General features: G+C 63.8%; 54 protein-coding genes (2 of these 54 only partly in view). 21 read left to right on the top strand and 33 right to left on the bottom strand.

The window, feature by feature from the left end; translation table 11 throughout:
- From LB523_RS03620 to LB523_RS03610, 3 genes are all read left to right on the top strand, one after another.
- Window positions 1–308: the 3' portion of a methylenetetrahydrofolate reductase C-terminal domain-containing protein gene (locus LB523_RS03620; RefSeq protein ID WP_224522699.1), read on the top strand. The gene continues 283 nt to the left of window position 1, outside the view; 308 of the gene's 591 nt are visible here — the last part of the coding sequence; its start codon lies off the left edge, out of view; the stop codon is at window positions 306–308.
- Window positions 305–1,396, top strand: coding sequence for a methylenetetrahydrofolate reductase (locus tag LB523_RS03615; protein WP_095764929.1), 1,092 nt, complete (start codon window positions 305–307; stop codon window positions 1,394–1,396). Before LB523_RS03620 ends, LB523_RS03615 begins: the two co-directional genes overlap by 4 nt.
- A 140-nt stretch (window positions 1,397–1,536) precedes the next feature.
- Entirely contained in the window at window positions 1,537–2,511 is a 975-nt protein-coding gene (locus LB523_RS03610) for a methyltetrahydrofolate cobalamin methyltransferase (protein WP_095764928.1), read from the top strand.
- 78 nt (window positions 2,512–2,589) lie between these two features.
- Here LB523_RS03610 and LB523_RS03605 read toward each other — a convergent pair whose 3' ends face one another.
- Window positions 2,590–2,832 (bottom strand): hypothetical protein, encoded by a 243-nt coding sequence (locus LB523_RS03605; protein ID WP_224600957.1) that lies wholly within the window; start codon window positions 2,830–2,832, stop codon window positions 2,590–2,592.
- Window positions 2,833–2,921: 89 nt separating this feature from the next.
- Here LB523_RS03605 and LB523_RS03600 point away from each other — a divergent pair, with 89 nt between their 5' ends.
- Window positions 2,922–4,991, top strand: a complete 2,070-nt coding sequence (locus LB523_RS03600; RefSeq protein WP_224600956.1) for an ASKHA domain-containing protein — start codon at window positions 2,922–2,924, stop codon at window positions 4,989–4,991.
- 9 nt (window positions 4,992–5,000) lie between these two features.
- Here the strand turns inward: LB523_RS03600 and LB523_RS03595 are convergent, their stop codons facing one another.
- Entirely contained in the window at window positions 5,001–6,236 is a 1,236-nt protein-coding gene (locus LB523_RS03595) for an acyltransferase family protein (RefSeq protein WP_224600955.1), read from the bottom strand.
- Between the two features lie 123 nt (window positions 6,237–6,359).
- On the opposite strand from LB523_RS03595, the gene LB523_RS03590 reads away from it, so the two are divergent.
- Entirely contained in the window at window positions 6,360–6,545 is a 186-nt protein-coding gene (locus tag LB523_RS03590; protein ID WP_181174730.1) for a hypothetical protein, read from the top strand.
- A gap of 308 nt (window positions 6,546–6,853) precedes the next feature.
- Window positions 6,854–7,816 (top strand): alpha/beta hydrolase, encoded by a 963-nt coding sequence (locus LB523_RS03585; protein ID WP_224600954.1) that lies wholly within the window; start codon window positions 6,854–6,856, stop codon window positions 7,814–7,816.
- 1 nt (window position 7,817) lies between these two features.
- Here LB523_RS03585 and LB523_RS03580 read toward each other — a convergent pair whose 3' ends face one another.
- Complete coding sequence (locus LB523_RS03580; protein WP_224600953.1) at window positions 7,818–8,717, bottom strand: LysR substrate-binding domain-containing protein; 900 nt, start codon at window positions 8,715–8,717, stop codon at window positions 7,818–7,820.
- 219 nt (window positions 8,718–8,936) lie between these two features.
- Here LB523_RS03580 and LB523_RS03575 point away from each other — a divergent pair, with 219 nt between their 5' ends.
- From LB523_RS03575 to LB523_RS03570, 3 genes are all read left to right on the top strand, one after another.
- On the top strand, window positions 8,937–9,122 hold the full coding sequence (locus LB523_RS03575) for a hypothetical protein (protein ID WP_095764923.1): 186 nt from the start codon (window positions 8,937–8,939) through the stop codon (window positions 9,120–9,122).
- Window positions 9,123–9,470: 348 nt separating this feature from the next.
- Window positions 9,471–9,605, top strand: coding sequence for a hypothetical protein (locus tag LB523_RS29235; protein WP_140749884.1), 135 nt, complete (start codon window positions 9,471–9,473; stop codon window positions 9,603–9,605).
- 306 nt (window positions 9,606–9,911) lie between these two features.
- A complete protein-coding gene (locus LB523_RS03570; RefSeq protein ID WP_263482302.1) occupies window positions 9,912–10,850 on the top strand; it encodes a GlxA family transcriptional regulator in 939 nt (312 codons plus the stop codon).
- 20 nt (window positions 10,851–10,870) lie between these two features.
- On the opposite strand, the gene LB523_RS03565 is transcribed toward LB523_RS03570, so the two are convergent.
- The 15 genes from LB523_RS03565 to LB523_RS03495 form a co-directional block, all read right to left on the bottom strand.
- On the bottom strand, window positions 10,871–11,662 hold the full coding sequence (locus tag LB523_RS03565) for an ABC transporter ATP-binding protein (protein ID WP_224600952.1): 792 nt from the start codon (window positions 11,660–11,662) through the stop codon (window positions 10,871–10,873).
- On the bottom strand, window positions 11,659–12,435 hold the full coding sequence (locus tag LB523_RS03560) for an ABC transporter permease (protein ID WP_176476899.1): 777 nt from the start codon (window positions 12,433–12,435) through the stop codon (window positions 11,659–11,661). The genes LB523_RS03565 and LB523_RS03560 overlap by 4 nt, the downstream gene beginning before the upstream one ends.
- Before the next feature lie 61 nt (window positions 12,436–12,496).
- The gene (locus LB523_RS03555; RefSeq protein WP_224600951.1) at window positions 12,497–13,447 is read right to left on the bottom strand and encodes an ABC transporter substrate-binding protein; all 951 of its coding nucleotides are present in this window, start codon (window positions 13,445–13,447) and stop codon (window positions 12,497–12,499) included.
- Window positions 13,448–13,580: 133 nt separating this feature from the next.
- Complete coding sequence (locus tag LB523_RS03550; protein ID WP_224600950.1) at window positions 13,581–14,423, bottom strand: DUF1194 domain-containing protein; 843 nt, start codon at window positions 14,421–14,423, stop codon at window positions 13,581–13,583.
- Window positions 14,424–14,499: 76 nt separating this feature from the next.
- Window positions 14,500–15,441, bottom strand: a complete 942-nt coding sequence (locus LB523_RS03545; RefSeq protein WP_095764920.1) for a phosphoribosylaminoimidazolesuccinocarboxamide synthase — start codon at window positions 15,439–15,441, stop codon at window positions 14,500–14,502.
- Between the two features lie 130 nt (window positions 15,442–15,571).
- Window positions 15,572–18,133: an FAD-dependent oxidoreductase gene (locus LB523_RS03540; protein WP_224600949.1), complete on the bottom strand. Its 2,562-nt coding sequence runs from the start codon at window positions 18,131–18,133 to the stop codon at window positions 15,572–15,574.
- 142 nt (window positions 18,134–18,275) lie between these two features.
- On the bottom strand, window positions 18,276–19,034 hold the full coding sequence (locus LB523_RS03535) for an FkbM family methyltransferase (RefSeq protein ID WP_224600948.1): 759 nt from the start codon (window positions 19,032–19,034) through the stop codon (window positions 18,276–18,278).
- Complete coding sequence (locus LB523_RS03530) at window positions 19,031–20,263, bottom strand: hypothetical protein (protein ID WP_224600947.1); 1,233 nt, start codon at window positions 20,261–20,263, stop codon at window positions 19,031–19,033. The genes LB523_RS03535 and LB523_RS03530 overlap by 4 nt, the downstream gene beginning before the upstream one ends.
- 11 nt (window positions 20,264–20,274) lie before the next feature.
- Complete coding sequence (locus tag LB523_RS03525; protein WP_224600946.1) at window positions 20,275–21,750, bottom strand: aspartate aminotransferase family protein; 1,476 nt, start codon at window positions 21,748–21,750, stop codon at window positions 20,275–20,277.
- 23 nt (window positions 21,751–21,773) lie between these two features.
- Window positions 21,774–22,781 (bottom strand): NAD-dependent epimerase/dehydratase family protein, encoded by a 1,008-nt coding sequence (locus LB523_RS03520; protein WP_224545499.1) that lies wholly within the window; start codon window positions 22,779–22,781, stop codon window positions 21,774–21,776.
- On the bottom strand, window positions 22,778–23,227 hold the full coding sequence (locus LB523_RS03515; RefSeq protein ID WP_224600945.1) for an EamA family transporter: 450 nt from the start codon (window positions 23,225–23,227) through the stop codon (window positions 22,778–22,780). Before LB523_RS03515 ends, LB523_RS03520 begins: the two co-directional genes overlap by 4 nt.
- Window positions 23,228–23,350: 123 nt before the next feature.
- Window positions 23,351–24,703 (bottom strand): FAD-dependent oxidoreductase, encoded by a 1,353-nt coding sequence (locus tag LB523_RS03510; RefSeq protein ID WP_224600944.1) that lies wholly within the window; start codon window positions 24,701–24,703, stop codon window positions 23,351–23,353.
- Window positions 24,703–26,136 (bottom strand): UbiA family prenyltransferase, encoded by a 1,434-nt coding sequence (locus LB523_RS03505; RefSeq protein ID WP_224600943.1) that lies wholly within the window; start codon window positions 26,134–26,136, stop codon window positions 24,703–24,705. The genes LB523_RS03510 and LB523_RS03505 overlap by 1 nt, the downstream gene beginning before the upstream one ends.
- A gap of 260 nt (window positions 26,137–26,396) precedes the next feature.
- A complete protein-coding gene (locus tag LB523_RS03500; protein WP_224600942.1) occupies window positions 26,397–26,660 on the bottom strand; it encodes a hypothetical protein in 264 nt (87 codons plus the stop codon).
- Window positions 26,661–26,842: 182 nt separating this feature from the next.
- Window positions 26,843–29,332, bottom strand: coding sequence for a mechanosensitive ion channel family protein (locus tag LB523_RS03495; RefSeq protein ID WP_224600941.1), 2,490 nt, complete (start codon window positions 29,330–29,332; stop codon window positions 26,843–26,845).
- Window positions 29,333–29,526: 194 nt separating this feature from the next.
- Here LB523_RS03495 and LB523_RS03490 point away from each other — a divergent pair, with 194 nt between their 5' ends.
- The 5 genes from LB523_RS03490 to LB523_RS03470 all read left to right on the top strand — a co-directional run bounded on the left by LB523_RS03490 (window position 29,527) and on the right by LB523_RS03470 (window position 36,271).
- Window positions 29,527–30,786 (top strand): sarcosine oxidase subunit beta, encoded by a 1,260-nt coding sequence (locus LB523_RS03490; protein WP_224600940.1) that lies wholly within the window; start codon window positions 29,527–29,529, stop codon window positions 30,784–30,786.
- A gap of 15 nt (window positions 30,787–30,801) precedes the next feature.
- On the top strand, window positions 30,802–31,077 hold the full coding sequence (locus LB523_RS03485; protein ID WP_224600939.1) for a sarcosine oxidase subunit delta: 276 nt from the start codon (window positions 30,802–30,804) through the stop codon (window positions 31,075–31,077).
- The gene (locus LB523_RS03480; RefSeq protein ID WP_224600938.1) at window positions 31,074–34,067 is read left to right on the top strand and encodes a sarcosine oxidase subunit alpha; all 2,994 of its coding nucleotides are present in this window, start codon (window positions 31,074–31,076) and stop codon (window positions 34,065–34,067) included. The genes LB523_RS03485 and LB523_RS03480 overlap by 4 nt, the downstream gene beginning before the upstream one ends.
- 7 nt (window positions 34,068–34,074) lie before the next feature.
- A complete protein-coding gene (soxG, locus tag LB523_RS03475; protein ID WP_224600997.1) occupies window positions 34,075–34,662 on the top strand; it encodes a sarcosine oxidase subunit gamma family protein in 588 nt (195 codons plus the stop codon).
- Between the two features lie 226 nt (window positions 34,663–34,888).
- The gene (locus LB523_RS03470; protein WP_224600937.1) at window positions 34,889–36,271 is read left to right on the top strand and encodes an MFS transporter; all 1,383 of its coding nucleotides are present in this window, start codon (window positions 34,889–34,891) and stop codon (window positions 36,269–36,271) included.
- A 14-nt stretch (window positions 36,272–36,285) separates the two neighbouring features.
- Here LB523_RS03470 and LB523_RS03465 read toward each other — a convergent pair whose 3' ends face one another.
- Entirely contained in the window at window positions 36,286–36,990 is a 705-nt protein-coding gene (locus tag LB523_RS03465; protein ID WP_095764905.1) for a nitroreductase, read from the bottom strand.
- Window positions 36,991–37,222: 232 nt separating this feature from the next.
- On the opposite strand from LB523_RS03465, the gene LB523_RS03460 reads away from it, so the two are divergent.
- The 4 genes from LB523_RS03460 to LB523_RS03445 all read left to right on the top strand — a co-directional run bounded on the left by LB523_RS03460 (window position 37,223) and on the right by LB523_RS03445 (window position 43,987).
- Window positions 37,223–37,810: a helix-turn-helix domain-containing protein gene (locus LB523_RS03460; protein ID WP_224600936.1), complete on the top strand. Its 588-nt coding sequence runs from the start codon at window positions 37,223–37,225 to the stop codon at window positions 37,808–37,810.
- A gap of 98 nt (window positions 37,811–37,908) precedes the next feature.
- Window positions 37,909–40,362, top strand: coding sequence for an FAD-dependent oxidoreductase (locus LB523_RS03455; protein WP_224600935.1), 2,454 nt, complete (start codon window positions 37,909–37,911; stop codon window positions 40,360–40,362).
- Entirely contained in the window at window positions 40,362–41,543 is a 1,182-nt protein-coding gene (locus LB523_RS03450) for a pyridoxal phosphate-dependent aminotransferase (RefSeq protein ID WP_224600934.1), read from the top strand. The genes LB523_RS03455 and LB523_RS03450 overlap by 1 nt, the downstream gene beginning before the upstream one ends.
- Window positions 41,540–43,987, top strand: a complete 2,448-nt coding sequence (locus tag LB523_RS03445; RefSeq protein WP_224600933.1) for an FAD-dependent oxidoreductase — start codon at window positions 41,540–41,542, stop codon at window positions 43,985–43,987. The genes LB523_RS03450 and LB523_RS03445 overlap by 4 nt, the downstream gene beginning before the upstream one ends.
- A gap of 141 nt (window positions 43,988–44,128) precedes the next feature.
- Here the strand turns inward: LB523_RS03445 and LB523_RS03440 are convergent, their stop codons facing one another.
- The 9 genes from LB523_RS03440 to LB523_RS03400 all read right to left on the bottom strand — a co-directional run bounded on the left by LB523_RS03440 (window position 44,129) and on the right by LB523_RS03400 (window position 51,263).
- Entirely contained in the window at window positions 44,129–44,332 is a 204-nt protein-coding gene (locus LB523_RS03440; protein WP_224600932.1) for a type II toxin-antitoxin system RelE/ParE family toxin, read from the bottom strand.
- Entirely contained in the window at window positions 44,329–44,562 is a 234-nt protein-coding gene (locus tag LB523_RS03435; RefSeq protein WP_095764901.1) for a hypothetical protein, read from the bottom strand. The genes LB523_RS03440 and LB523_RS03435 overlap by 4 nt, the downstream gene beginning before the upstream one ends.
- Before the next feature lie 73 nt (window positions 44,563–44,635).
- Entirely contained in the window at window positions 44,636–45,223 is a 588-nt protein-coding gene (locus LB523_RS03430; RefSeq protein WP_224600931.1) for an NAD(P)H-dependent oxidoreductase, read from the bottom strand.
- A complete protein-coding gene (locus LB523_RS03425; protein ID WP_224600930.1) occupies window positions 45,223–45,804 on the bottom strand; it encodes an NAD(P)H-dependent oxidoreductase in 582 nt (193 codons plus the stop codon). The genes LB523_RS03430 and LB523_RS03425 overlap by 1 nt, the downstream gene beginning before the upstream one ends.
- Window positions 45,804–47,207, bottom strand: a complete 1,404-nt coding sequence (locus LB523_RS03420) for an FAD-binding oxidoreductase (protein ID WP_224600996.1) — start codon at window positions 47,205–47,207, stop codon at window positions 45,804–45,806. The genes LB523_RS03425 and LB523_RS03420 overlap by 1 nt, the downstream gene beginning before the upstream one ends.
- A 2-nt stretch (window positions 47,208–47,209) precedes the next feature.
- A complete protein-coding gene (locus tag LB523_RS03415) occupies window positions 47,210–48,508 on the bottom strand; it encodes a cytosine deaminase (protein WP_224600929.1) in 1,299 nt (432 codons plus the stop codon).
- Between the two features lie 75 nt (window positions 48,509–48,583).
- Window positions 48,584–49,435 (bottom strand): ABC transporter permease, encoded by an 852-nt coding sequence (locus LB523_RS03410; RefSeq protein ID WP_224600928.1) that lies wholly within the window; start codon window positions 49,433–49,435, stop codon window positions 48,584–48,586.
- Entirely contained in the window at window positions 49,422–50,243 is an 822-nt protein-coding gene (locus tag LB523_RS03405) for an ABC transporter ATP-binding protein (RefSeq protein WP_224600927.1), read from the bottom strand. The genes LB523_RS03410 and LB523_RS03405 overlap by 14 nt, the downstream gene beginning before the upstream one ends.
- A gap of 15 nt (window positions 50,244–50,258) precedes the next feature.
- Window positions 50,259–51,263 carry an ABC transporter substrate-binding protein gene (locus tag LB523_RS03400; protein WP_224600926.1) on the bottom strand — a complete coding sequence of 335 codons (1,005 nt, stop codon included), beginning with the start codon at window positions 51,261–51,263 and terminating at the stop codon, window positions 50,259–50,261.
- 252 nt (window positions 51,264–51,515) lie between these two features.
- Between LB523_RS03400 and LB523_RS03395 the strand changes: the two genes are divergently transcribed.
- Window positions 51,516–51,899 (top strand): RidA family protein, encoded by a 384-nt coding sequence (locus LB523_RS03395; protein WP_224600925.1) that lies wholly within the window; start codon window positions 51,516–51,518, stop codon window positions 51,897–51,899.
- Between the two features lie 62 nt (window positions 51,900–51,961).
- Window positions 51,962–52,759, top strand: coding sequence for a creatininase family protein (locus LB523_RS03390; RefSeq protein WP_224600924.1), 798 nt, complete (start codon window positions 51,962–51,964; stop codon window positions 52,757–52,759).
- A gap of 18 nt (window positions 52,760–52,777) precedes the next feature.
- Here the strand turns inward: LB523_RS03390 and LB523_RS03385 are convergent, their stop codons facing one another.
- Together LB523_RS03385 and cobD are read right to left on the bottom strand one after the other, a co-directional pair.
- Window positions 52,778–53,287, bottom strand: coding sequence for a tyrosine phosphatase family protein (locus LB523_RS03385; protein WP_224600923.1), 510 nt, complete (start codon window positions 53,285–53,287; stop codon window positions 52,778–52,780).
- Window positions 53,284–54,339, bottom strand: a complete 1,056-nt coding sequence (gene cobD / locus LB523_RS03380; RefSeq protein WP_224600922.1) for a threonine-phosphate decarboxylase CobD — start codon at window positions 54,337–54,339, stop codon at window positions 53,284–53,286. Before cobD ends, LB523_RS03385 begins: the two co-directional genes overlap by 4 nt.
- Here cobD and cbiB point away from each other — a divergent pair.
- A complete protein-coding gene (cbiB, locus tag LB523_RS03375) occupies window positions 54,338–55,327 on the top strand; it encodes an adenosylcobinamide-phosphate synthase CbiB (protein ID WP_224600921.1) in 990 nt (329 codons plus the stop codon). The genes cobD and cbiB overlap by 2 nt on opposite strands.
- Here cbiB and cobO read toward each other — a convergent pair.
- The 3 genes from cobO to LB523_RS03360 form a co-directional block, all read right to left on the bottom strand.
- Window positions 55,324–55,953: a cob(I)yrinic acid a,c-diamide adenosyltransferase gene (gene cobO / locus LB523_RS03370; protein WP_224600920.1), complete on the bottom strand. Its 630-nt coding sequence runs from the start codon at window positions 55,951–55,953 to the stop codon at window positions 55,324–55,326. The two genes, cbiB and cobO, sit on opposite strands and share 4 nt — an antisense overlap.
- Window position 55,954: 1 nt before the next feature.
- Window positions 55,955–56,500 (bottom strand): bifunctional adenosylcobinamide kinase/adenosylcobinamide-phosphate guanylyltransferase, encoded by a 546-nt coding sequence (cobU, locus tag LB523_RS03365; RefSeq protein ID WP_224545475.1) that lies wholly within the window; start codon window positions 56,498–56,500, stop codon window positions 55,955–55,957.
- Between the two features lie 129 nt (window positions 56,501–56,629).
- Window positions 56,630–56,643 carry the end of a gamma-glutamylcyclotransferase gene (locus tag LB523_RS03360; RefSeq protein ID WP_224600919.1) on the bottom strand. Its footprint extends 673 nt past the window's final position, so the window shows 14 of its 687 coding nt (coding positions 674–687); its start codon lies off the right edge, out of view; it ends in the stop codon at window positions 56,630–56,632.

The raw sequence follows: 56,643 nt of genomic DNA, 5'->3' as shown, positions 1-56,643 counted from the left end.
GCCGCATGTGCGGCCAATGCGTGCTCTCCTCCACCGGCATGTCGTGCCCGATGAACTGCCCCAAGCAACTGCGCAACGGTCCTTGCGGCGGCGTGCGCGCCAACGGCAATTGCGAAGTCGAGCCGGACATGCCCTGCGTCTGGGTCAAGGCCTGGGAAGGCTCGCGCAACATGGTCCACGGCGACAAGATCCTCACCGTGCAGAAGCCGGTCGATCAGTCGCTGCGCGAAACCTCGGCCTGGCTCCGCGTGACCGCGCAGGCCGCCGCCGCGCGCGAAGCGGCCAAGAATCCCGGAGCTTCGGCATGACCATCCGCCAGATCGACGAGAACCCGGCCGGCATCCACCTGCCGCTCGAGCCCCTGCCCGGCCACACGTCGCGCGGCCGGCTGGAGCGCGTGCTGCGCCGCGGCGAGTTTGCTGTAACGACCGAGCTCAATCCGCCCGACAGCGCCGATCCCGAAGACGTCTACAACCGCGCCAAGATCTTCGACGGCTGGGTCGACGCCATCAACGCGGTCGATGCCTCGGGCGCCAACTGCCACATGTCCTCGGTCGGCATCTGCGCGCTGCTCACCCGCATGGGCTACGCGCCGATCATGCAGATCGCCTGCCGCGACAAGAACCGCATCGCCATCCAGGGCGACGTGCTGGGCGGCGCCGCGATGGGCGTCGCCAATATGCTCTGCCTCACCGGCGACGGCGTGCAGGCCGGCGATCAGCCCGGCGCCAAGCCGGTATTCGACCTCGATTCCATGTCGCTGCTCGAAACCATCCGCATCATGCGCGACAACGGCAAGTTCCTGTCCGGCCGCAAGCTGACGACGCCGCCGCAGGTTTTCCTCGGCTGCGCGGTCAATCCCTTCGCGCCGCCCTACGACTTCCGCCCGATCCATCTCGGCAAGAAGATCGCCGCCGGCGCGCAGTTCGCGCAGACGCAGTATTGCTTCGACGTGCCGATGTTCAGAACCTTCATGCAGAAGGCGCGCGACCTCGGCCACACCGAAAAGCTCTTCCTGCTCTGCGGTGTCGGCCCGCTCGCCTCCGCCAAGACCGCGAAATGGATCCGCTCCAACGTGCCGGGCATCCACATCCCCGATGCGGTTATCAAGCGGCTGGAGGGCGCGCAGGATCAGAAGAAGGAAGGCAAGCAACTCTGCATCGACATCATCAACGAGGTGAAGGAAATCCCGGGCGTCGCCGGCATCCATGTGATGGCCTATCGCCAGGAAGAATATGTCGCCGAGATCGTCGATGAATCCGGCGTGCTGAAAGGCCGCCAGCCTTGGAAGCGGGAGATCCGCCGCGACGACCAGCTGGTCGCCGACCGGCTCGACCACCTGCTGCATGACGAGATTACCGAAACCCAGGTGGACATGGTGAAGACCGCGCATTGATGTGTGTCGCCCCAAGTGGAAACCGGTTTGGGCAACGACACAGATGAACCTAGAGCCTAAGAGCGCGGACGGCACGCATTCACTTGAACCAAATCAGATAACGATATAAAGAAGTCTTTATATCCCGACGGAGAGATCGCATGACCCGCACCATCGTCGCCTCGGCGACCCGAGAAATCGTCATTGGCTTCGATCAGCCCTTCTGCGTGATCGGCGAACGCATCAACCCGACCGGCCGCAAGAAGCTCGCCGCCGAGATGGTGGCCGGCAATTTCGAGACCGTCATCAAGGATGCGCTGGAACAGGCCGCCTGCGGCGCCACTATGCTCGACGTCAATGCCGGCGTCACCGCCGTCGACCCCAATGCGACCGAGCCGGCGCTTCTGGTGCAGACGCTGGAGATCGTGCAGGGCCTGGTCGACCTGCCGCTGTCGATCGATAGCTCGGTCAGCGCCGCGATCGAAGCCGCGCTGAAGGTCGCCAAGGGCCGCCCTCTGGTCAACTCCGTCACCGGCGAGGAAGAAAAGCTCGAGGCAATCCTGCCGCTGGTCAAGAAATACAACGTTCCGGTCGTCGCCATCTCCAACGACGAGACTGGCATCTCGATGGACCCGGACGTCCGCTTCGCCGTCGCCAAGAAGATCGTCGAGCGCTGCGCCGATTTCGGCATCCCGGCGCATGACGTCGTCGTCGACCCGCTGGTGATGCCGATCGGCGCGCTGGGCGATGCCGGCCGCCAGGTGTTCGCGCTGCTGCGCCGGTTGCGCGAAGAGCTCAAGGTCAACACCACTTGCGGCCTCTCCAACATCTCCTTCGGGCTGCCGCACCGCCACGGCATCAACGCCGCTTTCATCCCGATGGTGATCGGCGCCGGCATGACCTCGGCAATCATGAACCCGGTCCGTCCGCAGGAAATGGAAGCCGTGCGCGGCGCCAATGTGCTGAACGGCACCGACGAGAACTGCACCAACTGGATCCGCACCTACAAGGATTATAAGCCGGCCGAAGGCGGCCAAGCGGTTGCGGCTCCGACCGCCGTCAATGCGCCGGGCGAAGGTAACGGCAATGGCGGCCGGCGCCGCGGCGGCCGTGAAGCCCGCATGGCCAGGGGATAAGCGCGCATCGTGAGCCACACCGCAAACAAGGCCGGTCCGATCGCATCGTGGATGCGTTCGGACAGCTCTGCTTTGCGTTCAGGCCACGCCCAACATGGCGTCGAACAACGCCATTCCCGCCCACGATCCGAAAATGCCTGTCACGCCGCCGACGATGAAATCATCGTCATAGGCGGGCCAGAACGCGTGCAGCAGCAGCGCAACGACGATCGCGCTGAGGATCCCGGTGGCGAGATATTGCGGATTGCGCAGCCACGAGCCCTTGATCACGCGCACCATGGTGAACGCGGTGAAGATGGCGGAGAGCAGCAGATCCGACATGGTTGGCCTCTGGACCAACGGACTCTCCGCCCAATAGTAAAACGATCCGTTAAACGGCATCGGCGATTGCCATCGAGACACGTGCCAGCATGAATCCTCCCCCCAACATCACCGATCCGCTCGTGCTGTTCATGCCGTCCGGCAAGCGCGGCCGCTTTCCGGTTGGCACGCTGGTGCTCGATGCCGCGCGCCAGCTCGGCGTCTATGTTGAAAGCGTTTGCGGCGGCCGCGCCACCTGCGGCCGCTGCCAGATTGAAGTGCAGGAAGGCAACTTCGCCAAGCACAAGATCGTCTCGTCCAATGACCACATCTCGCCCAAGGGCGCCAAGGAAGAGCGCTACGAACGCGTGCGCGGCCTGCCCGAGCGGCGCCGCCTCTCCTGCTCGACGCAGATCCTCGGCGACCTCGTCATCGACGTGCCGCAGGACACGGTCATCAACGCCCAGACCATCCGCAAGGACGCAGATACCAGGGTGATCGCCCGCGATACGGCGATCCGCATGTGCTATGTCGAGATCGAAGAACCCGACATGCACAAGCCCCTCGGCGACCTCGACCGATTGAAGATCGCCCTGATGAAGGACTGGGGTTTCAAGAACCTCGAATTCGACTTCTATCTCATGCCGCAGGTGCAAGGCATTCTGCGCAAGGGCAACTGGACCGCCACCGCCGCCATCCACAAGGACGCCGACAGCGATATCGCGCGCGTCATCGCGCTGTGGCCCGGCCTGAAGAACGAGGCATACGGCCTTGCCTGCGACATCGGCTCGACCACCATTGCCATGCATCTGGTGTCGCTGCTGTCGGGTCGCGTTGCTGCGTCCTCCGGCACGTCCAATCCGCAGATCCGCTTCGGCGAGGATCTGATGAGCCGCGTCTCCTATGTGATGATGAACCCGGACGGCCGTGAAGGCATGACGGTCGCCGTGCGCGAGGCGATCTCCGGCCTCGTCGACAAGGTCTGCGCCGAAGGCAATGTCCAGCGCAACGATATCCTGGATTCCGTATTCGTCGGCAATCCGATCATGCATCATCTGTTCCTCGGCATCGATCCGACCGAGTTGGGCGGCGCGCCTTTCGCGCTTGCCGTCTCAGGCGCGGTGCGCATCAAGGCCTCCGACATCGGCCTGAAGCTCAACCAGGGCGCTCGCCTCTATATGCTGCCCTGCATTGCCGGCCATGTCGGCGCCGACGCGGCCGCCGTCACCCTGTCGGAAGGCCCGCATCGCCAGGACGAGATGATGCTGATCGTCGATGTCGGCACCAACGCCGAGATCGTGCTCGGCAACTCCACGCGCGTCGTGGCGGCCTCCTCCCCGACCGGCCCGGCCTTCGAAGGCGCGGAGATCTCCGGCGGTCAGCGCGCGGCGCCTGGTGCCATCGAGCGCGTTCGCATCGACCCCGAAACGCTGGAACCGAAATATCGGGTCATCGGTTCGGAGCTGTGGTCCGATCAGCCTGGCTTCGTCGATAGCGTGCAGGCCACCGGCGTCACCGGCATCTGCGGCTCCGGCATCATCGAAGTGGTGGCGGAGATGTATCTCGCCGGCATCATCTCGGAGGATGGCGTCGTCGACGGATCGCTCGGCCTGCGCTCGCCGCGCATCGTGCCCAACGGCCGCACCTTCTCCTACGTGCTGAAGGAGGGCGAGCCCAAGATCACCATCACCCAGAACGACGTGCGCGCCATCCAGCTTGCCAAGGCGGCGCTCTATGCCGGCACCAAGCTTCTGATGGAAAAGCAGCACACCGACCATGTCGACCGCATCCATTTCGCCGGTGCCTTCGGCTCCTTCATCGATCCGAAATACGCCATGGTGCTCGGCCTGATCCCGGATTGCGACTTGGACAAGGTCCAGGCCGTCGGTAACGCCGCCGGCGCCGGCGCGCGCATGGCTCTGCTCAATCGCGGCTACCGGCGCGAGATCGAGGAGACGGTGAGCAGGATCGAGAAGATCGAGACGGCGCTTGAGCCGAAATTCCAGGAGCACTTCGTCTACGCTATGGCGCTGCCGAACAAGGTCGACCCCTTCCCCAAGCTGGCGGCCGCGGTGAAGCTGCCGCCGCGCAAAACGATGAGCGAGGACGGCACCGCCGGTGACGCTACCCCACGCCGGCGTTCCCGCGAGGAGCGCGCTGCACGGCGCGGTCGGGACTAACGTTTCAGTTCATTCCGCTGCCCCTGCGGCCGCGGCATTGACTGCCTTGACGGCGCCCTTGGGACGTTGCGGATGCAGCAGCCTGATCAATGGCTTTTCGACGATCAGATATAGCATCGCCGAGAGCGCCAGCGTGGCGACCAGGATCGTCGCCGGCTGCATCGCTGCCGGCAGGCCGGTCCTCAGGACGACGCCAGTCGTCAGGACGCCGACCACGACATGCCACAAATAAATCGAATAGGACGCATCGCCGAGAAATGTGGGCAAGGCAGCCGGCTTGAACGGCCGCGACCGTTCGGCAAAAACCGCACCCGCCACGATCAATACGGCCGGAAGCCCCCAGCGCAAGGCACGCGGCAAATCGGCATCGAATAGCGGGCCAGCGGCAAGGAGAAGAAATCCCGCGCCAGCCATCGCCAGCGCCACTCCGAGCGGGAGCCTGGCGCCCTGCAACCACAAACGCCCCACGACGACGCCGGCCGCGAATTCGAGCACGACAGGATCGCTGAAGGCGCGTGCGTATCCGGCAGGAAGCACGAAATGCAGCGCGACGATGGCAACAAGGGCGCCCACGAGGACGCCGAACCGCCAGCGTTGCCCGAGAAACAGAACCAGCGCGAAAACGAGATAGAACATCATTTCATAGCAGAGCGTCCAACCTTGTATGACGATGGGATGCAGCGCGTTCTCCTGCAGAACCGGCAGGAAGAACAGCGAACCAACGAAATTCGGGACGCTGAAGAAATGGCCGTAGAAGAACTGCGGCTTGATCAGGATGCCGGCCGCGGTCAGCAGCGTGACGATCCAGTAGAGAGGCACGATGCGGGTGATCCGGCGCCCCATGAAGCGCCAAGGATCAGCCGGCCTGCCGGCGGTCGTCACCCACATGATGAAGCCGCTGATGACGAAGAAGACGTCGACGCCGGATGCTCCGACGTCGAACGGACCGCCGAACTGCTCGCTGACATGAAAGCATACCACCGCGCAGGCGGCGAGGCCGCGCAGGTATTGGACACTATGGATGCTCGTCACGATGCCTTGATCCGATCGCATCATGTTGCGATGCACACGCCCCACCCCGCATTGCACAATAACAATGCAGCTGCTCGCCTCTGTCAACCGCCGATGGCAGCTATCGGATCGAAACGAGCCCGCCGGCATGGTCAATTCATTTGTATGCAAATGTTTCCGGATTCGCGCGATCCGGAAACCGAAACGCTGTTTCGCGAAATCGACCCGATACATGCGTGACGCATTTAACGGCCATCGCATGGCGGCTGAAGATTATGCATGTCGCCCAAAAGCGCTTCGCGGCTTTGGGACAAAGACATGCAACTTCGGCTGCCACGCTCTTCAAGGGAGATGAAAATGTCGATGTTCGGAAATCTCAGCCGTTTCGGTGTCACCATCCGGCAGGCCCATGCCAGAAACAAGGCGATCCGCGCGCTCAACGATCTGCCGGCGCATGTCCAGAAGGATATCGGCTGGCCGGCCTCGCCGCCGAGCGACCCGCAGGCAGCCCTTCATGCGCTGCTTCTGGGCACGCCGCGCTGATGACCTTCGCCGATAAATGCAAGCTGCTCGGCAAGCGCCTGGGCCGCGACGCGGCCTCGGCGAACGTCGACAACAGACTGCGCGCGGCGCTGCTGTCGAAGCGGCGCTAGAGCAATTCCAGGAAAGTGCGCAGCGGTTAGGCTCGGCAATTCGCCGTAGCCTTCCGCCCGAAATCGCGCAAACAAAGAACCGGCACCATCCGATCACGCCGATGTGCCAGCGTGATCCTTGACATTTTTAACTGAGGTACAATCTTCGCAGAACGGGGGAATTCTCTTAGTCGGCTCTGCCGAAGCGCGTGTATCTGCATGCCCAGTTTGAAAAGCCATCTCGTTTCGTTCGTTCTCAGGCACAGCCGCAAGAAGGCGTTTTCCAGTCCCGAGAACCTGCAGCGCTGGATCGCCTACGCCCGCAAGACCGAGGACTATCATCCGCCGGCCTTGCTCAGGGCACGGCTGGACATCACCGAGACCGAGATCGACGGCTTTCCCGTCTATGAGATCGCGCCGAAGGAGGGCGAAAGCCGGCGCATCCTCTACATGCATGGCGGCGCCTACGTCTTTCAGATCACCTCCTACCATTGGGGGCTGATCGCCGAAATGGCCGAGCGTCTCGGCTTCGGCATCACCGTGCCGGTCTACCCCATCGCGCCGGAGCACAATTTCCATGACATGTTCGGCATGGTCGGCAACGTCTACCGGCGCATGCTCGAAGAGACTGAGGCGCAAGACATCGTCTTCATGGGCGATTCCGCCGGCGGCAACATGGCCGTTGTGCTGACCATGATGGCCGCCGAGGAGGGGCTGCCGGCACCGTCGCGCCATGTGCTGATCTCGCCCGGTCTCGACGTTTCGCTTGCAAATCCCGAAGTCTTCGAGGCCGAGCGGCTGGATCCGTGGCTGGGTATTGCGGGTGGGCTGGAAGCGGTGCGGCTGTACAGCGCCGGTTTCGACCGCACCGACTGGCACATCAGCCCGCTCTACGGCAACCTGTCCGTGCTGCCCAAGACGCTGCTGCTGACCGGTTCACGCGACATGCTGACGCCAGATAATCTGATCTTCGCCGAACGCGCGCGTGCTGCCGGTGTCGAGGTCGACCTGGTCTACGAGGAAGGCATGTTCCACGTCTGGCCGCTGATCGAGATGCCCGAGGCGCGCCGCGCTCGCGATTCCATCGTCGATTTCCTCAGCGTTCCGGCGCCAGCCCGAGCCCGCGCTCGACGCAGGACGAAAGTAGCTTTCGCAGCCCGCTCCGCGCCCGCGGCCGAATAGTTCAGAACTTGCCGGTTTCCCGGAACACTTCGAACGTCGCCCGGATATGGTCGGCCACGGCCTTCACCGGCGCGCTCGCATCAGGCGCCACCACCATGGCAAGATTGTAGGTGCCGATCTCGGGCATGCCGTCCTTGGTGCCCAGCGAGACCATGTCGTCGCCGAGGAAGGACTTCGGCAGCGGCGCCACCGCGAGGTCGGCCATGATCGCGGCGCGCTGGCCGGCCGTGTGTGCGCTCATATAGGCGATGCGGTAGTTGCGGCCCTCGCGCCCGAGCGCTTCGAGCGCTCCCGCCCGCCAGGCGCAGCCTTCTTCCCACAGCGACACCGGCAGCGGCTCGCGCAGATGCGCGCAGCCGCCCTTGGCGCCGGCCCACACGATCGGCTCGGTCAAAAGCACCTCCGCGCCGATCGCGCTGGTCTTGTAGGAATTGGTGAGCAGCGTGATGTCGAGCGCGCGGTCGTCCATGCGCCGCCGCAGATTGATGCTCTGGTCGATGGTGACGTCGACGGCAATCGAGGGATGCGACTGGGCAAAACGCTTCAGCACATGCGGCAGCACGCGCTCGCCATAGTCGTCCGGGGAACCGAGCCGCACCACGCCGACAATGTCGGGAATGATGAACTTCGACACCACCTCGCGGTTGATCGACAACAGCCGGCGCGCATAGCCGAGCAGCATCTCGCCATCCGTGGTCAGCGTCACCGAACGCGCGTCGCGCGCGAAGACGGAACGGCCGAGGATGTCCTCGAGCTTCTTGATCTGCATGGAGACGGCCGACGGCGTGCGGAACACCGCATTGGCGGCGGTGGTGAAGCTGCCGGTCTCGGCAATCGCCACGAAGGTGCGCAGCACATCGAGATCAAGCAGCGGCAAGGGATGATTGAGCGGGGCGTTCATGGCAGCTTGCCTTCAATTTTTCTGATGCAATCCATCATTCCATTTCGTTTGATTGAACATCACTCCAGGCGCATAGTCAACTCGATCGATACAGGATGCTGCCAAAAGCAGCCATGAAACGACCCTGACACAGTCCTGCAATCGACGTGAAATGAAGCTGAAACAGACCTGACTTAACGCAGTGACGGGCGCCTCCCTGCCCGCATAGAGGAGAAAGAAATGTCTATCCTGTCGTCCATCGGTCGGCTTGCGACCGAATTCAGCGCGGCCCGCGCCCGCTACCAGACCGAACGCGCGATCCATGCCCTGCCGATCGAACTGCAGAAGGATATCGGCTGGCCGGAAGCCGCCGATGCCAAGACCGGCTTGCGCCTCGGTGTTGGAAGCTGGGCCGGAGCGAAGTAATCAAGTGTGTATGGAGTTCTGAAGGCCTGCCGGATCAGCTCGGCAGGCCTTCGTTTGTTTAGAGTCTTTTTATTTGCATTCAAATGACTTTTCCAGCCATGCGGCCGATGCATGACGCATATGAATAAGTCGCATAGCGGGTTAATTTTCGAATTAAGCCGCTGTAAATTATCGGAAATTTTGAGCACACCGCCTAAAAAAGCCGCAAATGATGTCGCTTTTCATAACAAGCGCTTCGCTTTTGCGATTTAGTTTTTGCTGAAGCGAGCCTATATCCACGCCAGCAAACGAGCTGCCCCACTCCATCAAGCGAAGGCGACCCGTCTGAGCAACCGAATGGAGATGATGATGAAGCTTTTTGCCCGCCTGTTCACCCGCCGCGAAATGAACCTGACGACCGCTCTCGAGCGTCAGCGTCTCGCCAAGACCATGCCCGGCCAGACCGGCGCCATGAATGCTGCCCGTCTCGGCTTCGTCGCCTGAGGCAATCGGCATCCAAAGCTGAATTCAACGCCGCCCGGTTGAACCGAGGCGGCGTTTTCAATGCGTTGACGTTGCATTGCCCGGGCGATGGAGCTTTATGCCCAGCTGAATTGCCCATTTGCGACCCATGTCGCAAAATTAATCTTCACTTAGCCGCCTACCCGATTGACAGGAATGATTTTTCCTGTTGTCGCTATGCTGTTCGCGACATCCTGTTCGCGTCATGGCTGCGTGAGGTTTCCCGTGAATGCCGTAAAGCATCCGATCAAGAGATCGTTTGTATTCTTCCTCATTCCCGATTTCACCATGATCGCCTTTGCGACGGCGCTCGATCCGCTGCGCTCGGCCAACCGGATGCTCGGCTACGAAGCCTATCGTTGGCGGCTGGCCAGCATAGACGGCAAACCGGTGCGCGCCTCGAACGGCGTCGAATGCGCCGTCAACACCTCGCTCGAGGAAGAGCGCAAGAAGATGGCCGGGCCGGATCGACCGAACATGGCGATCGTCTGCAGCGGCATCAATGTCGAGCGCTACCACAACAAATCGGCCTTCGCCTGGCTGCGCGAGGAGTATAATCGCGGCGTCGCCGTCGGCGGCCTGTGCACCGGCGCGCATATCCTGGCCGCCGCCGGCCTCTTGTCCAACAAGCGTTGCGCCATCCATTGGGAAAACCTGCCGGGCTTTTCCGAGGCATTCCCGAAGGCCAATGTCTTTGCCGACCTCTTCGAGGTCGACCAGAACGTCTATACCTGCGCCGGCGGCACCGCCGCGCTCGACATGATGCTGAAGCTGATCGGCGACGATTTCGACGAAAGCCTCGTCAACCGCGTCTGCGAGCAGGTGTTGACCGACCGAGTGCGCAGCCCGACCGATCGCCAGCGCTTGCCGCTGCGCGCCCGCCTGGGCGTTCAGAACTCGAAGGTGCTCACCATCATCGAGCTGATGGAAGCCAACCTAGCCGAACCGCTGTCGCTGATCGAGATCGCCGACCATGTCGATCTGTCCCGCCGGCAGATCGAGCGCCTGTTCCGCACCGAGATGGGCCGCTCGCCTGCCCGCTACTATCTGGAGATCCGGCTCGACCGCGCCAGGCACCTGCTCATCCAGTCGTCGCTGCCGGTGGTCGAAGTGGCGGTGGCCTGCGGCTTCGTCTCCGCCTCGCATTTCTCCAAATGCTACCGCGAGCTCTACGCGCGCTCGCCGCAGCAGGAGCGCGTCGACCGCAAGCAGTTGCTGGCGGCTTAAGCAGGCAGAGGCGCAGTCGTCTAGGCGGACTGCCCCTGCGCGGTCCGCATTGCCTCGATGCGGATGTCTTCGGTAAGCTGCGCCTTGAGCGCGGAAAATTCCGGGCTGGTCTTCAGCGTGTAATGGCGCGGATGCGGCAGGTCGACCGGCACGTCCGACTTGATGCGGCCGGGACGGGCGCTCATCACGATCACCCGCGACGCCATGAAGATCGCCTCCTCGATGTCGTGGGTGACGAACAGCACCGTCTTCTTGCGCCGCTCCCAGATGCCGAGCAGCAGTTCCTGCATCAGTCCGCGCGTCTGGTTGTCCAGCGCGCCGAACGGCTCGTCGAGCAGCAGGATTTCGGGGTCGTTGGCCAAGGCGCGCGCGATCGCCGTGCGCTGCTGCATGCCGCCCGACAGCTGCTTCGGCCAATGGTTCTCGAAGCCCCTCAGCCCAACGAGATCGAGATAGGAAGCGACGATCTCGTTGCGCTCGCGCTCGGGCCTGCCTTGCACGCGCAGGCCGAAACCGATGTTCTCGGCGGCCGTCAGCCAGGGAAACAGCGTGTAGGACTGGAACACCATGCCGCGGTCCGGTCCCGGCCTGGTGACCGCCTTGCCGTCGAGCAGCACGCGGCCGGTGCTCGGCGCTTCCAGTCCGGCGACGATCCTCAGCAGCGTCGACTTCCCGCAGCCGGATGGCCCGAGGATGGTGATGAAATCATTCGCCGAGACGGACAGCTCAACCGGCTGCAGCGCCTGCACCGGCTGGCCGCCCTCGACCCCGGCAAAGGTCCGCGAAACGCCCTCGATCAGAAGCTTGCTCATGCCAGGCTCCACGGATAGAGCCAGCGGTTGAGCGCCTTAAAGGCGAAGTCGGACAGAAGCCCGATCAGCCCGATGACGATGATGCCGAAGATGATCTGTCCCGTCGCCAGCCGCGACTGGCTGTTGATGATCATGTAACCGATACCTGACGACGAGCCGATCAGCTCGGCGACGATGACATAGGTCCAGGCCCAGCCCAGCACCAGCCGCAGCGTTTCGGCGATCTCCGGCGCGTTGGCCGGCATGATGACGCGCTTGACGATGCCATTGTCGGTCGCCCCCAGCGTGTAGGCAGCTTCGACAAGGTCCCGCCTCGTGCCGCCGACCTTGACCGCGATGATCAGGATGATCTGGAACACCGAGCCGACGAAGATAACCAGGAGCTTTTCGAGTTCCCCGATGCCGGCCCATAGGATGAGCAGCGGAATGAAGGCCGACGCCGGCAGGTAGCGCGCAAAGGACACGAACGGTTCGAGGAAGGCTTCGACCGGCTTCCAGGCGCCCATGGCGATGCCGATCGGCACGGCCACGATCGACGCCAGCACGAAGCCGCCGAAGACGCGCCAGATAGTGATCAGGATATCGAGCCAGAACCGGTCTTCGACGAGCAACCGCCAGCCATCCTTCAGCATCGACAGCGGATCGGCAAGAAAGATCCGGTTCACATGGCCGCCGAGCGTGATCCACGCCCAGAACGCCACGAACAGGACGAAGAAGGCGACGCCGAGCACGGTTCGCGTGCCCGGCGCAACGGGATGCAAGGGGCGCAGCATCAGGAAAAGTCCTTGAGAGGAGGGATCGGCGGCGTCACGCCGCCGATCGGGCGATACGCGATCAGTCGGCGATCGCGCTGGTGTCTGCAAGCGTCGACACATCCGGCGCTTCCTTGATCAGCCCCATCTGCAGCAGCAGCTCTGCCGCGGTCTTGGAAAAGTCCTGAAAATCCTTGGTGAAGAACTGCTTGTTCTCGGCCTTGTCGGCCCATTTCAGGTACTTGGCCGACTCCTCGAACTCCTTGGCTGACTGCTTCACGTCGGCGCCCATAATCTCGTAGGATTTCTGCGGATCCTTCTTGATCATGTCGAGCGCGTCGAAATAGCTGTCGGCGAGCGCCTTGGCGGCATCGGGATTGGCCTTGAGGAAGTCCGGCGTGCAGCCGACCGTATCCATCACCATCGGATAATCGAGCGTGGTCGCCAGGATGTGGCCCTGGTCGGCCTTGTCGCGCACGGCTGAGATGAAGGGCTCGTAGGTGACGGCGGCATCGTTCTGGCCGGCGAGGAAGGCTTGCGCCGCCGCGTCCGGCTCCAGGTTGACGACTGTCACGTCCTTGGTCGACATGCCGTTCTTGTTGAGCACCCAGGCGAGCAGGAAATAGGGCGAGGTTCCAGGCGCGGACGAGGCGACGTTCTTGCCCTTGAGATCGGCGACGGTCTTTATGTCGTTGCGCACGACGATGCCGTCGGCGCCATAGGATTTGTCGAGCTGGAAGATCTGCTTGGTGGCGACGCCGCTGGCGTTCCACACCATCCAGGTCTCGACCGTGGTCGCCGCGCATTGCAGGTCGCCGCTGGCGATGGCCAGCGGACGGCTCGCCTGCGGCACTTTCTTGAGCGTGACGTCGAGCCCGTGCTTTTCGAAAAGCCCGGCCTGCTTGGCCAATGTCAGCGGCGCGAAGCCGGTCCAGCCGCTGATGCCGATGGTGATCGACGTCGCCGCCATCGCCGGCGCGCTGAGCACGGCGGCCGCCGTCAGCGCCGCCGCGAAAATGGTGGTTCTTACCATTGTGGTTCCCCTTTTTGCGGTGAGCGCGAATTGTCTCACAGACCCCAAAAGGCTTGTCAATGAAGCGGAAGCCGCACTCGACGATGGTCCAATCCGACGCCCGCCGGCGGACTTTGAGGGGCTTCTCGATTGCTCACGGCGTGCCCCAGCCGCGGTTGCGCCACATCTTCTCGCCCGCCAAGCAATCCGCGGCCGGCCCGTTGTCGGCGAGCACGACCGGCGGATGCGCGGCCTCTTGCGCCGCCCATTGCAGCGAAACGGGACCGGCAAGCTCGAGCACCAGCTTGCGGCGGATCGCTTCGGGAAACTGCGTCCAGTCGTTGACCGGGATCATGAAGGCGCCCGGTCCGCCGATGACGCAGTCGCTGTAATAGCGGTCGAGATTCTCAACGTCGAAGGCGCCGCTGAAACCGCCGCGCGTCATCAACGGCAGCCCGTTGATGGTGATGCCTTGCTTGACCACCTCGTCGCGCGTGAGGTCGACCGGCGCGCCCTGATTGTTGGGCCCGTCGCCAGAGATATCGATGACGCGCTTGGTTCCCTGGAATCCGCTCTCGGCGAACAGGTCGCTGCCGAAGCTCAGCGCGCCGGAGATCGAGGTCCGCCGAGCGCTGTCGGGCGGACGGGCATCGAGTTGCGCCACCACCTTCTCGGCATCGGCGCGGTTGGCGATCACCGTCCACGGCACGATGACGCGCTGCCAGGTCGTGCCTGCCCACTCGACATAGGTTACCGCGATCTTGCCGTAGGCGCCGTCGGCGATGGCCTTCAGCACATTGTCATGCGTCAGCGCCGCGGCATAACCATGACGCTGGATCTCAAGCTCGGCCGGCGACATCGAGAGCGAAACATCGACCGCCAGCACCAGCTCGACATCGACGGGCTCGGCGGGAGAAGCTGCCGGTGTCAGCCAGAGCGCCAGCGCCAGCGCGGCACTGCCTGAAAAAATATGCCTTGCACGGGCATAAGCAGACATGGAGCAAGGTTAGGCGAAAATCGCCGCGCGCAAAAGCCGGGAATCCGGGCATCGGATTCCGCCGCCGCGGGACCGCTCAAAAATACCGCGCGAGATTCGAACGGATGCGTTCCAGGACGCTGTCACCGGAAAGGTCGGGCACGAATTTCGCGCCCGTGATCGCTTCATAGGCCTGGATATAGACCGCCGAGGCCTGGTTGACGATCTCGTCGGGAATTTTGGGGATCGGATCCGTGTAGGGATCGCAGCGCGCCGACACCCACGACCGGATGAAATCCTTGTCGAAACTCTGCGGCCGCCCGCCGCTTTCGAACGCCTCATCGTAGCTCGCCGCGATCCAGTAGCGGCTGCTGTCGGGCGTGTGGATTTCGTCCGCCAGCACGATGGCGCCGTCCGGAGCGGTGCCGAATTCATATTTGGTGTCGGCCAGGATCAGGCCGCGTTCGGCGGCGCGCTGCTGGCCGCGGGCGAACAGCTGCTGCGCATAACGCGATACGGTGTCCCACTGCGCCTGCGTGAGCAGCCCCTGTTCGATGATCTCGGCTTCCGACAGCGGCTCGTCATGGCCGCCGCTGGCGGCCTTGCTGGTCGGGGTGATGATTGCTTGCGGCAGCTTTTCATTGTCGCGCAGCCCATCGGGAAAGGTGTGACCGTAGAAGCTCCGTTCGCCCTTCCTGTATTTGGTCAGGATCGAGGTGCTGGTGGTCCCCGCCAGATAGCCGCGCACCACGATCTCGACCGGCAGCATGTCGAGCCGCCTGCCAACCACGACATTGGGATCGGGATATTCCAGCACGTGATTGGGACAGATGTCGGCTGTTTCCTCGAACCAGTAGCGCGCCGTCTGGGTGAGGACCTGCCCCTTGAATGGGATCGAGGCCAGGATCGTGTCGAACGCGCTTAGACGATCGGTGGCGATGATGATGCGGCGCCCGTCCGGCAGATCGTAATTTTCGCGCACCTTGCCATTGTAACGATTGGGCAGTTCGGGAATGAAGGCGTCGGATAGGATGCGCATGGGGCGTGTTGCTTTCGCGGGCTGCTGATGGGCCACATAAGCCGCTGACCCCCGGCACATCAAGCCAAGCTTGAAGGCCTTCCGAGGAAGGCCAAGCTTTTCCGACCAGTTGCCGCTATTGCGCCGGTTGTCAGCTCCGCGGCTTGAGGTTCTCCGGGTCGTAGAGCGGCTTGTAGCCGACACCGGCCACCTCGACCGGATAGGTCTCGCCGAAATATTCCACGTTGAGCTTGCGGCCTTCCTGACAATAGTCCCAGGGCAGATAGGCGAGCGCGATGTTCTTGCCGATGGTCGGGCCGTAGGCGACCGAAGTGGTGAAGGAGCGGCGGCCGAGCTCGTCGACCAGTGTCTCGCCGGTCGCGGGATCCAGCACCGGCATGGTGCCGACCGGATATCGCGCGACACCCTTGGCGTCCTTGTTGTCGGTCATTACCAGCGTGCACAGCATCGCCGGCTGATGCTCGCGGGCGCGATATTCCAGGTGCTTGGCCTTGCCGCAGAAGTCGTTCTCCTTGACCTTCGGACGGGCGAGGTCGGCCTCGAGCAGATTGTACTCGGTGAGCAGATCGGCGTTCTGCAGCCGCAGGCTCTTTTCCATGCGGCGCGTGTTGGCATAGGTCTCGACACCGAACGGCATGACGCCGGTGGAGCGCAGCGCGTCCCAGACGGCCAGGCCGTCCTCGTAGCGCATATGCAATTCCCAGCCCTGCTCGCCGACATAGGAGATGCGGAAGGCGGTGACGTCCTTGCCGCCGATGCGGATCGGCTTGATTGCCGCGAACGGGAAATTCTCCGGCGTCAGCCCGTTCGGATCCTCGACCACCTTCTGCAGGGTCGTGCGCGCATTCGGTCCCCAGATGCCGATGGTGACGTATTTCTCCGTCACGTCGGTGACGGTGACGTCGAAGCCTTTGTCCTGCGCGGTGCGCTGCATGTAGCGGAAGTCGCGCGGGCCGGCGTCGGCGCCGTCGATCAGCCGGCACCGATCGGCCATGCGGATGACGGTAAAGTCGGCGCGCACCATGCCTTCCTCGTCGAGGAAGTGGGTGTAGATGCCCTTGCCGATATTGTTGTCGCCGCCGATCTTGGCCGCGCACAGCCATTCCAGCAGCGCGACATGGTCGGGTCCCTCGATGTCATACATCGAAAAATGCGACAGGTTGACGATGCCGCAATCCTCGCTCATCGCCAGGTGCTCGGCGTTGGAGACGCGCCAGAAGTGGCGGTTGTCCCACTCGTTCTCGCGCACCGGCACGCGGTTGCCGTACTTCTCCAGCAGATGCTCGTTGGCCGCGTAGCCATGGGCGCGCTCCCAGCCGCCCAACTCCATGAAATAGCCGCCAAGCTCCTTCTCGCGCTCATAGAACGGCGAGCGGCGGACATTGCGGCCCTTGGAGAAGGGCTCGCGCGGATGCACCGCCGGATTGTAGACCTTCATCGCCGTCTCGGTGCAGCGATCCCAGATGAACTGTTCCTGCATCTGGTGCGGATAGAAGCGCGAATAGTCGATCGCGTGATGGTCGATCGAGGTACGGCCGTCGGTCATCCAGTCAGCGATCAGCTTGCCCATGCCCGGGCCGTCCTTGACCCAAATGGCGACGGCATACCACAGCCCCCTCACCTTCTGGCTTTCGCCCATCGACGGGCCGCCATCGGTGGTAACCTGCAGCAGGCCGTTGAAGGAATGGCCTTCGTTATATCCGAGCTCACCGAGGATCGGCGTCAGCTCCATGGCGCGCTCCAGCGGCGCCATGATCTGCTCCATGTCGAGGTCGCGCTGCGACGGCGACAGCCGCGCCTGGTCTTTTTCAAGGAGATCGCGCGGGTGGCACAGACGCGGATTGGTCTCCTCATAATAGCCCCATTCGATCTGCCCGCCCTCGGCGGTCTTCGGGTCGCCGGTGTCGCGCATATAGGCCGAGTTGCCCTGGTCGCGCAGCAGCGGCCAGCCGATCTCCTTGCCGGTGCCGGCAAACTCGTTGTAGGGGCCAAAGAACGTCAGTGGATGATCGATCGGCATGACCGGCAGGTCCTCGCCGACCAGCGCCGCGGTGAGCCGGCCCCAGATGCCGGTACAGACCACGACATAATCGGCCTCGATCGTGCCGCGCTCGGTCACCACGCCCTTGATACGGCCGTTCTCGACGATCAGTTCCTTGGCCGAGGTGTTCGCGAAAGCCTGGAGCTTGCCGGCCGCGACACCTTGGTCGACCAGCTTGCCGGCAACCGTCTGCGAGCGCGGGATGACGAGGCCAGCATCCGGATCCCACAGGCCGCCTTGCACCAGATGCTCCTCGATCAGCGGGAATTTTTGCTTGATCTCGGCCGGCTCGATCAGCCGCGCGCGGGTGCCGAAGGATTTTGCCGAGGCGATCTTGCGCTTGATCTCGCCCATGCGGGCGTCGTCGCCGACACGCGCCACTTCGAGGCCGCCGACGCGGGCGTAGTGGCCCATCTTCTCGTAGAAATCGATCGAGTAGAGCGTCGTCCAGCAAGACAGGAAGTCGTGGCTGGTCGTGTAGCAGAAGTCCGAGGCGTGCGCCGTCGAGCCGATATCGGTCGGGATGCCCGACTTGTCGATGCCGACGATATCTTCCCAACCGCGCTCGATCAGGTGGTGGGCGACGGACGCGCCGACAATACCACCCAGACCGACGATGACGACCTTCGCCTTTTTCGGAAACTCTGCCATTGCCCGCGACTCCGGAATGATGGACGGGCGCGTTTGCGCGCCTTTCGAATGGCGCACAATATGCAGAGGTCGCGGATTGAGCTACCGCCTGTTTGCGACACGCCGCAGGTACGGCGCGACCCCTCGCGCTGAGATGAATTGGCTAGGCGAAGGCCCAGATGTCCTCGGCCTGGAAGCCGACCTGGTAGCCGGCGGTCTTGAGCTTTACCACGACCTGGCCAATCTCGGCCGCAGGCAGCGCGCCGACCTCGATCTTGATCATGCCCGGACGATAGCGGCCAAGGTCAAGCTGTTCGAACACCATCCAGTCGGCGCCTTCGCAGTCGACCAGGAAAACGTCTATGTGGGTGATGCCGTTGCGGTCGAGCAGCGTCTGCAAGGTCTCCGACGACACTTCGATATCCTTCAGATGCGGCGCGAACTTGTTGAAGTTGGCGTCGGTCTCGCCCCAGGCGTTCTTGCCCGACATCAGATTGGTGTCGGTGACCGACGAGCAGCCGATGAACTCGATCGGCAGCGTGCCGGCTTCAAGCGCCGCGGCATCGAATGTATGGACCGTGATTGTGCCCTTGGTCCTAGTCACCGCCACCGGCTCTATGACGAAGCGGCTGGCATCCGGATAGTTGGCGCGAAGCCGCTTCTGATTGTAGGGGATCGGCTCGACCAGCATGGCGCGCGCCCCCGCAATGCGATGCAGCCAGGGCGTCACGTCGTCGAACAGCGCGCCGTCGCAGGCGCCGACATTGACCATCTGGAACGGCCGGCCCTTGCCGCCGAACCGTGCCTTAAGCGCCGCCTTGGCGAGGAATTTCGTGCCGTGCAGAGAGGGGCCGCGATCGAGCAGGCCGGCCGGAAGGCCGAGCGACAGAAGAACGCGCGCGAGACTGGAAAGCGAGTTCATGACTTGTCTCCGGTAATGACCTGCAGCGCGGCGCGGTGCCTGCCCTGGCTTGCCGATGCCCACAGTGCCGTCAGCGGCGCGGCAAGCAGCAGGAAGGGCGGCAGAAGATTGGGGAAGTAGATGCGGCTGTCGTGGATCGGGAAGACGGTGAACTTCGCCAGCACGCCCAGCACAAGCGCCGCCAGCAGGATGCCGGCGCGGCGGTCGAGCCGGAAGCCGGCGCGGCTCAGGCCGTACCAGCCCGCTAGTGCCAGAACCGACACGCCGACCCAGCTGTTGACGTTGATGGCGCGCACCACCGAGGCGGCGAAGGCCTTGAGATAGGCGGTCACCGAAAACGGCGGCTCGAACCCGTCCATGTTGTAATGCTGCTCGATGCTGGAGAACCAAAGATGTGGCCACCAGCCGGGATGCTGGGCCCAGTGCGAAATGGCGAAATAGGCGACGAAAGAGGCCGCGAAGCCTGCCAGCGCGCCCCATGCCTTCTCACGGAAAGCGACGAGCAGCGCCGCGAAAATGGCGAGGAAGACGATGTTGTCCGGCCTGGCCATGAATGCGAGGAAGAGCAGGACCGCCGTCGCCGCCTCGCGCTTGCGCACATAGGCGAAGACACCGCCAAGAAACAGCGCCGAGCACAGAAGGTCCGGCGTCGAGGCCCGCGCCGCATCGCCGAAATCGGCCATGATCAGCAAAGCGCCGACGACAGGCGCCAGCGCCAGCGCGCCTACCGCGCGCAGCCAGGCGAGCGTGATGGCGCCGAACAGAAGCACCGAGAATACTTGCACCAGCCGCATCGCCTCGACCGGCGAGACGACATGGCTGAGGCCAGAAAGAATTTCGGCATAGAGGAACTTGATCCGGTACATGCCGAGCAGCGAATGGAAATCGGCGGCGTTCTGCGCCATATGGCTGCGGAAGCCGCCGCCGTCGCCCGTCAGCGTCTTGTAATCGCCGGCCGACATGCCGGCCTTGACCGTGCCGTAGGCATAGTCATGCAGCGCCTGGGGATCGGGATAGGCGCTTTCCTCGGCGATCGCGAGATAGGGCAGCATGTCCCAGTTGGCGTCGGGCATGAACCAGGCGGTCGCGGCGGTCAGCAGGATATAAAGCGAGAAGGCGACCGCCCCGATCGACGCGGCCCATTTCGCGTAAGCCCCCTCGCCCCATGCCAGGCCGGCGCCGGTCAGTCGTTCCAGCGGATTGGTCGGAGCGGACGGCCTGGTCAGCATTCTCGCGGCCTCTATTTACCGACCTGGCTTTTCACGAAGTCCTTCACGATCGCCACGATGCCGCGCGACAACAGGCTGTCGAAGGCGTCGACGAAGCGGTCGACATGCTCGGGTTGGCAGATCAGCGGCGGCTCGAGCCGGATGACGTTGCGGTTGTATTCGGTGAAGGCGACGAGCACGTCGTAGTCGCGCAACAGCAGCGAGCCGACGAAGCCCGACAGCGAGCCCTTCAGCTTGTCGTCGAGCACGCTTACCAGCGGGCGCAGCACCATCGGCAAGGTCTGCGAGAAATCATGGAACTCGAGCCCGATCATGAAGCCCTTGCCGCGCACGTCCTTGATGATCTTCGGATACTTCTCCTTCAGCGCCTGCAGCCGCTGCAGAAGGTAGTCGCCGGTCGAGGCGGCGTTGTCGATCAGCCCTTCGTCATAGAGCACGTTGATGCCCTCGATCGCGGTGACGCAGGCCTCGCCCATGCCGCCGAAAGTCGCCATGGCGTGGATCATCGCCGTCTTCGGCGTGCCATAGGCCTTCATGTAGACGTCGCGCCTGGCGATCATCGCCCCGACCGCCGCCTTGCCGGCGCCCAGCGATTTCGCCAGCGCCGTCACGTCGGGCACCACGCCGTAATGCTCGAAAGCATAGAAGCGGCCCGAGCGGCCATAGCCGCACTGCACTTCGTCGGCGACCCACAGCACGCCATAGCGGTCGCAAAGCGCGCGCAGCTTCTGCCAGTATTCCGTGGGCGCCTGGATGATGCCGCCGCCGCCCTGGATGGTTTCCAGCACGATGACGCCGATCTCCGGATCGCTCTTGAACAGCCGCTCGACCGCGTCGATGTCGGCGAAAGGAACGCGCACGACATTGTCTGCGACCTTGAAATCGGCGCGGTAGAGCTGGCCGTCGGTGATCGCCAGCACGCCCTTGGTCTTGCCGTGGAAGGAATTCTCCGCATAGACAATCTTCGGCCGCTTCGGACCTGCGGCGCGCTCGGCAAGCTTCACCGCCGCTTCCATGGCTTCCGAGCCGGACGAGCCCAGAAACACCATGTCGAGGTCGCCGGGCGAGCATTTGGCGATGTTGTGCGCGAGGGCCGCCGCATATTGCGACATGAAGGCGATGGCGATCTCCTGGCGCTTCTCCTCCTGGAATGTCTTGCGGGCTTCCAGGATGCGCGGATGGTTGTGGCCAAAGGCCAGCGAACCGAAGCCGCCGAAGAAGTCGAGGATCTTGCGGCCATTCTGGTCGATATAGAACATGCCCTCGGCGTGCTCGATCTTGACCTTGTGAAAGCCGAGCAGCTTCATGAAATGCAGCTGTCCAGGGTTGAGATGAGCCTTGAACAGGTCGGTGATGCGGGCGACGTCCATCGCCTTGGCCTGCTCGACGCTGATCAGATCGGGCTTGGCGATTGCTGTGGGCGAAAGCGCCGGCGCGTCGACCAGCGTGCGTGTTCCGGTATGTTCCGGCTTGGCCATGACGGTCATCTGAAAAATCTCCCCCTCGCGCTCTATTCGGCGGGAACCTGTCTGGTGGCGACGGCGTGGCCGTCCATCTTGGCGCGATATTCGTTGTAGGCGGCGATCAGCATGTCCTCGTCGCGATATTGCGGCACCCAGCCAAGCTGACGCTCGGCCTTGGAAACATCGAGCACGCATTCCTCGTCCGCGATCAGATACTGTTCCGGATCCATGATCGGCATGTTCAACCAGTCGAGCAGGTCGAGCGTGCGCTTGACCGCCCAGCCGGGCGTCGGCAGCAGGATCGACTTGGAGCCGGCATGGCGGATCAGATCGCCGAGCAGTTTTTTGACCGGCGGCGGATTGAGCGAGCCGAGATTGTAAGCCTCGTTCGGCACGCCGGCTTTCCAGGCCGCGCGGGCGGCTTCGGCGCAGTCGAATACCGAGATGAACTGGTAAGGGTTCCTGCCCGAGCCGATCATCGGCACCGGAAAATTCCAGTCGATCAGCTTGAACAGCTTTTCCAGGATGCCGAGACGGCCGGGCCCGATGATCAGGCGCGGCCTGAACAGCGAGATCGACATGCCGCGCTTGCGCCATTCAGCGGCGAGCTCCTCGGTCTTGAGCTTCGACAGCCCGTACTCGCCGAGCGGCGCGACCGGATGGTCCTCGGTCATCGGCAGCACGACCGTGTGGCCGTAGATCATGTCGGTCGTGTAGTGGACCAGCTTCGAAGCGCCGGCCTTGTCCATCGCCTGGATAATATTCTCGGTGCCGTGGAAATTCACCGGGAAGAAGAAATCGTGCCGCTTGGCGCGCACCTGGATCGGCGACAGCATCTTCGCCGACAGGTTGTAGACCATGTCGTCGGTCCTGAGGCCGACCGCCGCGACTGAGACCGGATCGGTGACGTCACAGGTGACGAAACGCATGGAGCGGTAATGCGGCAGGTCGCTCTTGACGATATCGGCGACGACGACGGTCTCGCCATCGGCGGCGAGCTTGGGGGCAAGGTGGCGGCCGACGAAGCCGTCGCCGCCGAAAATCACATGTCTCATCGAACGATCTCGCTTATGCCGATCTTGTCGGGATTGATGGATGCTGTCTGGTCCTCATGCCCGCGCCTACCCATTTCCCGGCCACTTTGCGCGATCAGCACCGTGCCGACGCAGATGCAGGCGATGCCGGCGATGCGCCAGCCATTGAGGTCCTCGCGGCAGACGAAATAGGCGAAAATCGCCACGGCGACATAAGCGAGGCTGAGGAACGGATAGGCGAAGCTGAGCTCGACCTTGGACAGCACGTAGAGATGCGATGCCATCGAGATGACGAAGGTGCACAGGCCGAGGAACACCCAGGGGCTGAACACGATCTGCAAGAGCTTGACGAGCGGATTGACGCCCTCGAAGGAGACCGGCCCCATCGACATCATGCCCTGCTTCAGCATCAGCTGCGCTGCGGCATTGGTCATGACCGTGAAGAGAATGAAGATTATGTATTTCATTGTTGCCACCCCGCCTCTTGGGCGGCCCTATTACAAACCCACAAAGATTTCGTGAAGCTTCGACGATGCTTTGAGTGAATCACGGTATAACCTTTCATTTACCATGATTTATCTGACCTTTATCTATTCTGCGGCTTCAAAAACACCTTTCGTTGCATCCAGTCTTTTTGCCGTCCGTATCCAGAAGCTCGACAGAAAAGCAGGGTCGCGAAGCGCCTCCAGCTGCTGCCATTGCGGGAACGACGCGGCGAATGTCTCAGGTCCCATGCGGGCGTCCTTGTAGGGGTTCACCGCGCCGCCCGCCTCGATTGCGATGCGGTCGAGTCCGGCGAGCAGCCGCAACGTTCTTTCACCCCGGTTGGGGAAATCGAGCGTAAGCGTGTAGCCGGGCCGCGGGAACGACAGCAGCGCCGGCGAGCGGACATCGCCGAAGCGCTTGAGCACGGTCAGGAACGATCCCTGCCCTGCCCGCTGTGCCGCGTCGAGCAGCACAGGCACGATGCGGCGCGCATTCGCCTCCGGCACCACGCTTTGGTGCTGGAAAAGCCCGCGCGGCCCGTAGAGCCGGTTCCAGTCGCGGACCCCGTCGAGCGGAAAGAAAAAGCCTTGATAGCCTGCTTGGTGCGGAGCCTGGGACCTGCCCTTCTTCCAGCGGTAGGCCGCGTTGAAGACGGTGAGGAAGGGCCGATTGAGGATATTGAATGGTGGCTGCACCGGCACGGAAAACCGGCTGCCGGCGCGCGCCGCCGCGTGCGAGCCGTGTTCGGCATGGTTGCCCGTGAACAACAGCCCGCGACCGTGCCCATGTCCGCTGGCAAGCTGGTCGATCCAGGCGACGGCATATTCGTTGGCCTGGTCGGCAGCCTCGGCAAGATCGAAGAATTCGCCAAGATCGCGAAACCGCGTCGCCCTTTCCACTATGTCGAGCGAGGGCACCCGCATCAGCTTGATCGATGCCGACAGGATAAGCCCGGTCAGCCCCATGCCGCCGATCGTCGCCCCGAATAGTCGGATATTGTCGGTCTGCGAGCAGCGATAGGTCCGGCCGTCGGACCGAAGCAGCGTCAAAGCCTCGACATGGCAGCCGAAGGTGCCGCGCCGATGATGGTTCTTGCCGTGGACGTCGTTGGCGATCGCGCCGCCCAGCGTCACGAACTGGGTACCTGGAACCACGGCCGGAAAGAAGCCGTAGGGCGCGGCATGAGCGATGATATCGCAAAGCAGCGTGCCGGCATCGGCCTCGAGCACGCCGGTCTCGGCGTTGAAGGAACGGATGCGGTTGAGCGGCCGCATGTCGACCACCATGCCGGCATCGTTCTGGCAACTGTCGCCGTAGGAGCGGCCATTGCCGTATCCGAGCAGCGACCCGGTCTTCGCCTCGCCGCGCTTAAGCAGGGCGATCGCCTCGTCCGCCGGGATCGCCTTGCGCGCCGGCGGCGTCGCCAGTCCGAAGCTGCCGAAGCGCTCGTGCCTCATCACCAGCCTCCGGCGACGAGGAAGACCGCCCCGATGGCGACGACGATCTGGCTGCGCCAATCGCGGATGATGAAGACGACCGGGTCGTCATGCATCTCGTCGCGCCGGGCGAGGATCCAGACACGCATCGTCAGGTAAAGCACGATCGGCGCCAGCGGCCATATCAGCCAGGGATGCGGATAGAGTTCGCGCACCGCCGGGCTGTCCATATAGAGCGCCAGGACCAGCGCCGAGGAAAAAGCGGACGCCATGCCGGCCTGCGCGACGATCTCCTGGTCCTCGGTGCGATAGCCGCGGCCGGCGATGCGCTCGCCGGGCGGGATGGCCGTGGTGCGCAACTCGACGAAGCGCTTCACCAGCGCCAGCGAGAGGAAGAAGAAGATCGAGAAGGCAAGCAGCCAGAAAGAGACGTCGACGCCGGTGGCGGCCGCGCCCGCCAGTACGCGGATCGTGTAGAGGCCCGCAAGCGTCAGCACATCGATCAGAAGCATGCGCTTGAACGACAGCGAATAGGCGGTGGTGACGGCCAAATAGCCGGCAAGCACGCCAAGGAATTCGATCGGAAGGAAGAGGCCCGCGGCGATGCCGATCGCAAGCAGCGTAGCGATCGCGCCGAGACCGAATGGGATCGACAATGCGCCGCTGGCGAAAGGCCGGTTGCGCTTGGTCGGATGCTTGCGGTCGAGCGCGAGGTCGAAGAAATCGTTGAGGATATAGATGGCGGACGCCGCGGCGCTGAAGGAGGCGAACGCCAGCAGGCATTCCCAGATCATGTTCGGGTTGAAATATTCGTGCGACAGCACCATCGGCACAGCGATCAGCGCGTTCTTCAGCCACTGATGCATGCGCAGCATCTTGATGTAGATCCTCAGCGCCGGCTTCGGCGCGGGTATGGCCTCGGCTTGATGCGCCGCCTGCCAGCGCCGGGCGCTGCGGTCGGGCGCCACCACGAGCGCGTTGCGCGCTGCATCGAACACTTTGAGGTCGTGCCGGCTGTTGCCGGCATAGTCGAAGCCTGCATCGCCATAGGCGGCGACAAGTGCCGCGCCTTTCCTGCCGGAGGTCATGTTGTGCGGACCGTCGGTCGCCAGCACATGATCGAAAATGCCGAGATGCGCCGCGATCGCCTCCGCGAATTTGCGCGGCGTTCCCGTCGCCAGCACGATCTTGCGGCCCTCCCGATGCTCGGCGCGCAGCCGGTCAAGCAGATCCTGGCGGTAAGGCAGCGAGGCCGGGTCAATGTCGATGCGGCCGGCGATTTCCTGCTTCAGCCGGGCCGGCCCGCCGATCAGCCAGAGTGGCAGGAGAAAGACATAGAGCGGGTTCTTCTTGAGCAGGATGAACAGGCCTTCCCACAGAAGGTCCGTTGCGATCAGCATACCGTCGAGATCGACCGCAAGCGGAATTGCGTTCCTGTCCGACCTCGCGTCCATTGCCCTGCCCCGATCGAGCGCGGATCCCAAAACTCCGATCACGGAAAGATCACGCGCCAACTCAACCCACGCCGTATGCCGGCGTCCTCGGGTCGGATATAGCGGGTCATGACGCAGCGAACGTTAAAACGTCCGGTTGCAGAGCATTGTCCTACCGGTTTTTCGCCATCGTCGTTAAGTGTCGGCTACCGGAAACGATAAAAGGCCGGACATCGGTCCGGCCTTTGCCAATCCTGCGGCGCCACTCTCTGTGGCGAGAGTTACTTGATGCGGGCCGCGCCGCCCGAGATTTCGACCGTTTCCGAGCCGGTCAGGGCTTCGAGGTCACCATTGGGCAGAGTGACGAAGCAGCCGCTCGAGCAGAACTCCACCGTCTCGCCGGCGGCAAGCGTCAGCTCGCTCTTGGCGCCGCCTTCGGTCACGACCAGGGTCCGCGTCTGAGCGTCCCTGTTGATCGCGCTGGCGGCGAAAGCCGAACCGCCCAGGGCCAGGAAAGCGATGGCGGCAACGACAGACTTCCACATTGCATTTCCGGTGTTTGCACACCGCCTCTGTTCAAATTTGCAAGGCATTCTCGCCCTTTGCATCGAAGCTTATATGAGATGTTACCTGAACCGCAACTGAATGCCGCATTCATGCCACAATCGGTTTGGGAAGGCGGCGTGCCGCCATTTGGAAGCCGGCCTCATCCGAATATCGATGAACCTCAGCTTGGATCCGGCTTGCGGCCCCTGCGCTTCATCTTGGCCAGCCGCTCCCGCTCGGCCGCGGCTTCAGCCTCAAGCCGCTGGCGTTCGGCGAATTCGGCCTCGATCTTGTCGTCGTCGATCGGCCAAGGTTCGTGCTTCTTGCTCTCGACCACGGCGCGCGGCGTCGATGGGATCTCGATCTGCTCCTCCTCGAAGATATCGAAGATGGCGAAGCGGATGTCGTTCTGCACGACGCTGCCGTTCATGATATCGGCGACGAACACGCGCATTTCGAATTCGAGCGCGGCCGAGCCGAAATTGGCGAAGAGGACGAACGGCTCGGGATTCTTCAGCACCATCGGATGGGCGCGCGCAATGTCCGTCAGGATGGCGTGGACGCGCTTGACGTCACTGCCATAGGCGACGCCGACCTTGATGTCGATGCGCCCGAGCTTGTTGCGATGCGTCCAGTTGCCGACCGCATTGTTGATGAGGTTCGAGTTGGGCAGGATCACCGCCTGGCGCTGGAAGGTCTCGATCTCGGTGGCGCGGACGCTGATCTTGCGCACCGTGCCGCTGACGTCGCCCGCGACGATCCAGTCGCCGACCTTGAACGGCCGCTCGGCAAGCAGGATCAGGCCCGAAACGAAATTCGACACGACGTTCTGCAGGCCGAAGCCGATGCCCAGCGAAAGGGCGCCGGCCACCAGCGCCAAGTTGGAAAGATCGATGCCCGCGGCCGAGATGCCGACCAGTGCGGCGACCGCCACGCCGGCATAGCCGACACCCAGCCGGATCGAGTTGCGCACGCCGGGATCGACCTTGCCGCGCGCCATCACCGAGCCGTCCAGCCAGCCCTGGAACCAGCGCGTCAGGAAATAGCCGATGACGAATACGACGATGCCGCTGAGGATGCCGAGAAAGGAGATGGTCACCGAGCCGATCGTGACGCCGGTCGCCAGCTTGTAGGCCCAGGCCTCGATATCGCCGGGCTGAAAGCCCCACATCAACAGGATCAGCGGCAGGAACACCACCACGATCATCAGATTGATGGCGATGCTGACCACCAGGCCGAGCTGGTCGAGGGCGGTATCCTCGTAGCTGGAGTTTTCCGAAAGCCATCGTCCGACCGAAGTGTCGGCGAAGCCGCCCTCCTCTCCGATCGCGCGTGCCGACAGGAAGCCGATATAGGCCGTCACCAGCACGGTGCCGGTCACCACGACCTGGAACGAGACGAAAAGCGCCAGGCCGATATAGCCAAGCAGCGCCGCCGCGATGGTGAACAGCCCGAGCCCGATGGCGATGAAACGAAGCCAGGCCGGCCAGGGGCGCCATGAGCCGTCGGCCGCCCTGAACGGCCGCAGCAACCCCATCAGCACAAGGATGACGCCGACGATGATGCTGGCGACAACGCCCCTCGCGATCGTCAGCGAAAGTGGCGAACCCATCTTCTCGTTGACGACCGACAGGAAGTAATTGAACCCGAGTACCAGCGCCATGGCGGTCGTCAGTCCGACGAGCCAGCGCGCGGAACCGGTCGCGACCGGGATCAGGCGCCAATTGGGCAGGCGCGGCTCTAGCGCAGCGTTGGTCAGCCGGTTGACGCAGAACACCATGGCGATCACCGTCAGCAAGGCATTGAGGAACGTGCCGATATCGCCGCGCAGCACATTGTAATAGTTGAAGAAGAACACGGCCGAGGCGAAGAAGACGCCGAGCGCCAGGGTCGGCAGCAGCGTCGACCAGAACGCCACCGACAGCCGGCTGAGATAGGAAGGATCTTCCACGGTCGGGTCGGCCTCGAATATTCGGCCGAACAGGCGCCTGCCGCCGATCAAAAGCACGGCCGCCAGCGCCAGCGCCATAAGCGTCGCCGCGAGGATCGCCTGGAACTTGAACCTGACGGCGAAGCTCGCCCAGGACGACACCGCCTTGTAGAGGCCCGTGAACTGGTCATGCGCGTCGGAAAAGGCCTGCGGGCTCAGTGCGTCCGTCAGGTCGTAGTGCTTGGTGATGACGCTGCGGAAAAGCTCGCTGCGCATGACGGCGATCCTGTCGACCAAGCCGTTGACGCGGATCGACAGGTTTTGCGCGCTGGCGACGACCGCGTTGATCTGAGCTTTTTCCGTGGCGAGCGCGCTGCGTTCGTTGCTCACGATCACCGGCTCCGGGGGTTGCCCCTGCGCCGGCGGCTGGCCGAGAACCTCCGCGCGATTGTTGATGTCGGTGAGGCGCTGCCGGAATGCCAGGGCGCTGTTCAGCGCCGCCCGCGAAATATCCTCGAGCTGCAACCGGATGTCGACGAGCCCCGCATCGTCCTGGTCGGGGTCGCTCAGTTTCTTTTCCAGGCCGTCGGTCCTGGCCGTCAGGTCCTGGATGGCCTTCGTCTGGTCGGCGATGAGTTGCGACGAGCCATGGCCGATCGCCTGCGCCGACGCGTCCAGCGCCGGCTGCGCGAAGACAGCGACGATGACGACCAGAAGCAGGCGCAGCAGGCGGAAGAACATGATTTTGTTGGCGACTCGCGGCCGAAAAATTCTCGAAATTTCCGCCCTTGATAAAGACCGGCATATCGGGCGGCAAGCCGTCCCGATCGTGCCGGCGATAGTCGGCCTGTCGAAAAGCGATGGCGCAATCTTGGCTTTGCGCTTCCCGCCTGCTCTATAGTCTGCCGCCTCGCACCATAAGGACGATAGGAAGAATGGCGGAATATTCAGCCTTCTCGCTGCTCAAGAACGCGCTGACCGGCAACAAGGATTGGAAGCCCGCCTGGCGCAAGCCGGACCCCAAGGCTTCCTATGACGTGATCGTCATCGGCGGCGGCGGCCACGGTCTTTCGACCGCCTATTATCTCGCCAAGGAACACGGCATCACCAATGTCGCGGTGCTGGAAAAGGGCTGGCTCGGCTCCGGCAATGTCGGCCGCAACACCACGGCGGTGCGCTCCAACTATCTCTTGCCGCAGAACACCCGCTTCTACGAACATTCGATGAAGCTGTGGGAGAATCTCTCGCACGACCTCAACTACAACGTCATGTTCTCGCAGCGCGGCTGCCTGAACCTCGCGCACACGCCAGCCCAGCTCGACGACTATGCCAGGCGCGGCAACGCCATGCGCCATCTCGGCGTCGACGCCGAGCTGATGAGCGTCGACCAGATCAAGCGGCTTGTGCCGGCGCTGGATGTCTCGGGTTCGGCGCGCTTTCCCGTCCTTGGCGGGCTGATGCAGCCGCGCGCCGGCACGGCCCGGCACGACGCGGTCGCCTGGGGCTATGCGCGCGGCGCCGACCGGCGCGGCGTCGATATTATCGAGAATTGCGAGGTCACCGGCTTCCTGCGCGACGGCGACCGCATCACCGGCGTTTCGACGACGCGCGGCGAAATCCGCGCCAAGAAGGTCGCGCTTGCGGTTGCCGGCAGCACCGGCCGCGTCATGCAGCTTGCCGGCATCTCGCACATGCCGATCGAAAGCCATGTGCTGCAGGCCTTCGTCTCGGAATCGCTGAAGCCTGTCGTCGACACCGTTCTCACCTTCGGCATGGGCCATTTCTACATCTCGCAATCCGACAAGGGCGGCCTGGTCTATGGCGGCGACCTCGACGGCTACAACAGCTACGCCCAGCGCGGCAGCCTGCCGATCGTCGACGAGGTGATGAGCGAGATGGTGGCGCTGTTTCCCGGCCTGGCGCGCGTGCGCATGCTGCGCTCCTGGGGCGGGCTGTGCGACATGACGATGGACGGCTCGCCGATCATCGCCGCCGGTCCGCTGCCGGGCATGTATCTCAATTGCGGCTGGTGCTATGGCGGCTTCAAGGCGACGCCGGCCTCCGGCTGGTGCTTTGCCTACACCATTGCCAAGGACGAGCCGCACGAGTTCAACGCGCCCTTCACGCTCGACCGTTTCTACCGCGGCCTCGTCATCGACGACAAAGGCCAGGGCGCGACGCCCAGATTGCACTAGGGTTTGGATTGAAAAATGCTAATCACCTGTCCCTATTGCGGCCCGCGCGACGTTATCGAATTCACCTATCAGGGCGACGGCAACCGCGAGCGGCCGCAGCCCGCCTCGCAAGACCTCGACGCCTGGAACGCCTATGTCTACGACCGGCTGAATCCGGCCGGCGATCACAACGAGATTTGGCAGCATTCCGGCGGTTGCCGCGCGCATCTCAGGGTCGTGCGCAACACGCTCACGCATGAGATACTAAGCACCGCCTTCGCTCGCGGCCACAGGGCGGAGGGCCGCTCGTGAGCCCCCGCCGCACAGAGACCGGCGGCCGGATCGACCGGCTGCGCACCATCCGCTTCACCTTCGACGGCGCGCCTTACACCGGTCATGCCGGCGACACGCTGGCCTCGGCGCTGCTCGCCAATGGCGTGACGCTGTTCGGCCGCTCGTTCAAATATCATCGCCCGCGCGGCCTGCTCGCCGCCGGTGTCGAAGAGCCGAACGCGCTGGTGACGGTGCTGCGTGGCGAAGTGCGCGAGCCCAACATCGCCGCTACCATGGTCGAGATCTATGACGGGCTCGTCGCCGTCAGCCAGAACCGTACCCCCTCGCTCGCCTGGGATATCGGCGCCCTCAACCAGCTCGGCGGCAAGCTCCTGTCGGCCGGCTTCTACTACAAGACCTTCATGGGGCCGGTGATCGGCCCGCTGAAGGGCACGCGCTTCTGGATGTTCTGCGAGCATTTCATCCGTCGCGCCGCCGGCCTCGGCAAGGCTGGCACCGCTCCCGATCCGTCTCGCTACGAGCGCATGAACGCCTTTTGCGACGTGCTGGTCGTCGGCTCCGGTCCGGCCGGCCTGATGGCGGCGAAAGCCGCCACCGACCAGGGCGCCCGAGTGATCCTCGCCGATCTCGAAGCCCATTTTGGCGGCTCCGCCAACTGGTCGGGCGAAACCATCGACGGCATGCCTGCCGCCGAATGGGCCCAGCGCACGGTCGCGCAGCTCGGAGGCAACGACAATGTGCGGCTTTTGCCGCGCACGACGGTGTGGGGCTATTACGACGGCAACACGCTGGCCGCCCTCGAACGGGTGACTGATCATAAGGAAACGCCAGCCAAGGGCGAGCCGCGCCAGCGCTACTGGGCGATCCGCGCCGGCACGGTGGTGCTCGCCACCGGTTCCTTCGAGCGGCCGCTGGTGTTTCCGGGCAACGACCGTCCCGGCGTCATGCTGGCGCATGCGGCGGAACGTTACGTCAATGAATATGGCGTGCTGCCGGGACAGCGCATCGCGCTCTTCACCAACAACGACAGCGCCTACCGCTCGGCCGTTGCGTTAAAGAAGGCCGGCGCGACCATTGTTGCCATCGTCGATGTCCGCGCCGACGTCTCGAACGACATGCGCCGGCTCGCCGGCGAGGCCGAGGCCGAGCTGCTGGACGGCCACGCCGTGGTTGCGACCGAGGGCGGCAAGGCCCTCACCGGTCTCAAGGTGCAGCGCTTCGACGCCATAAGCGGTGCGCTCAGCGGCGATGCCCGCAGCATCCATGCCGACAGCCTTTTGATGTCGGGCGGCTGGTCGCCGACCATTCATCTCGCCAGCCAAGCGGGCGCCAAGGCTGAATGGGACCCGGCCAGGCAGGCGTTCCTGCCGCCCAAGCCGACGCAGCGCTGGATCGGCGCAGGCGCCTTCACCGGCAGCTTCTCCACCGCCGAAGCCATCGCCGAGGGCCGCGCGGCCGGCGTTTCGGCCGCCGGCGGAACGGCGGCGCCCGCAGCCCTGCCGATCGTCGAAGCCGCCCCCGGCGATCCAGATCCGGCGCCGGTCTTCGAGATCAAGGCCAAGGGCAAGAGCTTCGTCGACTTCCAGCACGATGTCACCGCCGAGGACGTGCGGCTGGCGCATCGCGAAGGCTTCGTATCGGTCGAGCACCTGAAGCGCTATACCACGCTCGGCATGGCGACTGACCAGGGCAAGAACTCCAATGTGCCGGGCCTCGCGATCATGGCCGAGGCACTCGGCAAGCCGATCCCCGAAGTCGGCACGACGCGCTTTCGCCCGCCTTACACGGCGGTCTCGATCGGCTCTCTTGCTGCCGAGCGTTTCGGCGACCTCAAGCCCGAGCGGCTGACGCCGATGCATGACTGGCACATCGCCAATGGCGCGACCATGTATTCGGCCGGCCTATGGTACCGGCCGATGATCTACGGCCTTCCCGGCGAGACGGTCGAGCAGGCCTATGTCCGCGAGGCCAGGGCGACGCGTGAAAGCGCCGGCATCGTCGATGTCTCGACGCTGGGCAAGATCGCCGTGCAGGGGCCGGACGCGGCCGAGTTCCTCGACCGCGTCTACACCAACATGTTCTCCACCTTGGCCGTCGGCAAGGCCCGCTACGGCTTGATGCTGCGCGAGGACGGGCTTGCCTTCGACGATGGCACCACCTGGCGGCTCGGCGAGCAGGAATTCCTGATGACCACCACCACCGCCAATGCCGGCAAGGTGATGCAGCATCTGGAATATTTCCTCGACGTCATCTGGCCGGAGCTGAAGGTCACCGTCACCTCCGTCACCGACGAATGGGCGGGCGCGGCGATCGGCGGACCGAACGCGCGCGCCATCCTTGCGGCTTGCGTAAAAGATACCGCTGTCGACAACGCTACGCTGCCCTTCATGGGTATCGTCCATGGCCGCATCGCCGGCGTGCCGGTGATGATCTGCCGGCTGTCCTTCTCCGGCGAAATGGCATTCGAGGTCTATTCCGGGGCCGGCTACGGCACCCATGTCTGGGAAGCCTTGATCGAGGCCGGCCAGCCTTTCGGCCTGGTCACCTACGGGCTAGAGGCGCTGGGCACGATGCGCATCGAGAAAGGCCATGTCACAGGCGCCGAGATCGACGGCCGCACCACGGCGCGCGACCTCCATCTCGACTGGATGCTGTCGAAGAAGAAGCCCTTCATCGGCTCGGCCATGATGGACCGCGAAGGCCTGATCGCCCCTGACCGGCTCGAACTGGTCGGACTGATCGCCCTCGACAACCGGCCGCTCAACGGCGGCGGCCATATCGTCGAGGAGCTGGACGAGGACAATCCGCACGACTCTCTCGGTCACATCACCGCCTGCTGCTATTCGCCGGCGCTGGGCAAATACATTGCGCTTGCGCTGGTCAAGGGCGGCAAGGCGCGCCATGGAACGCGCGCCTTCGTCTCGGATCCGTTGCGCAACCGGTTTGGGCCGGTCGAGATCGTCTCCAACCATTTCTACGATCCGGACGGGAGCCGCATGCATGGCTGAGCAACATTTGCCCGAACGCCAATCGCCGCTCGAGCCGGACTATCATCCGGGTTCGCACGGCAACTTCGAACATGGCGTCGATGTCATTCTGTCCGAGACGCGGCCGGGCTCGATCCTGCAGCTCGCCGCATGGCCGGGTGAAGAGAAGCAACTGATCGAAATTATCGGCAAGCTCACCGGTCTCACTCTGCCCGATGGCGCCGGCGGCGGCGTGAGCAGCGGCGCCCGCGCCGCCTTCGGCTTTGCGCCGGGAAAGTTCACCGTGGTCGACGAAGCGGAGGGGCTTGCTCAAGCCTTCGCCGGCGCCATCACGCCGGCCATCGGCACGCTGACAGACCTTTCGCATGGCCGCACCGCGATTCGCATCGCCGGTCCGAAGGCTGAATGGGTGATGGCGAAGTTCTTCGCTATCGACTTCGCCTTGCCGGCCTTCCCGCTCGGCGCCGGACGTTCGACCAACCATCATGACATCTTCGCCCAGATCCAGCGCAGCGGCCCAGACCAGTTCGACATCTACGTCTTCCGCTCCTTCGCGCGCTCCTTCTGGAAGGCCTTGTGCCACGCCTCGGAGGAAGTCGGTTACGAAGTGCAATAGCCCGCTCGGGCGTTGCTGGCTTAGCATTGGTCCAGGCGGCATCTGGCATTATCGACGGCTACAACTGCTGCTTGAGCGCTGGGCCAGCAGGCGCGATAGGTAAGGAATCACGGGCGTTTGCCAGGGCAAACGTCCGCACCGGCAACCAGTTCGACCATACCCTTCCATGACTGTTGAGACTTCGGCGACGGCCACGACCCGCTTTGCTCCGGCGGAGGGTCCGTCGATGCTGTTGCCGGCAACCGTCGCTTGCGGCGTGTTCATGACCAGTCTCGACCAGAACGTCGTGGTCACCGCGCTGCCCGGCATCGGCGAGAGCCTCGACCGGCCGCCAAGCCAGCTTGGCCTTTTGATCACCGTCTATGTCGCCAGCCTCATCGTCACCATGCCGCTCGGTGGCTGGCTGGCCGACCGGTTTGGGCTGCGCAACGTCTATTGCTTGGCGCTGCTCGTCTTCGCCGGCGCCTCGGCCTTGTGCGGCCTTTCGGAAAACATCTGGATGCTGGTCGGCTCGCGCGCCCTGCAAGGCTGCGGCGGCGCGCTGATGGGCACGCTTGGTCAGGTCGTGATTCTTTCGAGCTTCCCGCGCGACCGCACGCTGAAGATCAACATGTATATTTCGCTCGCCGGCCAATCCGGACCGCTGGTCGGGCCGCTCATCGGTGGCGCGCTCACCACTTACGTCTCCTGGCGCTGGATCTTCTACATCAACATCCCGATCGCGCTGACCGCGGCACTGCTGGCCGCCTCTCTGTTTCCGACGACGACCAAGCCGGTGCGCACGCCGTTCGATCTGCCTGGCTTCCTGCTCGTCGGCTGCGGCATGACGCTTCTGGTCTTCGGCATGGATTCGGTCGCCGCGAAAGATGTGGCCGCCAGCGGTATGGCGCTGGAACTCGGCTTGGCGATCGTCATCCTGACGGTTGCCGCCTTCTACTGCCTGCGCGCGCGCAATCCGCTGCTAGACCTCAATCTCTTGCGCATCCGCACCTTCCGCATCTCCTTCCTCACCGGCGGCGGCCTCGACACGATCGGCCTGAGCTCGGTGGTCTTCCTCTTGCCGCTGATGTTCCAGCTCGGCTTCGGCATGAGCGCCGTGCAGGCGGGATCGCTGACCTTCGTCGCCGCGATTGGGTCGTTGATCATGCGCTTCTTCATGCCGCGCCTTTTGAACCGTTTCGGCTTCAAGCGTGTGCTGGTCACCAATACGCCGATCGTCGCTTTGCTGGTCGCGGGCTTCGCCCTGATGCAGGAGAGCCTGCCGGCCTGGATCGTGCTTGCCTATATTTTCGCCTTCGGCGTCTTCCGCTCGGTGCAATGGGCCTCGACGGGCAATCTCTCCTATTCGGACATCGCGCCGGAGCAGCTCGCGCGCTTCAGCGCGCTCTATTACATCCTGTGGCAGCTGGCGGTGGCGATCAGCGTGGGCCTCGCGGCCGCGCTGCTGTCACTGCTTGCCGGCGGCGGCAAGGCCGGCATCAACGACTACCGCATCCTGTTCGTCATCGAAGGATTGATCACCCTTTGCGCGCTGTCGGCCTATCTGAGGCTGACGCCGCAGGATGGCGCCCATGTCAGCGGCCATGGCGCGCATATGAGCACCGACTGACGCCTCAGCCGACGCTACTTCGCGAACGTCACCCAGTCCTCGAGCGGCGCGCGATCGGTGCGGAACTCGTTCTCCGGCTTGGATGTGTCCTCGTAGCCCAACGCCATGCCGCAGACGACGATCTCTTCGTCGGGAATATCGAGCACCGGCCTGATCTGGCGATGATAGGGCGCGAAGGCCGCCTGCGGGCAGGTATGCAGTCCCCTGCCCCGTGCCGCGACCATGATGTTCTGCAGGAACATGCCGTAGTCGATCCACGACCCTTGGTTCAGCCTCCGGTCGATCGTGAAGATCATGCCGACCGGAGCGTCAAAGAAAATGAAATTGCGGTCGTGTTGGGCGCGCATCCTGTCGACCTCGCGGCGGCCGATGCCCAGCACGCCATAGAGCCCGAAGCCGTTGGCGCGGCGGCGGGTGAGATATGGTTCGAAGAACTGGTCGGGATAGTAGCGGTACTCGTCCCACTCCGCCTTTTCGGCACGGATGCCGGAATTGAGGATGGCATCGCTGATGCGCTGCTTGACCTCGCCCTTGGTCACATAGACGCGCCAGGGCTGCATGTTGGTGCCCGACGGCGCGCGCGCGGCGACCGCCAGGATCGCGCGGATCGTGTCGTCATCGACCATATCGGGCAGAAACGCGCGCACCGACCGGCGCGACAGGATCGCATCGTCGACGATCGCCGCATCCATGGCGATTCGGCTATTCTTCTCCAGCATGGGCCGTCCCTTCGCGCATGGCCGGAACTGCAACCGGTTCCATGGCGACCATCCGCAGACACTAAACTGTATTGGTCCCCGACCGGACGTCCCCACTCGCCGTTCGTGATCGTGGCTTTGCCTCAACCTCAAAAATCGCGCAAGTAAATCTTGAGGTTTGTGAAAATCCCCTTGATTTTTTCATGACTTTACCGCTTCATGAAATTTATCCGGATTTTTTCACGAGATACGCTTGAGCTCGACTACAGCCAGATCGGAGCAGGATAATGGCGACCGGCTGCTGGCCGGCGACATCCGTGCGCTTCGCAAGGCGCGCGGCCTCACGCTGGCCGAGATCGCCCTCAAGCTCGGTCGGTCGGTCGGCTGGGTCAGCCAGGTCGAGCGCGGCCTCTCGGTTCCCTCGCTGGGTGACTTGCGGGCATTCGCCAGCCTCTTCGATGTTCCGATCAGCCTGTTCTTCAGCCATGACGCGCCTGTCGAGCAGGAACGCGGCGTGGTCGTGCGCGCCGGCAGCCGCCGTTCGCTTGGCACAAGCGAATCCGGCCTGGTGGAGGAGCTTCTGTCGCCCGATCTCGGCGGTAGCTTCGAGATGCTGCGCTCGGTGTTCGCGCCGGGCGCGGAGCTGGAAACAGAAACGCGCCGCCCGACGGAAGAGGCGGGCTATGTCGCGTCGGGCACATTCGAGATCGAGATCGACGGCGTCTGGCATCGTCTCGGCGAAGGCGACTCGTTCCGCTTCGAGGGCAAGCCGTTCCGCTGGCGCAATCCCGGCGCCGAGCCGGCAGTGGTCATCTGGGTGGTTTCGCCACCGGTATACTGACAATGCATGTCAACCAAAAGTGCGAAGCGGTTTTGGGATAACGACATGCATCAAAAACAAAAATCGAAGCGCGAAGCGCTGAGACTCTGGAGGAAGAAATGGCCGGTTTGCCGACCACGGCACGCGTGGTGATCATCGGAGGCGGCGTCGTCGGCACCTCCTCGCTCTATCACCTCTGCAAGGCGGGCTGGACCGATTGCGTGCTTCTGGAAAAAAACGAGCTGACCTCAGGCTCGACCTGGCATGCCGCCGGCAACGTGCCGACCTTCTCCTCGTCCTGGTCGCTGATGAACATGCAGCGCTACTCGACCGAGCTTTACCGGGGTCTGGCCGAAGCGGTCGATTATCCGATGAACTACCATGTAACCGGCTCGCTCCGGCTCGCCCATACCAAGGAGCGCATGCAGGAATTCCAGCGCGCCAAGGGCATGGGCCGCTACCAGGGAATGGATATCGACGTCGTCGGCCTCGACGAGATCAAGCGCCGCTATCCTTTCATCGAGACGCATGAGTTGAAGGGCGCGCTCTATGACCCGAGCGACGGCGACATCGACCCGGCTCAGCTGACCCAGGCGCTGGCCAAAGGCGCGCGTGACATGGGCGCCAGGATCATCCGCTTCTGCCCGGTCACCGGCGTGCGCCGCGAGAACGGCGAATGGGTGATCGCCACCCCGCAAGGCGAGATCCGCTGCGAGATCGTCATCAACGCGGCAGGCTACCGCGCCGCCGAAGTCGGCAAGATGTTTGGGCGCGACGTGCCGATGATGGTGATGAGTCATCAGTACATATTGTTCGAGGAAATCCCGGAGCTTGCCGCGTGGACGAAGGAACAGGGCCGCAAGCTGCCGCTGCTGCGCGACGTCGACACGTCCTATTACCTGCGCCAGGAAAAGAGCGGCATGAATCTCGGCCCCTATGAGCGCAATTGCCGCGCGCATTGGGCGACCCACAACGATCCGATGCCGGAGGATTTTTCCTTCCAGCTCTTCCCCGACGATCTCGACCGCCTCGAACATTACCTCGCCGACGCTGTCGCCCGCGTACCGATCCTCGGCACCGCCGGCCTCTCCAAGGTGATCAACGGCCCGATTCCTTACGCTCCGGACGGCAATCCGCTGATCGGGCCGATGCCCGGCGTGCCGAATGCCTTCGAGGCCTGCGTCTTCACCTTCGGCATCGCGCAGGGCGGCGGCGCCGGCAAGGTGCTGGCCGAATGGGTGACGGAGGGCCAGACTGAGTGGGACATGTGGTCCTGTGATCCGCGCCGTTTCACCAGCTTCGCCTCGGCGCCCGACTATTGCGTCGCCAAGGGCATGGAGATCTACGGCAACGAATACGCCATCCAGTTCCCGCGCCACGCCTGGCCGGAGGGGCGCAACCGTAAGCTGTCGCCGCTGCATGAGCGCATCAGGGCGCTGGGCGGCCAGCTCGACGCCTATAATGGTTGGGAGCGCGCGACTTGGTACGCACAACCCGGCGATGATACTTCCGAAGAGTCTACCCTCACCTTCCGCCGCGACGGCCCGTGGCAGCAGCGTGTGCGCCAGGAATGCCTCGCTGTGCGCGACGCCGCCGGCATCCTCGACTTGCCCGGCTTCTCGCGCTTCAACCTCGAAGGTCCGGGCGCGGCCGATTGGCTGGCCTTGCAGGTCACCGGCCTTGTGCCGAAGCCCGGCCGCATCGGCCTCATCTATTTCGCCGACGACAAGGGCCGCATCGTCACCGAAATGTCGGTGGTGCGCCATGGCGAGGACCAGATGACGCTGATCACTGCCGCGGTGGCGCAGTGGCACGATTTCGAATGGCTGAAGTCGCGCATGCCCGCCGATGCGGCCTTCACGCTGACCGACCGGACGGAGGAATTTTCGACGCAGATTCTGACCGGCCCGAACTCGCGCGCTATCCTTGCCGAGGTCTGCGATGCGGACCTGACCCTTCCCTGGCTGACACATCAGGAAACAACCATTGCCGGGCGCTGGGCGAAGCTGGTGCGCGTCTCCTTCGCCGGCGAGCTCGGCTGGGAAATCCACACCAAGGTCGCGGACACGGCGACCGTCTTCGATGCCGTCTGGGCCGCCGGCCGGAAGCACGGGCTAAAACCCTTCGGCATGTATGCGCTGGATTCGCTGCGGCTGGAAAAAGGCTACCGCGCCTGGAAGGGCGATCTGTCGACCGACTATTCGATCCTGCAGGGCGGCCTGGAGCGCTTCGTCAAATGGGACAAGCCAGACTTCCGCGGCAAGGCGGCTCTCCTCAACGAGAAGCAGCAGGGCGTGAAGAAGCGCTTCGTCACTTTGGTTGTCGAGAACCCCGGCGACTGCGACGCACCCTATATGTCGACGCTCTGGCACGACGGCACGATCGTCGGCGAGACGACGTCGGGCGGCTGGGGCCACCGCGTCGGCAAGTCGATCGCGCTCGGCATGCTGCGCACGGATCTCACGGAGCCGGGCACGGCGGTCGAGGTCGAGATTTTTGGCGATCGCTTCAAAGCCATCGTCCAGAACGACGAGCCGCTGTGGGATCCGAAGAATGAGAGGTTGAGAGCCTGATGCCGAAGCCATCAAAGCGCATTACCGGTATCGTGCCTTCGGGCAAGGACGGCTGGGAGGTCCATTTCGCCGCCTGGAATCGCAAGCAGGCCGGCGAAGAAATCATTGTGCTCTCGGTCGGCGACCATGATTTCGACACGCCATCGGAAACCATCGAGGCCTGTGTAAGCGCCGTGCGCGGCAGCAACCATCACTACACGCCGCTGCCCGGCCTGCCGCGCCTGCGCAAGGCGATGGCCGCCGCCGCGACCGTTTGCGCCGGCATCCTCACGGAACCCGACGAGGTCATCGCCACGCCTGGCGGCCAGGCAGCGCTTTACGCCGCCGTGCAGGGCGTGCTCGACCCGGGCGACCACGCCATCGTCGTCGCGCCCTATTACGCCACCTACCCCAACACTTTCAGCGCCGCGGGCGCCAGCTTCACGGTGGTCGAGACACCGGCCGAAGATGGATTTCAACCTCGCGCGGACATGATTCGCGCCGCGCTCAAGCCCAACACCCGCGCCATACTGATCAACACGCCGAACAACCCGACCGGTGCCGTCTATTCGCGCGAACGGCTCGAGCAGCTGGCCGAAATCTGCAAGGAGAACGATCTCTGGCTGCTGTCGGACGAGGTTTACTGGACGCTCGGCGGCGGCGAGCACATCTCGCCGCGCTCGCTGCCCGGCATGGCCGAGCGCACGCTGGTCATCAACTCCATGTCGAAGAGCCACGGCATGACCGGCTGGCGCATGGGCTGGCTGACCGGGCCGAAAGCGATGATCGCGCTGATGACCGACCTCAATCTGGTCACGACCTACGGCCTGCCGGCCTTCATCTCCATCGCCTGCGCCGAGGCGCTTGAAAACCACTATGGCGTGAAGGATATCGCCGAGCGTTACGCCGCGCGGCGCACGATCTTCCTCGATGCCATACGCGGCGCCAATGAAGTCACTGTGCGCGGCTCCGAAGGCGGCATGTACATCATGCTCGATGTCTCCGCGGTCGAGCCCGACGACGAGAAATTCGCCTGGGCGCTGCTCGACAAGGAAAAGGTCGGCGTGATGCCCGGATCGAGCTTCGGCGAAGCCGCCGCCGGCCACATCCGCATCAGCCTCTGCCAGCCCGAACCCGTCCTCAAGGAAGCAGCGCTTCGCGTTCGCCGTTTCGCTTCCAACTATCGCCGCGAGGCCGCATGACCAAGACCATCCCGGCCAAAGCCCGCGCGGTAATCATCGGCGGCGGCGTCTCCGGCTGCTCGGTCGCCTATCATCTGGCCAAGCTCGGCTGGACCGACATCGTGCTCTTGGAGCGAAAGCAGCTCACCTCAGGCACCACCTGGCATGCGGCCGGGCTGATCGGCCAGTTGCGCGGCTCCCAGAACATGACGCGACTGGCGAAATATTCGGCCGATCTCTACGTCAAGCTTGAAGCCGAGACCGATGTCGGCACCGGCATGCGCCAGGTCGGCTCGATCACCGTCGCGCTGACGGAGGAGCGCAAGCACGAGATCTACCGGCAGGCGTCGCTCGCCCGCGCTTTCGATGTCGACGTGCGCGAGATTTCGCCGCGCGAGGTCAAGGAGATGTACCCGCATCTCAACGTCTCGGATGTGGTTGGCGCCGTGCATCTGCCGCTCGACGGCCAGTGCGATCCCGCCAACATCGCCATGGCGCTGGCCAAGGGCGCGCGCCAGCGGGGTGCGACGATCATCGAGAATGTGAAGGTCACCAAGGTTCACACGATGAACGGTCGCGTCTCCGGCGTCTCCTGGACACAGGGCGAGGAGCAAGGCACGATCGAGACAGACATCGTCGTCAACTGCGCCGGCATGTGGGCGCGCGAGTTGGGTCGGCAGAACGGCGTTACCATCCCGCTGCATGCCTGCGAGCATTTCTATCTCGTCACCGAGCCGATCCCCGGCCTCTCCCGCTTGCCGGTGCTGCGCGTGCCGGACGAGTGCGCCTATTACAAGGAGGATGCCGGCAAGATGATGCTCGGCGCCTTCGAGCCGGTGGCGAAACCCTGGGGCATGGACGGCATCCGCGAGGATTTCTGCTTCGACCAGTTGCCCGAGGACATGGACCATTTCGAGCCCATCCTCGAAATGGGCGTCAACCGCATGCCGATGCTGGGCACCGCCGGCATCCATACCTTCTTCAACGGCCCGGAGAGTTTCACGCCGGACGACCGCTATTATCTCGGCGAGGCGCCCGAGCTTTCCGGCTACTGGATGGCGACCGGCTATAACTCGATCGGTATCGTCTCCTCCGGCGGCGCCGGCATGGCACTGGCGCAATGGATCAATGACGGCGAGGCGCCGTTCGACCTGTGGGAAGTCGACATCCGCCGCGCCCAGCCCTTCCAGAAGAACCGCCGCTACCTCAAGGAGCGCGTCTCCGAAACGCTCGGCCTGCTCTATGCCGACCATTTCCCCTATCGCCAGATGGCGACCTCGCGCGGCGTGCGCCGCTCGCCCTTGCACGAGCACCTGAAGGCGCGCGGCGCCGTCTTCGGCGAGGTGGCGGGCTGGGAGCGCGCCAACTGGTTCGCGCGCGAAGGCCAGGAGCGCGAATACCGCTATTCCTGGAAGCGGCAGAACTGGTTCGACAACCAGCGCGAGGAACATCTCGCGGTGCGCAACGGCGTCGGCCTGTTCGACATGACTTCCTTCGGCAAGATCCGCGTCGAGGGTCGCGATGCCTGCGCCTTCCTGCAACGGCTCTGCGCCAACGACATGGACGTGGCGCCGGGCAAGATCGTCTACACGCAGATGCTCAACCAGCGCGGCGGCATCGAGAGCGACCTCACCGTGACGCGGCTTTCGGATACGGCCTATTTCCTGGTCGTGCCGGGCGCCACGCTGCAGCGCGACTTCGCCTGGCTGAGAAAGCATGTCGCCGACGAGTTCGTCGTCATCACCGACGTCACCGCCGCCGAAGCCGTGATCTGCGTCATGGGTCCGGAGGCGCGAAAACTGATCCAGAAGGTCAGCCCGAACGATTTTTCCAACGAGACCAATCCGTTCGGCACTTTCCAGGAGATCGAGATCGGGATGGGTCTCGCCCGCGCCCACCGGGTCACCTATGTCGGCGAGCTTGGCTGGGAATTCTATGTCTCGACCGAGCAGGCCGCCCATGTCTTCGAGGAGATCACCGAAGCCGGCGCCGATGTCGGCCTGAAACTCTGCGGCCTGCATACGCTGGATTCCTGCCGCATTGAAAAGGCCTTCCGCCATTTCGGCCACGACATCACCGACGAGGACAATGTGCTGGAGGCGGGCCTCGGCTTTGCGGTGAAGACGAGCAAAGCCGGTTTCATCGGCCGCGAGGCGGTGCTCAGGAAGAAGGAAGCCGGCCTGTCACGCCGGCTGGTGCAGTTTCGCCTGAAGGACGCGCAGCCCCTGCTCTTCCACAACGAGGCCATCCTGCGCGACGGCAAGATCGTCGGCCCGATCACATCAGGCAATTACGGCCACCATCTCGGCGGCGCGATCGGGCTTGGCTATGTGCCTTGCCAAGGCGAGAGCGAGGCGGATGTGCTGGGCTCATCCTATGAGGTGGAGATCGCCGGCGAGCGTTTCACGGCGGAAGCCTCGCTGAAGCCGATGTATGATCCGAAGGCGGAACGGGTGAGGATATAGCTTTCCTCTCGCGGCTTCGGGCAGGATTGCCCGCAGGCGTGACCAAGAGTCGCTATTACTTGTCCGGCATGGTTGACGGATCGCGAGCACCGTGTCGGATACCGACAATCACAATTTCGGCGGCGGAAGGCTCATAGTAGATCAGGTAGGGTAAGGCCGCACGACAATCCGGCGCATCGGCCTTTCGTTTGTAGCAACGCCGGCCAAAGGATGTTCAAGCAATAGATTGATGACTGCGTGGAGTCTGGCTTGGATCCGCTTCGCCCCTTTGGGTGACTGCAACGCGATATTGCCGAGAACCTCGTCTAACTCGGCTAACGCCGCCGGCGTGTAACGAAGCTTCACAGGCCGTGCTTCGCCCAAACAGCGCGGACTTCCTCGTCGGTTGCAAATTCACCACGCGCAGCCTGCGCTCGGGACATTGCGAGCGAGGCTTTTTCCTCTCGGCTCAGTTGGTGAATAGGTTCATCCCCCACTTCACCCGCGAGGCGCAAGAGGACACGTGCGTACTCGTCCTGCAATTCAGGAGGCAAGGTGCGAACACGTTGGACTGCATGCTCGAAAAGCTTGGTCATGCCCTTATTATGCACTTCATTTCCGCATAAAAAAAGGCGTTCGCCACAATCCCGCAGGATAGTTGAAGGCCTCCTAAAACCGCTCAAGCGTCCTGCGGACTTTGACCAGAAACCCCGCCCTGCTCTTCGGTGTCGAGGCATCCATCAAGTAGTGCGCCAGGAAAAACGTCTTGCAGCGCGTGGCGCATAGCGCCCGCATGCCGCGTAAAATCGTCTTGCGTCCCGGCTGGCCGACGACCACGCTCCACCAGGTCGGCGCGCCGCAGGTGGTGATGACGCCGACCTTGGTGACGTGCCGCATCAGCGACGTGATCCGCCCCTTGCCGGCTGGTAGCTTGAAGGCGATGTCGGTCGCCCACACGCGGTCGAACCAGCCCTTCAGCATCGCCGGCAACCCGTACCACCAGGTCGGATAGATGAAGAGGATCGCCTGCGCCCATTGCAGATGTTCGAAATGCGGCGTCAGCGCAGGATCTTCCGGCGCGCGATCATTGTAGAAGCGCCGCTCCTCGCAACTCATCACAGGGTCGAAATTCTCGGCGTAGAGGTCGAGCAGCCGCACGTCCCAGCCCCGTCCTTTCAGCACCTCCACCGCCATGTCGCGGATAGCCGCGCAATAGCTTTCCGGCACCGGATGGCAATAGACCACAAGCACGCGCATCAGAAGGCGTCCATCGTCGCCGCGACCTTCGCCATGAAGACTTTGCGCGTTTCGTCGGTGGATAGGTTCATCGAATAATGCGCGAGATAGGAGACGGGAGCGCCTGGCTTGATGGTCGCCCGCAGCATGCGCTTGACGACCTTGCGCGGCGGGTCGCCCATCAGCATGGCGCGAAAGCGGCTGCCGCCATAGGTGGTGATGGCTGCGAGCTTGCGGATGTTGTGCAGCGTCGGCCGCACCTTGCCGTCGACCAGCTTGAACGACACGCCGGGCAGAAAGACGCGGTCGAAGAAACCTTTCAGGATTGCCGGATAGCCATAGTTCCAGACCGGAAACGACAGCACCAGCGCTTCGGCATTCTTCAGCCTTTCGACATAGCCGGCGACCGCGTCGTCCGGCCCGCGCGGCTCGTGGTAGCCGAGCCGCTCGGCGCGTGTCAGCCTTGGATCGAAATCCTCGGCATAGAGGTCGCAGTCGTCGACCGCATGCCCCGACGCGGCGAGCCGCTCGACGATCGTCTCGTGCAGGCCGGCGTTGAAGCTGGTCTCCACCGGATGAGCGTAAAGCACGAGGATTTTCATCACCCCGCCTTCTGCAATCCCTTGAACAGGAACGTGCGGCCGGAGCGATAATCATAGTCCGGGTTTTCCCAGGCGATCATCTTGCCGGGATTGAGCAGCCCTTGCGGATCGGTCTGGCGCTTGAAGGCAAGCTGGATCTCGTCGGTCTGCTTCATGCCGCCTTCTTCCAGCGTGTAGCGGTGCGGGTTGAAGATCGGGCAGCCATTCTCCTCATGCAGGCGGATGATTTCGTTGAGCCGCGCCTCGGTGGTGAACTTGACCAGCGGCAGGCCGAAGCAGGTGATGTTGCCGTCGAGCCGCACGAATTCCAGATGCGAGAACACCTCGCCCGTGAACATCGCGTCCATCGTCTCGACCAGCGCCAGCTGGTTGGGGAACGGATAGAGCGACTGCAGATAGGTGATCGACGGGTCGACGCGCAGTGCGCGCAGGGTCGTGTGGTTCCAGGCAAGCTCATAGGCCGGCGGCAGGCCCTTCTTGTCCTCGTCCGTCGCGGTCGCCGCATTGAAGATGACCTCGCCGCCGGCGCGCCGGGTGAAGGCCAGGAAGGCGTCGAGCCCATGCTTCGCGACCATGACGACGCAAATGCTTTGCCCCTCGCGCAGGAATTTCTGGTGCCGCTTGAAATAGAGCTGCGGCACGGGTGCGGCGATCGGCGTGATCAGCTTGGTCAGGATGCCGTCCTGGCAGGCAAGCGCGTTGCCGTAGCGGGCTGCACCCATGAATTTGTCGAAGCCGACGATAACGTCGATCCAATCATAGGCGGCGGTCAGCGGCATCTCGACCTCGGTGATAATGCCGTTGGTGCCATAGGCATGCGTCACCTTGTGCAGGTCCTCGCCGGTGAGCTCGAGCGCCTTGGGCTCGGCCTCCATGGTGACGACGCGCAGCCGCAGCACATTGCCGAAATCGCGCAAGCCGCCGAAATTGATCGAGCCGACGCCACCCGAACCGCCAGCGATGAAGCCGCCGATCGAGGCGGTGTTGTAGGTCGAGGGCGAGAGCCTCAGCTCCTGTCCGGAATGCGCCCGCGTCGCCTTGTCGATGTCGGCCAGCACCGCGCCCGGCCCGGTCACCACCCGCCCCGGCGCGATCGTCTTGATCTCGTTCATCTCGGCGAGGTTAAGCACCACGCCGCCCGACAGCGGCATCGCCTGCCCATAATTGCCGGTGCCGCTGCCGCGCGGCGTCACCGGAACGCCGTGCCTGTGGCATGCGGCAAGCGCGCGGATGACTTCATCTTCGTTCTTCGGCGTGACGATCAGGTCGCCTTTGATGTGATCGAGTTGCGCCTTCAGCACCGGGCTGTACCAGTAGAAGTCGCGGCTCTTCTGCTGGACGATGGCCGGATGGTCGTCGAGCTTGATCCCTTCGAGATCGCGCTTCAGCGCTGCGATATCCATCATCACACCATCAGTTCGTCGAGTTCGGCATAGTCGGGCAGTTGGCGTTCGATCGCCCTGCCGTCGCGCACCACGATGCGATCCGATTCGGGCCGCGACAGCAATTCGGTCCAGCTCCGCCCCTTGAAGACAACGAAGTCGGCGCTGCCGTCGGCGGCCAGCGTGCCGGCGCCGTCGAGCCGCATCACTTCGGCCGGCGTCGCCGCTACAGCCTTCGGCCAGTCGCCGACCGGGTGATCGAAATGCAGGATGCGCGTCGCCATGCGGTAGACCTCCAGCATATCGAGATCGCCATAGGCGTAGAAGGGATCGCGCGTGTTGTCGGAAGCAACCGCCACCTTGATGCCGCGCGCCTTCATCTCGTGCAGCAGCGTCACGCCGCGCCAGCGCGGGGTGGTGTGATCGCTGCGGCGGTCCTGCAGATAGAGATTGCACATCGGCAGCGACACCACGGCAAGCCGCGCCTTCGCCACCTTGTCCAGCGTGTCGAGCACCTCGAGGTCCGGCTGGCGCGCCAACGAGCAGCAATGGCCGACCAGGATATTGCCCTCGAAACCGTTCCACAGCGACGCCTCGGCGATCTTCTTCAGCGAGATGGCCGCGGCATCGTCGGTCTCGTCGGCATGGAAATCGAGATCGAGCCCATGCTCGATCGCCTGGGCGAACACCTTGTCGAGCAGTTCCTCGAGATCGGGTACCATATAGGTGACGACGCCGAGCACGCCCTTGGCCGCGGCGACGCGCTTCGCCAACCGTTCGAACCAGGCCTTGTCGCGCACGCCTTCGATGCCGAGCAGGCAGGCCGCCTGCAGCTCGATGCGCCCGCGCCATTTTTCCCGCATCGTTTCGAACACCGGCCAGGAGATCTCCTCCTGCGGCGGCACGCTGTCGAGATGCGTGCGCATAGCCTTGGTGCCGTGCGCGTAGGCCGAGCGCAGCGAGAAGTCCATGCGGCGCGCGACATCCTCGGCGCTCCAGCGCGTGGTGCGGTCGGCGCCGGTGGCATTGAGCGCGCCCATGAAAGTGCCGTCCGGATTGGGCTTTCGCGGCCAGATATGGCCCTTGTCGATATGGGTATGGCAGTCGACGAAGCACGGCATCACAATGCGGCCGGCAAGGTCGATCGCGCCGGGGTGCGCCTCTGCCCGGTCGTGCGCGGCAAGATCGGCGATCTTGCCGTTGGTGATGATAATGTTGGCAAGCGCAAACCCATCCGGATCGAAGGCGGCGGCAAGATCCGGCGTGAGCGATCGATGAAGCCGAACGTTAACCAGGCGATAAGAACCAGAGGTTGGTATCAAGGTCTGGCCCCCGCTGTCTTATGCAGAACTGGTGCCCAAATGGGCGCCTCACTATTCTCAATTGCATCGCGCACCTTACCGCTCCTGTTTCAGCGCGCTCTCGTGCCAGCGGCGCAGGATGAGATGCGACACCAGCGACAGCACCAGGAAGATAAGGATGCCGGTGAGCGAGATCAGGATCAGCGCCGCGAACAGGCGCGGCGCGTTGAGCCGGTAGCCGGCCTCGATGATGCGGGACGCGAGCCCCGATGACTGCCCCTGCGCGCCGGCGACGAATTCCGCCACCACCGCGCCGATCAGCGACAGGCCGCCGGCGATCTTCAGCCCGCCGAGGAAATAGGGCATCGCCGCCGGCAGCCGCAGATAGCGCAATTGCTGCCAGCGCGTCGCGCCGTTGAGCTTGAACAGGTCCCGCAGGTTCCGATCGACCGAGTTCAGGCCGAGCGTGGTGTTGGAGAGGATCGGAAAGAAGGCGACGATCCAGGCGCAGAGCAGCAGTTTGACGGTCTGGTTGTCCACATAGATGTTGATCAAAGGGAAGATGGCGACGATTGGCGTCACCTGCAGCACGATGGCGAAGGGGAAGAACGACATCTCCACCCATTTCGATTGCGCGAACAGCACCGCCAGTCCGACGCCACCGATCACGGCGAGAGCCAAGCTGAAAAAGGTGATCCTGAGCGTCACCAGCAGTGAGGAGAACAACAGCCCCGCATCGTTGTGCAGCGTCTGCAGCACCACGGCCGGCCGCGGCAGGATATATTGCGGGATCTCGTTCCAGACGCAGATGCGGTCCCACAGCACGATCGCCAGCACCATGATCGCCAGCGGCAGCACCCATTTGCCGATGCGCTCCAGCCGCTCCTGGCGGGCGCGGCGCGCCTCTTCCGGATCGAGCGTCAGGACATTGTCTTCAATGGCCGTCATTTTGCGATCCGGCGGTTGAGTTGATTGCGTCGACCAGCACGCCCGAGGCCTGCCGGCAAAGCGCAGCATAGCCCGGCGAGGTGCGGAACGCCTCGTCGCGCGGATAGGGCGCGTTGATGGGGAGTTCGCCATGGACGCGGCCCGGCCGCGCGGCCATGACGACGACGCGGCTGGATAGGAACACGCTCTCGAAGACGCTGTGGGTGACGAAGACGACGGTGAAGCGCTCGTCCTGCCACAGCTCCAAAAGATCGTTGTTGAGCTTGAAGCGGGTGATCTCGTCGAGCGCGGCGAAAGGCTCGTCCATCAGAAGGATGCGCGGCTTCGTCACCATGGCCCGCGCGATCGAGACGCGCATCTTCATGCCGCCGGAAAGCTCGCGCGGCACGGCGTTCTCGAAGCCGGTGAGGTGGACGCGCGACAGCATCTCCATCACGGCCGGCTCCGCCTTGGCGCGTGACACGCCCTTCAGCCTCAGCGGCAGCCAGACATTGTCGAAGACGCTGGCCCAGGGCAGCAGCGTCGGCTCCTGGAAGACGAAGCCGATGTTCGAGCGGTCGATCGAGCCGCGCCAGTCGAGCTGGCCGGAGGTCGGCGTCGAGAGACCCGCGATCAACCTGAGCGCCGTCGACTTACCGCAACCGGAGGGGCCGAGCAGGCTCAGGAAATCGCCTTCACGGATCGCCAGGTCGACCTTGCTCAGCGCCGTCACGCCGTTGGAAAAAACCTTGCCGACATTGCGTAATGCCAGCAGCATCGGAGCCTCGCCCGATGCCGCCGGCGTCTCAGCCACTTTCTCCTGGATCATCTCAGGCCGGCCGCCTTACTTCTTCAGCTCCAGCCCGACACCTTTGTTGATGAAGGCCAGCGTATAGGCCTTCTTGATGTCGAGACCCGGCTGCGCGACCTTGGCCTTGACCATCTTGTCGTAGAAACTCTGGATGCGGGCTTCGTTCATCGTGCCGATGCCGAGCTTTTCCGAATCGCCCGAATCGACAATGCCGAACTTCTTCAACTGCTCGATCGAGAAGGCGATCTGCTCGTCCGTCATGTCGGGATTGTCCTTCTTGATCATGTCGTTGGCGGCCTTGTTGTCGCCATAGAGGTACTTGTACCAGCCCTTGGCCGAGCCATCGACGAAGCACTGGACCACCTCCGGCCGCTTGTCGATCGTATCCTGCATCACCTCGATGGTCGTCGCATAGGTGTCCCAGCCATTGTCGGCAAGCAGGAACTGGTTCGGCGTGAAGCCTCCCTGCTTCTGCACCGCGAACGGCTCGGAGGTCACATAGCCTTGCTGAATCGACTTCTTGTTGGCGATGAAGGGCGCCGGATTGAACGTGTAGGGCACGCGCTTGGCGGCGTCGAAGCCTAGATCGGTGACCATCCACTGGAAGAAGGTCTGCGCGCCTTCGTCACCCATGATGTACTGGTCGGCGTTCTTCAGGTCTTCCCACTTGTCCAGCCCCTCTCCCGGATGGGACATGATGACTTGCGGATCCTTCTGGAAATCGGCGGCAACGACGCGCATCGGAATACCCTGCTGCACGGCATCGAAGGCCGACAGCAGGTTGCCGCCCATGTAGAAATCGATCTTGCCGGCAAGCAGCATCGGCCGGCCGCTGACCTGCGGGCCGCCCTGCATGATGGTGACATCAAGGCCGCAGGCGGCATAGGTGCCGTCGGCGATCGCCTGGTAGTAGCCGCCATGCTCCGGCTCGGCCAGCCAGTTGGTGCCGAACGTCACCTTTTCGTTTGCGGCCGCACCCAGCGTGCCCGCCGCCAGCAGGGCGACGGCGCCCGCCAGGATCTTTCCTTGTCCGATCATAAACTCACCCTCTCTTGGCTCCGGCGCGCAACGCGCTGGCTCGACACCATTGATTCAAGAAGCAAGACACATGCCACCGCCAGGGCCGCCTGCTCGTGCGGCAGTCGTTGCCGAGACCGGACGGGTCATGCCGTACGCGAGGCATCGTGCCTATTTTTTGGACGCCTGTCCATAATCGCTCCTGGCGGCGTCCACGGCATCTTGAATGTTTCATGAATCCGCCACTAGGCTGTCGGCCGACAGGAGAATGCCATGCTCAAATACCTCGCCCCCAAGTCGATCAAGCCGCCTTTCGCCCGCTACAGCCACGGCGTCGAAATACCGGCCGGAAAGCGCCTGGTGCTCTGCTCGGGTCAATCGGGAATCGGCCCCGACGATGCCGTGCCGGAGGACGCCGGCGCGCAGGCCGAGCTCTGCTTCAAGAACATCGCCGCGATTCTGAGCGAGGCCGGGCTGACCTTGAACGACATCGTGCGCATCAACGCCTTCGTCATGGGCCGCGAGCACCTGCAGGCCTATATGGATGTCCGCAACCGGCTCTTTTCCGATCCGGCGCCGGCCTCCACGCTGATGATCGTCTCCGGCTTCGCCCGCCCGGAATTCAAGGTCGAGGTCGAAGTTCTGGCAGCGGGCTAGCTGTTTCAGGGGATAGGCTCTAGACCTTCAGGCCGGACGGCAGACCAATCGGGAGACGAAACGTGACGACAAGACGCGTGTGGTGGGGCGATTACCGGACGACCGAATACGCCTCGATCGACGCCGAAGCGACCATCGCCGTGCTGCCGGTGGCGGCGATCGAGCAGCACGGCCCGCACCTTCCGGTCTCGACCGACACCTCAATCATGGCGGGCATGCTGGAGACGGTGATCGCGCGCCTGCCCGACGATCTCGACATCCGCATCCTGCCGGTGCAGGCGGTCGGCAAGTCGAACGAGCACCTGCATGCGCCGGGAACGCTCACCTTGCCCGCCACCACCTTAGTCGACGCCTGGACCGAACTCGGCCTGTCGGTCGCCCGCGCCGGAGTAAGAAAGCTGATCGTCGTTAACTCGCATGGCGGTAATGAAGAGATCATGGGCATCATTTCGCGCGAATTGCGCGTGCGCGCCAAAATGCTGTCGGTGAAGACGAGCTGGCAGCGCTTCGGCCGCCCGGCCGGCATGTACACCGAGCTCGAGGACCGTCACGGCATCCATGGCGGCGATGTCGAGACCTCGCTGATGCTGCACTTCCGGCCTGACCTCGTCGACATGAGCAAGGCGGAGAATTTCGTCTCCAATGTCGGCCGCGCCGAAAAGGAATTCGCCCTGCTGCGCCACACCGGCACGCATGCCTTCGCCTGGATCGCCAGCGACCTCAATCCGAACGGCGTGGTCGGCGACGCCTCCATCGCCACGGCCGAGAAGGGCCGGCTGACGGCGGAAATGCAGGCCGACGGTTTTATCAACCTGGTCAGGGATGTGCGCAAAGCGAAGCTTGCCGAGTGGCTGTCGTAGTGGCTGGTCCGCTTTGACTTAGGCGTCGATCCCCAGTTCGAAGGGTATCCCTTCGAACGCGTCGGCGCCGCGCCCGATGGCCTCGATCGCCGCGATCATGCGGCCGTCGCGCTCAAGCAGCGTGTCGGCGACGGCGATCAGCCGTGGATTGGGCGTAGCCGTCGGCGAGAGAAAGCGCAGCGTTCGGGCGAGCTCCATCTCGTCACGCTTGGGCGCCAGCGCCGCGGCGATGATGTAGGCCGACGCCGTCGAGCGGCTGACGCCGGCATAGCAATGCACCACCAGCGGCTTTACCCGGTCCCAGCGATAGGCGAAATCGAGCAAGGCCCGCACATGCTCCTCGCCGGGCATCGTCATGCCTTCCTGCGCGACAGCGATGTCGTGCATGACCAGATGCAGGTGGTTTTCCGACAGGATCGAGGCCGGGCGGACCACTTCGGTGCCTGCGGCGAGCAGCGACAACAACCGCTGCGCACCGGTCCTTGCCACGGCCTCGTCGACCTTCGACAGCGAACAGACGTGGATCATTGCCCGAACTCCTTTGGCGCATCCTTGCGCCGCGCGGCCCACGTGGCAAGGGCGCCTTCGAGGCGTTGCCATTCCGCTTCATTGCCCGGCAAACCGACACGCAGCACTTGAGGCCGCTCGGCAAAATGGCGGACCAGCACGCCGCTCGAGCCAAGTGCCGAAAAAAGGCCTGCGGCCTCGGGAAACGACAGATAGCGGAACAGGCTGGTGCCGCCGGCGACCGGAACATCGAATCGGCCAAGCAGCGCGTCGAGCCGCCCGGCATCCTGCGCCAGGCGTTGCCGCACATCCGCCTGCCACGCCGCATCCGACAAGGCGCGGATGCCATATTCGAGCGCCGGGCCGGCGACCGCCCAGGGCCCGAGCTGCACATCCAGCCGCTCGGCCGTCAGCGGATCCGCCAGCGCGAAGCCGAGCCGAACACCGGCGAGGCCGAAGAATTTGCCGAAGGAGCGCAGCACGACGATGCCCCCCTCCCCGACATCGCCGGCCAAGCTTTGCTCGATCGGGCCGACATCCATGAAAGCTTCGTCGACGACCAGCAGCCCGCCCTTGGCGCGAAGTCGCGCCGCAAGGTCGAGCAGACGGGCCTTTTCGATCACCCGCCCGTCCGGATTGTTGGGATTGACCAGCACCGCAAGGTCCGCCTCGGCCAGCGCGTCGAAATCGCTGACCTCCGCGACCGCATGGCCGGCGATAGCCGCGGCCCGGGCATGTTCGGCATAGGTTGGGCCGAGCACCAGCGCCTTGCCTGGCCGCAGCAGCGAAGCGACGCGCGGCAGGAGAATCTGCGTGCCGGGCGCCGCCGCCACATGCGCCGCCGACGGCGCGCCATAGGCCCTGGCCGCAATTTCGGCCAATTCGCGCAGTTGTCCTGCCTCCGGCAATCGGGACAGCGCTGTGGCGGGCAGGTCGAAAAGCGGATAGGAGTGCGGATTGATACCTGTCGAGAGGTCCACGAAAGGTTTTGGCGCATGAGGAAAAAGCGCGTTTGCCCGGCCAAGGCTGCCGCCATGATCAACCGCTGCAATCGCTCCGCTTAGAAGTTTCATGTCCGTCCTGATCGCTTTCCTATCACTCGCCATCGAACGCGCCCTCGGCTACCCGGACTGGCTGTTCGGCGCCATCGGCCATCCGGTCACCTGGATCGGCAGGCTGATATCCTTTCTCGATCGCCGGCTCAACCACGCTACGGATTCCGACGAATTGCGTCGCCGCCGCGGCGTCCAGGCCTTGCTCGTCATTCTGCTGGTGCCCGGCCTGATCGGCCTGGCGCTGCATGTCCTGCTCTGGATGATGTTCCCCACGGGCCTCGTCATCGCCGCCATCCTCGGTTCCTCGCTGCTGTCGCAGAAGAGCCTCGCGGAGCATGTCGAGGACGTCGCCGATGCGTTGGAGACCGGCGGCCTGACCCTCGGCCGCATCGCCGTATCGCGCATTGTCGGCCGCGATCCGGAAAAGCTCGACAAGGGCGGTGTCGCGCGTGCCGCGATCGAAAGCCTGGCCGAGAATTTTTCGGACGGCATTGTTGCGCCCGCCTTCTGGACCGGCATCGGCGGACTGGGCGGAGGTGCTGCCTACAAGGCCGCCAACACCGCCGATTCGATGATCGGCCACCGCACGCCGAAATACGAAGCCTTCGGCCGTGCGGCCGCCCGCTTCGACGATCTCATCAACCTGCCCGCATCGCGGCTCACCGGCCTGCTGATCGTGCTGGCGGCATTTCTCGTTCCGGGCGCCGATCCGCATGGCGCCTGGCAGGTGATGCGGCGCGACGCCAGGAAGCATCGTTCGCCCAATGCCGGCTGGCCGGAAGCTGCGATGGCCGGCGCGCTGGGCCTGTCTCTCGCCGGACCGCGCAGCTATGGCGGCGAAGTCGTCGAGGACGCCTTCATGGGCGAAGGCGGCCGCCGCGAGGCCGAAAGCACCGACATCCGCCAGGCGCTCAAGCTCTATCGCGTAGCCGACTGGCTGCTGCTCGGCCTATTCGCGGTCGTCTCGGCGATCGTGATCTACCTGACCATCTTGATCGGCGGCTAAAACTCAATTCCCTGCTGCGCCTTCACGCCGGCGGCGAAATGGTGCTTGGTCAGCCCCATCTCGGTGACGAGATCGGCCGCCTCGACGAGGAGCGGCTTGGCGTTGCGGCCGGTGACGATCACATGCAGGTCGCCCCGGCGCGCCTTCAGCGCTGCGGCCACCTTTTCCAGGTCGAGATAGTCGTAGCGCAGCGCGATGTTGAGCTCGTCGAGCACAACGAGGCTCATCGAGGGATCGGCCATCAGCTCCAATGCCTTGGCCCAGGCGGCTTCGGCGGCGGCGATGTCGCGCTTCAGGTCCTGCGTCTCCCAGGTAAAACCCTCGCCCATCGCATGCCACACGACTCGGTCGCCGAAGGCCGCGAAAGCATCCTTCTCGCCGGTATGCCATTTGCCTTTGATGAACTGCACGACGCCGACGCGCTTGCCATAGCCCAGCATTCTCAGCGCCAGGCCGAAGGCGGCCGTGGTCTTGCCCTTGCCCGGCCCGGTGTTGACGATCAGCAGCCCCTTTTCAACCGTCTTGCCGGCCACTTCGGCATCCTGCACCGCCTTGCGCTTGGCCATCTTGGCGCGGTGGCGCTCGGCGTCCTTGTCATCAATGGTCTTGTCTTCGATTTCGGCCATGTCACTTCACCTTGAGTGGCAATCCCGCCACCATCATGAGAACGCTGTCGGCAGCGGCCGCCACCTGCTGATTGAGCCGGCCCGCGGCGTCGCGGAACCGGCGCGCCAGCGCGTTGTCGGGCACGATGCCCAATCCGACTTCATTGGATACCACGAACCATGGACCGCGCGGCCGCGACAGCGCATCCTTGAGCCGCCGGCATTCTGCCTCGACATCATGTTCGGCCAGCATGTGGTTGGTGAGCCACAATGTCAGGCAATCGATCAGCACAGGTTGGTGGGTCGGCAAAGCCTCGATTGTGCCCGCCAGATCGAGCGGCGCATCGACGGTGACCCAGCCTTCGCCGCGCCGCGACCGATGCAGCGCGATGCGCTCGCGCATCTCGTCGTCATAAGCCTGCGCCGTGGCAATGTAGGTCCAGGGCGATGGATGGGCGGTTGTCAGCGCCTCGGCATGCGTGCTCTTGCCCGAACGGGCACCGCCCAGGATGAAGGTCAGCTTCCCATCAGAAGCTCTATTGCCGCTCGCGGCTGTCGCGCCGGTCATTCTTGCCTTCCAGGTTGGAATCGTGTCGCGGCCCAGAGGCCGACGGTGCGCGAACCTTAGGCAGAAGCGCAACCACCGGCAAACCCAATTCCGCCACCGCCCGGCGCGATTGCGGCGCGACTTGCGGTGCTACGAGCCGGCAA

Origin of the sequence: Mesorhizobium sp. ESP-6-4 (genome assembly GCF_020164735.1) — a bacterium.
In the GTDB taxonomy this organism is placed as follows: domain Bacteria; phylum Pseudomonadota; class Alphaproteobacteria; order Rhizobiales; family Rhizobiaceae; genus Mesorhizobium.
Note: the sequence above shows the minus strand (reverse complement) of the source record. Positions and strands in the feature narration are given on the sequence as shown.

Coding starts and splice junctions, on each gene's coding strand:
- LB523_RS03525 (WP_224600946.1), bottom strand. CDS start 21,750: ATGACCGTCATGGCCAAGCCGGAACATACCGGAACACGCACGCTGGTC.
- cbiB (WP_224600921.1), top strand. CDS start 54,338: ATGTCCGTCCTGATCGCTTTCCTATCACTCGCCATCGAACGCGCCCTC.
- LB523_RS03605 (WP_224600957.1), bottom strand. CDS start 2,832: ATGTCGGATCTGCTGCTCTCCGCCATCTTCACCGCGTTCACCATGGTG.
- cobD (WP_224600922.1), bottom strand. CDS start 54,339: ATGAAACTTCTAAGCGGAGCGATTGCAGCGGTTGATCATGGCGGCAGC.
- cobU (WP_224545475.1), bottom strand. CDS start 56,500: ATGACCGGCGCGACAGCCGCGAGCGGCAATAGAGCTTCTGATGGGAAG.
- LB523_RS03510 (WP_224600944.1), bottom strand. CDS start 24,703: ATGAGGCACGAGCGCTTCGGCAGCTTCGGACTGGCGACGCCGCCGGCG.
- LB523_RS03535 (WP_224600948.1), bottom strand. CDS start 19,034: ATGAACTCGCTTTCCAGTCTCGCGCGCGTTCTTCTGTCGCTCGGCCTT.
- cobO (WP_224600920.1), bottom strand. CDS start 55,953: ATGGCCGAAATCGAAGACAAGACCATTGATGACAAGGACGCCGAGCGC.
- LB523_RS03450 (WP_224600934.1), top strand. CDS start 40,362: ATGCCGAAGCCATCAAAGCGCATTACCGGTATCGTGCCTTCGGGCAAG.
- LB523_RS03500 (WP_224600942.1), bottom strand. CDS start 26,660: ATGTGGAAGTCTGTCGTTGCCGCCATCGCTTTCCTGGCCCTGGGCGGT.
- LB523_RS03590 (WP_181174730.1), top strand. CDS start 6,360: ATGTCGATGTTCGGAAATCTCAGCCGTTTCGGTGTCACCATCCGGCAG.
- LB523_RS03395 (WP_224600925.1), top strand. CDS start 51,516: ATGCTCAAATACCTCGCCCCCAAGTCGATCAAGCCGCCTTTCGCCCGC.
- LB523_RS03435 (WP_095764901.1), bottom strand. CDS start 44,562: ATGACCAAGCTTTTCGAGCATGCAGTCCAACGTGTTCGCACCTTGCCT.
- LB523_RS03520 (WP_224545499.1), bottom strand. CDS start 22,781: ATGAGACATGTGATTTTCGGCGGCGACGGCTTCGTCGGCCGCCACCTT.
- LB523_RS03540 (WP_224600949.1), bottom strand. CDS start 18,133: ATGGCAGAGTTTCCGAAAAAGGCGAAGGTCGTCATCGTCGGTCTGGGT.
- LB523_RS03545 (WP_095764920.1), bottom strand. CDS start 15,441: ATGCGCATCCTATCCGACGCCTTCATTCCCGAACTGCCCAATCGTTAC.
- LB523_RS03555 (WP_224600951.1), bottom strand. CDS start 13,447: ATGGTAAGAACCACCATTTTCGCGGCGGCGCTGACGGCGGCCGCCGTG.
- LB523_RS03585 (WP_224600954.1), top strand. CDS start 6,854: ATGCCCAGTTTGAAAAGCCATCTCGTTTCGTTCGTTCTCAGGCACAGC.
- LB523_RS03550 (WP_224600950.1), bottom strand. CDS start 14,423: ATGTCTGCTTATGCCCGTGCAAGGCATATTTTTTCAGGCAGTGCCGCG.
- LB523_RS03490 (WP_224600940.1), top strand. CDS start 29,527: ATGGCGGAATATTCAGCCTTCTCGCTGCTCAAGAACGCGCTGACCGGC.
- LB523_RS03515 (WP_224600945.1), bottom strand. CDS start 23,227: ATGAAATACATAATCTTCATTCTCTTCACGGTCATGACCAATGCCGCA.
- LB523_RS03560 (WP_176476899.1), bottom strand. CDS start 12,435: ATGCTGCGCCCCTTGCATCCCGTTGCGCCGGGCACGCGAACCGTGCTC.
- LB523_RS03600 (WP_224600956.1), top strand. CDS start 2,922: ATGAATCCTCCCCCCAACATCACCGATCCGCTCGTGCTGTTCATGCCG.
- LB523_RS03495 (WP_224600941.1), bottom strand. CDS start 29,332: ATGTTCTTCCGCCTGCTGCGCCTGCTTCTGGTCGTCATCGTCGCTGTC.
- LB523_RS03400 (WP_224600926.1), bottom strand. CDS start 51,263: ATGATCGGACAAGGAAAGATCCTGGCGGGCGCCGTCGCCCTGCTGGCG.
- LB523_RS03410 (WP_224600928.1), bottom strand. CDS start 49,435: ATGACGGCCATTGAAGACAATGTCCTGACGCTCGATCCGGAAGAGGCG.
- LB523_RS03430 (WP_224600931.1), bottom strand. CDS start 45,223: ATGCGCGTGCTTGTGGTCTATTGCCATCCGGTGCCGGAAAGCTATTGC.
- LB523_RS03580 (WP_224600953.1), bottom strand. CDS start 8,717: ATGAACGCCCCGCTCAATCATCCCTTGCCGCTGCTTGATCTCGATGTG.
- LB523_RS03425 (WP_224600930.1), bottom strand. CDS start 45,804: ATGAAAATCCTCGTGCTTTACGCTCATCCGGTGGAGACCAGCTTCAAC.
- LB523_RS03465 (WP_095764905.1), bottom strand. CDS start 36,990: ATGCTGGAGAAGAATAGCCGAATCGCCATGGATGCGGCGATCGTCGAC.
- LB523_RS03575 (WP_095764923.1), top strand. CDS start 8,937: ATGTCTATCCTGTCGTCCATCGGTCGGCTTGCGACCGAATTCAGCGCG.
- LB523_RS03565 (WP_224600952.1), bottom strand. CDS start 11,662: ATGAGCAAGCTTCTGATCGAGGGCGTTTCGCGGACCTTTGCCGGGGTC.
- LB523_RS03470 (WP_224600937.1), top strand. CDS start 34,889: ATGCTGTTGCCGGCAACCGTCGCTTGCGGCGTGTTCATGACCAGTCTC.
- LB523_RS03445 (WP_224600933.1), top strand. CDS start 41,540: ATGACCAAGACCATCCCGGCCAAAGCCCGCGCGGTAATCATCGGCGGC.
- LB523_RS29235 (WP_140749884.1), top strand. CDS start 9,471: ATGAAGCTTTTTGCCCGCCTGTTCACCCGCCGCGAAATGAACCTGACG.
- LB523_RS03570 (WP_263482302.1), top strand. CDS start 9,912: ATGATCGCCTTTGCGACGGCGCTCGATCCGCTGCGCTCGGCCAACCGG.
- LB523_RS03385 (WP_224600923.1), bottom strand. CDS start 53,287: ATGATCCACGTCTGTTCGCTGTCGAAGGTCGACGAGGCCGTGGCAAGG.
- LB523_RS03615 (WP_095764929.1), top strand. CDS start 305: ATGACCATCCGCCAGATCGACGAGAACCCGGCCGGCATCCACCTGCCG.
- LB523_RS03455 (WP_224600935.1), top strand. CDS start 37,909: ATGGCCGGTTTGCCGACCACGGCACGCGTGGTGATCATCGGAGGCGGC.
- LB523_RS03595 (WP_224600955.1), bottom strand. CDS start 6,236: ATGTATCGGGTCGATTTCGCGAAACAGCGTTTCGGTTTCCGGATCGCG.
- LB523_RS03610 (WP_095764928.1), top strand. CDS start 1,537: ATGACCCGCACCATCGTCGCCTCGGCGACCCGAGAAATCGTCATTGGC.
- LB523_RS03505 (WP_224600943.1), bottom strand. CDS start 26,136: ATGGACGCGAGGTCGGACAGGAACGCAATTCCGCTTGCGGTCGATCTC.
- LB523_RS03530 (WP_224600947.1), bottom strand. CDS start 20,263: ATGCTGACCAGGCCGTCCGCTCCGACCAATCCGCTGGAACGACTGACC.
- LB523_RS03405 (WP_224600927.1), bottom strand. CDS start 50,243: ATGATCCAGGAGAAAGTGGCTGAGACGCCGGCGGCATCGGGCGAGGCT.
- LB523_RS03485 (WP_224600939.1), top strand. CDS start 30,802: ATGCTAATCACCTGTCCCTATTGCGGCCCGCGCGACGTTATCGAATTC.
- LB523_RS03420 (WP_224600996.1), bottom strand. CDS start 47,207: ATGGATATCGCAGCGCTGAAGCGCGATCTCGAAGGGATCAAGCTCGAC.